Source organism: Rahnella sp. P4_A8 (assembly GCF_056402435.1).
Genome location: NZ_JBFUHK010000003.1, coordinates 57,672 through 115,342 on the forward strand (window position 1 = coordinate 57,672; position 57,671 = coordinate 115,342).

The 57,671-nt window shown below is 53.3% G+C and carries 52 protein-coding genes (2 of these 52 cut by a window edge); 21 read left to right on the forward strand and 31 right to left on the reverse strand.

Annotated features, from left to right (window positions below; all coding sequences use genetic code 11):
• The 7 genes from AC1DUO_RS02650 to AC1DUO_RS02680 form a co-directional block, all read right to left on the reverse strand.
• On the reverse strand, positions 1-1,169 hold the 5' portion of the coding sequence (locus AC1DUO_RS02650; RefSeq protein ID WP_119261338.1) for a cytochrome c. Its footprint begins 235 nt before the window's first position; the window shows 1,169 of its 1,404 coding nt (coding positions 1-1,169); the start codon lies at positions 1,167-1,169; its stop codon lies beyond the left edge, outside the window.
• Positions 1,170-1,179: 10 nt separating this feature from the next.
• On the reverse strand, positions 1,180-2,781 hold the full coding sequence (locus tag AC1DUO_RS02655) for a GMC family oxidoreductase (protein WP_013574353.1): 1,602 nt from the start codon (positions 2,779-2,781) through the stop codon (positions 1,180-1,182).
• A gap of 26 nt (positions 2,782-2,807) precedes the next feature.
• On the reverse strand, positions 2,808-3,329 hold the full coding sequence (locus tag AC1DUO_RS02660) for a sorbitol dehydrogenase family protein (RefSeq protein ID WP_013574352.1): 522 nt from the start codon (positions 3,327-3,329) through the stop codon (positions 2,808-2,810).
• 419 nt (positions 3,330-3,748) lie between these two features.
• Positions 3,749-4,087: a nitrogen regulatory protein P-II gene (glnB, locus tag AC1DUO_RS02665; RefSeq protein WP_013574351.1), complete on the reverse strand. Its 339-nt coding sequence runs from the start codon at positions 4,085-4,087 to the stop codon at positions 3,749-3,751.
• Positions 4,088-4,241: 154 nt separating this feature from the next.
• On the reverse strand, positions 4,242-5,579 hold the full coding sequence (glrR, locus tag AC1DUO_RS02670; protein WP_013574350.1) for a two-component system response regulator GlrR: 1,338 nt from the start codon (positions 5,577-5,579) through the stop codon (positions 4,242-4,244).
• The gene (qseG, locus tag AC1DUO_RS02675; RefSeq protein ID WP_013574349.1) at positions 5,576-6,331 is read right to left on the reverse strand and encodes a two-component system QseEF-associated lipoprotein QseG; all 756 of its coding nucleotides are present in this window, start codon (positions 6,329-6,331) and stop codon (positions 5,576-5,578) included. The genes glrR and qseG overlap by 4 nt, the downstream gene beginning before the upstream one ends.
• Complete coding sequence (locus tag AC1DUO_RS02680; RefSeq protein ID WP_112151350.1) at positions 6,331-7,770, reverse strand: sensor histidine kinase; 1,440 nt, start codon at positions 7,768-7,770, stop codon at positions 6,331-6,333. The genes qseG and AC1DUO_RS02680 overlap by 1 nt, the downstream gene beginning before the upstream one ends.
• A gap of 762 nt (positions 7,771-8,532) precedes the next feature.
• Between AC1DUO_RS02680 and AC1DUO_RS02685 the strand changes: the two genes are divergently transcribed.
• Both AC1DUO_RS02685 and AC1DUO_RS02690 read left to right on the forward strand, forming a co-directional pair.
• Positions 8,533-9,255, forward strand: a complete 723-nt coding sequence (locus AC1DUO_RS02685) for a hypothetical protein (protein WP_013574347.1) — start codon at positions 8,533-8,535, stop codon at positions 9,253-9,255.
• Between the two features lie 93 nt (positions 9,256-9,348).
• The gene (locus tag AC1DUO_RS02690) at positions 9,349-10,116 is read left to right on the forward strand and encodes a hypothetical protein (RefSeq protein ID WP_013574346.1); all 768 of its coding nucleotides are present in this window, start codon (positions 9,349-9,351) and stop codon (positions 10,114-10,116) included.
• 13 nt (positions 10,117-10,129) lie between these two features.
• Here the strand turns inward: AC1DUO_RS02690 and mrdA are convergent, their stop codons facing one another.
• Together mrdA and AC1DUO_RS02700 are read right to left on the reverse strand one after the other, a co-directional pair.
• Entirely contained in the window at positions 10,130-12,076 is a 1,947-nt protein-coding gene (mrdA, locus tag AC1DUO_RS02695) for a penicillin-binding protein 2 (RefSeq protein ID WP_013574345.1), read from the reverse strand.
• Between the two features lie 207 nt (positions 12,077-12,283).
• Entirely contained in the window at positions 12,284-12,682 is a 399-nt protein-coding gene (locus AC1DUO_RS02700; RefSeq protein ID WP_015689469.1) for a hypothetical protein, read from the reverse strand.
• 193 nt (positions 12,683-12,875) lie between these two features.
• Between AC1DUO_RS02700 and AC1DUO_RS02705 the strand changes: the two genes are divergently transcribed.
• From AC1DUO_RS02705 to AC1DUO_RS02715, 3 genes are all read left to right on the forward strand, one after another.
• The gene (locus AC1DUO_RS02705; RefSeq protein ID WP_013574343.1) at positions 12,876-13,652 is read left to right on the forward strand and encodes an alpha/beta fold hydrolase; all 777 of its coding nucleotides are present in this window, start codon (positions 12,876-12,878) and stop codon (positions 13,650-13,652) included.
• Between the two features lie 376 nt (positions 13,653-14,028).
• Positions 14,029-15,279, forward strand: a complete 1,251-nt coding sequence (locus AC1DUO_RS02710) for an L-lactate MFS transporter (RefSeq protein ID WP_013574342.1) — start codon at positions 14,029-14,031, stop codon at positions 15,277-15,279.
• Positions 15,280-15,427: 148 nt separating this feature from the next.
• Positions 15,428-15,631, forward strand: a complete 204-nt coding sequence (locus tag AC1DUO_RS02715; RefSeq protein WP_013574341.1) for a hypothetical protein — start codon at positions 15,428-15,430, stop codon at positions 15,629-15,631.
• 37 nt (positions 15,632-15,668) lie between these two features.
• Here the strand turns inward: AC1DUO_RS02715 and AC1DUO_RS02720 are convergent, their stop codons facing one another.
• Entirely contained in the window at positions 15,669-17,015 is a 1,347-nt protein-coding gene (locus tag AC1DUO_RS02720; RefSeq protein ID WP_153374826.1) for an enolase C-terminal domain-like protein, read from the reverse strand.
• Entirely contained in the window at positions 17,008-18,345 is a 1,338-nt protein-coding gene (locus tag AC1DUO_RS02725; RefSeq protein ID WP_013574339.1) for an MFS transporter, read from the reverse strand. Before AC1DUO_RS02725 ends, AC1DUO_RS02720 begins: the two co-directional genes overlap by 8 nt.
• 677 nt (positions 18,346-19,022) lie before the next feature.
• On the opposite strand from AC1DUO_RS02725, the gene AC1DUO_RS02730 reads away from it, so the two are divergent.
• Positions 19,023-19,160, forward strand: coding sequence for a hypothetical protein (locus AC1DUO_RS02730; RefSeq protein ID WP_013574337.1), 138 nt, complete (start codon positions 19,023-19,025; stop codon positions 19,158-19,160).
• Positions 19,161-19,918: 758 nt separating this feature from the next.
• Here AC1DUO_RS02730 and cspE read toward each other — a convergent pair.
• Together cspE and AC1DUO_RS02740 are read right to left on the reverse strand one after the other, a co-directional pair.
• Positions 19,919-20,131: a transcription antiterminator/RNA stability regulator CspE gene (gene cspE, locus AC1DUO_RS02735; RefSeq protein ID WP_013574336.1), complete on the reverse strand. Its 213-nt coding sequence runs from the start codon at positions 20,129-20,131 to the stop codon at positions 19,919-19,921.
• Positions 20,132-20,483: 352 nt separating this feature from the next.
• Positions 20,484-21,542: a DUF1615 domain-containing protein gene (locus tag AC1DUO_RS02740; RefSeq protein WP_051931124.1), complete on the reverse strand. Its 1,059-nt coding sequence runs from the start codon at positions 21,540-21,542 to the stop codon at positions 20,484-20,486.
• A gap of 176 nt (positions 21,543-21,718) precedes the next feature.
• Here AC1DUO_RS02740 and AC1DUO_RS02745 point away from each other — a divergent pair, with 176 nt between their 5' ends.
• Positions 21,719-22,447 carry a DUF3053 domain-containing protein gene (locus AC1DUO_RS02745; protein ID WP_119261334.1) on the forward strand — a complete coding sequence of 243 codons (729 nt, stop codon included), beginning with the start codon at positions 21,719-21,721 and terminating at the stop codon, positions 22,445-22,447.
• Between the two features lie 90 nt (positions 22,448-22,537).
• The gene (locus AC1DUO_RS02750) at positions 22,538-22,810 is read left to right on the forward strand and encodes a hypothetical protein (RefSeq protein WP_015689466.1); all 273 of its coding nucleotides are present in this window, start codon (positions 22,538-22,540) and stop codon (positions 22,808-22,810) included.
• A 68-nt stretch (positions 22,811-22,878) separates the two neighbouring features.
• On the opposite strand, the gene AC1DUO_RS02755 is transcribed toward AC1DUO_RS02750, so the two are convergent.
• The 4 genes from AC1DUO_RS02755 to AC1DUO_RS02770 form a co-directional block, all read right to left on the reverse strand.
• A complete protein-coding gene (locus tag AC1DUO_RS02755) occupies positions 22,879-24,441 on the reverse strand; it encodes a sensor domain-containing diguanylate cyclase (protein ID WP_013574333.1) in 1,563 nt (520 codons plus the stop codon).
• Between the two features lie 133 nt (positions 24,442-24,574).
• Positions 24,575-25,054, reverse strand: coding sequence for a 2TM domain-containing protein (locus AC1DUO_RS02760; RefSeq protein ID WP_112151302.1), 480 nt, complete (start codon positions 25,052-25,054; stop codon positions 24,575-24,577).
• Positions 25,055-25,168: 114 nt separating this feature from the next.
• Complete coding sequence (locus AC1DUO_RS02765; protein WP_013574331.1) at positions 25,169-25,660, reverse strand: GNAT family N-acetyltransferase; 492 nt, start codon at positions 25,658-25,660, stop codon at positions 25,169-25,171.
• Positions 25,661-25,687: 27 nt separating this feature from the next.
• Positions 25,688-26,596 (reverse strand): LysR family transcriptional regulator, encoded by a 909-nt coding sequence (locus AC1DUO_RS02770; RefSeq protein ID WP_013574330.1) that lies wholly within the window; start codon positions 26,594-26,596, stop codon positions 25,688-25,690.
• Positions 26,597-26,710: 114 nt separating this feature from the next.
• Here AC1DUO_RS02770 and AC1DUO_RS02775 point away from each other — a divergent pair, with 114 nt between their 5' ends.
• The 5 genes from AC1DUO_RS02775 (at position 26,711) to AC1DUO_RS02795 (ending at position 29,846) form a co-directional block, all read left to right on the forward strand.
• Entirely contained in the window at positions 26,711-27,862 is a 1,152-nt protein-coding gene (locus AC1DUO_RS02775) for a serine hydrolase domain-containing protein (protein ID WP_449632207.1), read from the forward strand.
• Positions 27,859-29,103 carry an MFS transporter gene (locus AC1DUO_RS02780; protein ID WP_223509707.1) on the forward strand — a complete coding sequence of 415 codons (1,245 nt, stop codon included), beginning with the start codon at positions 27,859-27,861 and terminating at the stop codon, positions 29,101-29,103. The genes AC1DUO_RS02775 and AC1DUO_RS02780 overlap by 4 nt, the downstream gene beginning before the upstream one ends.
• Positions 29,104-29,199: 96 nt before the next feature.
• Entirely contained in the window at positions 29,200-29,379 is a 180-nt protein-coding gene (locus AC1DUO_RS02785) for a hypothetical protein (RefSeq protein WP_223509705.1), read from the forward strand.
• A complete protein-coding gene (gene yniD, locus AC1DUO_RS02790; protein WP_013574326.1) occupies positions 29,373-29,480 on the forward strand; it encodes a small membrane protein YniD in 108 nt (35 codons plus the stop codon). The genes AC1DUO_RS02785 and yniD overlap by 7 nt, the downstream gene beginning before the upstream one ends.
• Positions 29,481-29,654: 174 nt before the next feature.
• Positions 29,655-29,846 carry a hypothetical protein gene (locus AC1DUO_RS02795; protein ID WP_013574325.1) on the forward strand — a complete coding sequence of 64 codons (192 nt, stop codon included), beginning with the start codon at positions 29,655-29,657 and terminating at the stop codon, positions 29,844-29,846.
• Between the two features lie 20 nt (positions 29,847-29,866).
• On the opposite strand, the gene recD is transcribed toward AC1DUO_RS02795, so the two are convergent.
• The 4 genes from recD to AC1DUO_RS02815 all read right to left on the reverse strand — a co-directional run bounded on the left by recD (position 29,867) and on the right by AC1DUO_RS02815 (position 40,326).
• Positions 29,867-31,921 (reverse strand): exodeoxyribonuclease V subunit alpha, encoded by a 2,055-nt coding sequence (gene recD, locus AC1DUO_RS02800; RefSeq protein ID WP_112197203.1) that lies wholly within the window; start codon positions 31,919-31,921, stop codon positions 29,867-29,869.
• Positions 31,918-35,601 carry an exodeoxyribonuclease V subunit beta gene (recB, locus tag AC1DUO_RS02805; protein ID WP_477986438.1) on the reverse strand — a complete coding sequence of 1,228 codons (3,684 nt, stop codon included), beginning with the start codon at positions 35,599-35,601 and terminating at the stop codon, positions 31,918-31,920. Before recB ends, recD begins: the two co-directional genes overlap by 4 nt.
• Entirely contained in the window at positions 35,598-39,056 is a 3,459-nt protein-coding gene (gene recC / locus AC1DUO_RS02810) for an exodeoxyribonuclease V subunit gamma (RefSeq protein WP_477986440.1), read from the reverse strand. The genes recB and recC overlap by 4 nt, the downstream gene beginning before the upstream one ends.
• Positions 39,057-39,228: 172 nt before the next feature.
• Positions 39,229-40,326 (reverse strand): NADH:flavin oxidoreductase/NADH oxidase, encoded by a 1,098-nt coding sequence (locus AC1DUO_RS02815; RefSeq protein WP_121019592.1) that lies wholly within the window; start codon positions 40,324-40,326, stop codon positions 39,229-39,231.
• Positions 40,327-40,546: 220 nt separating this feature from the next.
• On the opposite strand from AC1DUO_RS02815, the gene AC1DUO_RS02820 reads away from it, so the two are divergent.
• Positions 40,547-40,852, forward strand: coding sequence for an Rdx family protein (locus AC1DUO_RS02820; RefSeq protein WP_013574320.1), 306 nt, complete (start codon positions 40,547-40,549; stop codon positions 40,850-40,852).
• Between the two features lie 74 nt (positions 40,853-40,926).
• Here the strand turns inward: AC1DUO_RS02820 and AC1DUO_RS02825 are convergent, their stop codons facing one another.
• From AC1DUO_RS02825 to AC1DUO_RS02850, 6 genes are all read right to left on the reverse strand, one after another.
• Entirely contained in the window at positions 40,927-41,787 is an 861-nt protein-coding gene (locus AC1DUO_RS02825) for a ribokinase (protein ID WP_013574319.1), read from the reverse strand.
• A gap of 1 nt (position 41,788) precedes the next feature.
• Positions 41,789-42,646, reverse strand: a complete 858-nt coding sequence (locus tag AC1DUO_RS02830; protein WP_013574318.1) for a MurR/RpiR family transcriptional regulator — start codon at positions 42,644-42,646, stop codon at positions 41,789-41,791.
• Complete coding sequence (locus tag AC1DUO_RS02835) at positions 42,646-43,617, reverse strand: ABC transporter permease (protein WP_013574317.1); 972 nt, start codon at positions 43,615-43,617, stop codon at positions 42,646-42,648. Before AC1DUO_RS02835 ends, AC1DUO_RS02830 begins: the two co-directional genes overlap by 1 nt.
• Positions 43,618-43,668: 51 nt before the next feature.
• Positions 43,669-45,162, reverse strand: a complete 1,494-nt coding sequence (locus AC1DUO_RS02840) for a sugar ABC transporter ATP-binding protein (protein WP_121019593.1) — start codon at positions 45,160-45,162, stop codon at positions 43,669-43,671.
• A 32-nt stretch (positions 45,163-45,194) separates the two neighbouring features.
• Complete coding sequence (locus AC1DUO_RS02845; RefSeq protein ID WP_013574315.1) at positions 45,195-46,238, reverse strand: sugar ABC transporter substrate-binding protein; 1,044 nt, start codon at positions 46,236-46,238, stop codon at positions 45,195-45,197.
• A gap of 61 nt (positions 46,239-46,299) precedes the next feature.
• Positions 46,300-47,280 carry a TIM barrel protein gene (locus AC1DUO_RS02850; RefSeq protein WP_013574314.1) on the reverse strand — a complete coding sequence of 327 codons (981 nt, stop codon included), beginning with the start codon at positions 47,278-47,280 and terminating at the stop codon, positions 46,300-46,302.
• Between the two features lie 328 nt (positions 47,281-47,608).
• Between AC1DUO_RS02850 and AC1DUO_RS02855 the strand changes: the two genes are divergently transcribed.
• Positions 47,609-49,396 carry a methyl-accepting chemotaxis protein gene (locus AC1DUO_RS02855; RefSeq protein ID WP_015689458.1) on the forward strand — a complete coding sequence of 596 codons (1,788 nt, stop codon included), beginning with the start codon at positions 47,609-47,611 and terminating at the stop codon, positions 49,394-49,396.
• A gap of 181 nt (positions 49,397-49,577) precedes the next feature.
• The gene (locus AC1DUO_RS02860) at positions 49,578-50,360 is read left to right on the forward strand and encodes a CatB-related O-acetyltransferase (protein WP_041673024.1); all 783 of its coding nucleotides are present in this window, start codon (positions 49,578-49,580) and stop codon (positions 50,358-50,360) included.
• Between the two features lie 64 nt (positions 50,361-50,424).
• Here AC1DUO_RS02860 and AC1DUO_RS02865 read toward each other — a convergent pair whose 3' ends face one another.
• On the reverse strand, positions 50,425-51,582 hold the full coding sequence (locus AC1DUO_RS02865; protein WP_013574311.1) for a M20 aminoacylase family protein: 1,158 nt from the start codon (positions 51,580-51,582) through the stop codon (positions 50,425-50,427).
• 493 nt (positions 51,583-52,075) lie between these two features.
• Between AC1DUO_RS02865 and AC1DUO_RS02870 the strand changes: the two genes are divergently transcribed.
• The gene (locus AC1DUO_RS02870; RefSeq protein WP_119261323.1) at positions 52,076-53,650 is read left to right on the forward strand and encodes a methyl-accepting chemotaxis protein; all 1,575 of its coding nucleotides are present in this window, start codon (positions 52,076-52,078) and stop codon (positions 53,648-53,650) included.
• A 65-nt stretch (positions 53,651-53,715) separates the two neighbouring features.
• Here AC1DUO_RS02870 and AC1DUO_RS02875 read toward each other — a convergent pair whose 3' ends face one another.
• Complete coding sequence (locus AC1DUO_RS02875) at positions 53,716-53,949, reverse strand: putative hemolysin (RefSeq protein ID WP_013574310.1); 234 nt, start codon at positions 53,947-53,949, stop codon at positions 53,716-53,718.
• A 265-nt stretch (positions 53,950-54,214) separates the two neighbouring features.
• On the opposite strand from AC1DUO_RS02875, the gene AC1DUO_RS02880 reads away from it, so the two are divergent.
• A complete protein-coding gene (locus tag AC1DUO_RS02880; protein WP_013574309.1) occupies positions 54,215-54,442 on the forward strand; it encodes a hypothetical protein in 228 nt (75 codons plus the stop codon).
• 62 nt (positions 54,443-54,504) lie between these two features.
• On the opposite strand, the gene bhsA is transcribed toward AC1DUO_RS02880, so the two are convergent.
• Positions 54,505-54,762: a multiple stress resistance protein BhsA gene (bhsA, locus tag AC1DUO_RS02885; protein WP_013574308.1), complete on the reverse strand. Its 258-nt coding sequence runs from the start codon at positions 54,760-54,762 to the stop codon at positions 54,505-54,507.
• 553 nt (positions 54,763-55,315) lie between these two features.
• Here bhsA and AC1DUO_RS02890 point away from each other — a divergent pair.
• From AC1DUO_RS02890 to AC1DUO_RS02900, 3 genes are all read left to right on the forward strand, one after another.
• On the forward strand, positions 55,316-55,585 hold the full coding sequence (locus AC1DUO_RS02890; RefSeq protein ID WP_013574307.1) for a hypothetical protein: 270 nt from the start codon (positions 55,316-55,318) through the stop codon (positions 55,583-55,585).
• A 206-nt stretch (positions 55,586-55,791) separates the two neighbouring features.
• On the forward strand, positions 55,792-56,643 hold the full coding sequence (locus tag AC1DUO_RS02895) for an aldo/keto reductase (protein WP_112197210.1): 852 nt from the start codon (positions 55,792-55,794) through the stop codon (positions 56,641-56,643).
• 26 nt (positions 56,644-56,669) lie between these two features.
• Positions 56,670-57,029: an aldo/keto reductase gene (locus AC1DUO_RS02900; RefSeq protein ID WP_255563051.1), complete on the forward strand. Its 360-nt coding sequence runs from the start codon at positions 56,670-56,672 to the stop codon at positions 57,027-57,029.
• 34 nt (positions 57,030-57,063) lie between these two features.
• Here the strand turns inward: AC1DUO_RS02900 and AC1DUO_RS02905 are convergent, their stop codons facing one another.
• Positions 57,064-57,671: the 3' portion of a LysR family transcriptional regulator gene (locus AC1DUO_RS02905; RefSeq protein WP_223509691.1), read on the reverse strand. The gene runs 286 nt beyond the window's last position; 608 of the gene's 894 nt are visible here — the last part of the coding sequence; its start codon lies beyond the right edge, outside the window; it ends in the stop codon at positions 57,064-57,066.

Genomic DNA, 57,671 nt, shown 5'->3' on the forward strand with positions numbered 1-57,671 from the left:
ATCGCGACATCTTTGCTTTCCGGCCCGCGCTGCACGCCATGCAGAATCGCCATCACCAGGTTGTCGCTGTTCAGGTGCCCGAGCGCTGTATTATTGATCAGCGACGGCAGGCCACCGTCCTTGCTGCCACGGCCGTCGGGCTGATGGCAACTGGCACAATAGCCGTCATAAACCTGCCAGCCAGTCATTTTATCGGCATCAGCCGGACGCGGAACACCACGCAAAGTATCGGCATAATTTGCCGGTGATCCGAACTGGTCTGCGGCTCTCGCCTGCCCTTGCTGACTGACCGGCGTGGTCTGTTTCAGCCAGACGGCAATTGCCTGCAAATCGCTGTCACTCAGATGGCTGAGGCTATGGTCGATCGCTTCCGCCATCGGCCCTGCCGCCTGTGCTTTACCCGGCGCGTGACCGGTTTTCAGGTAACCGGCGATCTCACCGGTGCTCCAGTTGCCAATCCCGCTGACCGCATCCGACGTAATGTTCGGCGCGAACCAGGTGCCCAGACTGCTGCCGCCCAGCGCTTTATCGCCCTGCTCGGCCATCAGCGCATTACGCGGCGTATGGCAGGTGCTGCAGTGCGCCAGTGCCTCGCCGAGATACGCGCCACGGTTGACCTGATCGCTTTTCGACGGATCGGCTTTAAACGCGCCTTTTTCGAGGAACAGTAAATTCCAGCCTGCCATCGACAAACGCACGTTGAACGGGAACGGCAGCGCCGTCGGCGTTGACGGCACATCCACCGGCTCCACGCCCTGCATAAAGTAGGCGTACAGCGCTTTCATGTCGTCATCGCTGATTTTGGCATACGAGGTGTACGGCATCGCCGGATACAGATTCGCACCATCACCGCGCACGCCATCACGCACCGCGTGTTCAAATTGCTCCAGCGTGTAATTGCCGATACCGTCTTTTTTAGACGGTGTAATGTTGCTCGAGTAAATAGTGCCCAGTGGCGTTGCCAGTCCGAGGCCACCGGCGAACGGTTTGCCGCCTTCGGTGGAGTGACAGGCCACGCAGTCCCCGGCGACCGCGACATATTCGCCTTTCCTGATCAGCGCATCCTGTTCCGGCGATAACGCGGCATAAGCTGTGCCCGCCGTCAGGCTCAGGCCAAAGGCCAGCAACGCGCCCGTCAGACGTTTTTGAGTTAAACGATTCAGAGTCATGTCAGTCAGCCTATAGCGCAGTTTTGGCAAGATGATCAGCAGTGCGTAACGCCAGTGCGACAGCGGTCAGCGTCGAATTGACCGTGGCCGAGGTCGGCATGACACCGGTACTGGTGATGAACAGATTTTCATGGTCATGAGTACGTCCGAACGCATCCACCACGGAATCTTTCGGGTCATGCCCCATGCTCATCGTGCCGGTAATATGCTGGTTGTTGCCATAAACGCCCGGCTTGCTGAAGCGCAAATTGGTGCCGCCCATCAGTCTGGCGATCTCGGTATATTCCTTCACTGCGCGCGCCATACCGCGATGCACATAATCGTCCATGTGGTAAATCGCTGCCGGTTTCGGGATACCCAGTTTGTCTTTTTTGTCGCTGAGAATGATGCGGTTATCGTAATTCGGCAACTGCTCCATCACGTTTTTCAGGCTGGTCTGGTGCGAGGCACGGCGACGAATTTCGTTATCCAGGCTGATGCCGTAAACGCCTTCCGCCAGCAGATCTTGCGTTACCGACTGCACCTGAGATGAGTTGGCGATATCGATACGGAACGAGGCGTAATCTTTACGGAAATCGCCGTCGCGCAGGCTGTTGATAGACGCCGGACTCATTGGCCCGCGCCCCGCCCACAACGGTTCTTCGGTTTCGAAGGTCAGTGAGTTACTCGGGTGATCCATCAGATGACGCCCGACGGTGCCGGAACTGTTTGCCAGCCCGTCAGGATATTTATCGCTGGCGGAGATCAGCAGCAGTTTCGGACTTTCGATGCCGTTCGCCGCCAGCACAAAGTTTTTCGCCGTAACTTTATGTTCGCCTTTATCCGGGTCGTAATAATGCGCGGCAACAATACGGCCTTTCTCATCATGCTCCAGACGGTAAACCACCGCGCTGGTGATCAGTTTTGCACCCGCCGCTTCAGCCGCCTGCGCGGCGATGCCGCCGTGATATTGCGCGTCAATCGGGCAAATCGGCATGCAGTTGTTGTTACCACAGCAGGCAGGACGGCCGTCATAGTTACGGCTGTTACGGGCGGTGGTGTTAACGATCACCTCATAACCGCCCGGTGCCAGACGCTCGCGGAAACGCTGTTGCAGCCAGGATTCAGCGACCGGTTCCATCGGGAAGGGCTGGCTGCGCGGTGAACCGTTATTCGGCGCACCGGACACGCCCATTTTCACTTCGGCTTCGTAATAAAACGGTTCCAGCTCTTCGTACGACAACGGCCAGTCACGCCCGACGCCGTACAGTGTTTTAATCTTCATATCATTAGGCAGAACACGCCATGCCTGCGCCGCCCAGTGCCAGGTCGTGCCGCCCATAATGCGGATGTATTCCGCCGGGAAAGGATACGGCCCCTGCTGTTGCAGATAATCATTATCTTCCGGTTTATATACCGGATGCGGTGACCAGTCCGAGTACGGATATGGCGACATAAAGTCTTTTTTGCGCGGCGAATTACGGAAGTTTTCAGTCAGCGTACCGCGATCAATACGCGGGCCGGATTCGAGAATAATGACGGAGATGCCCTGTTTTGCCAGACGCTGTGCGACCAGCGAGCCGCAGATCCCCGAGCCGATGACGACGACGTCAGCGGAAAGTTGTTCACTCATTGTTTAACCCTTTTTGAACGTTATTTTCAGACAGGCTGTTTTGCCCAGGTGCCGTAAGCGCCGTAGGCATAACTCGGCGGATTGAGGTGATCGCGAACCGCAACATTCATCAGCGCATTTTCATACGCCAGACAAACCGCCTGTTTGCCATCGCCGACCACACCGAGATACCACGCCTGAAGAATGCTGCGCGGCAATTTCGCCAGCGCGGGCTGCTGTGCATCGAGCGCTTTTTGCAGTTCAGCGGCATCAATGTGATTCGCCGTAATAAACGCCTGCAACGCCTGAACCTGCGCGGTGAAGTCCGGATACAGCGCTAACATCGTCTGGTAATAACGTTCAGAAAGGGCCAGGTCCAGCCGGTCGTGACCGGTCAGATACAGCGAGAGTTGGGTGAAATCCTGTTTTGCCTGTGACAAACCGGCAACCGGCGCGGCATAGACCGGGCTGAGCAGCAGCTTATTCATCAACGGAACGGAAAGCGCCGCCAGTGCGCCCCCTAAAAATACGCGCCGGGAAATGCGTATGGGTTTTTCTGGTTGTGACATTGCAAAGCCTTCTGAATGGGTGTGAAAACCACGATCAACGGAGATCAATCCACACCAGTTCCGGCCGCCTGATACTTTCACCCTGAATTGTTTTAGTGGGTGATTACAACGTATCTGACAGGTTATCTGAACTGGTATAACAACAAACGTGATTTTACTCTCACTTTTTCAATGAAGTCACAATAAAAACCCCACAAATTTCACACAAAACTAACAAATAGCATTTTTTGTGGTTATTGGCGGAGAGGAACTTTGGGGGCTGATGAACAGAATTAACCGCTAAGAACTGGATAAACAAAGAGTTGAGAAGTAATGTGGTTAAAAAAAGATTGGTATAACAAGACAGGAAGGAGGAAACGGGGAATAACAGAGGAAAAACTCAGGGCCGGTAACATCGTATTACCCGCCCTGATGAAACATTAAATCGCTTCTTCGTCCTGCTCGCCGGTACGGATACGCACCACACGCGCCACATCAAACACGAAGATTTTACCGTCGCCGATTTTACCGGTCTGCGCGGTGGTCATAATAGTTTCCACGCAGGTATCCACGATGTCATCCGCCACGACAATTTCGATTTTCACTTTTGGCAGGAAATCGACCATGTATTCCGCACCACGGTACAGTTCTGTGTGACCTTTCTGACGGCCAAAGCCTTTCACTTCGGTCACGGTCATCCCGGTAATCCCGACTTCAGCCAGTGCTTCACGGACATCGTCGAGTTTGAATGGCTTGATAATCGCATCAATCTTTTTCATGGCGGACCCTTATAATCATTCGTTTGCTCTCCGCCTTCCTGAGCGGCAGCATGGTTCACAATCTGGTTTCGGATGCCGGAGGCATGCGAAGGCGCTAAAGGTATCATAGTTCAGCGGCAGGAATGTACCTCAAGCCTCTGAAAGTAAATTCCCGTTACTCTTTAAAATCCGTCGCTTCTAATTCATGACGGGACAGCAACTTGTAAAACTCGGTGCGGTTACGCCCGGCAATACGTGCTGCCTGCGTCACGTTGCCTTTGGTGATTTGCAGCAACTTGCGCAGATAATTCAGCTCGAACTGATTACGTGCATCGGCAAACGTTGGCAGCGCGGTATTTTCACCTTCCAGCGCCTGTTGCACCAGCGCTTCGCTGATCACCGGTGCAGACGTCAGCGCCACACATTGCTCGATGACGTTCACTAACTGGCGCACATTGCCCGGCCAGCTGGCAGCCATCAGCCGTTTCAGCGCATCCGTCGAAAAACTGCGCACAAAAGGTTTATGTCGCTGCGCCGCAACACGCAGCAGATGATTGGCCAGCAGCGGAATGTCTTCTGATCTTTCACTCAACGTCGGCAGCTTCAGGCTGACGACATTGAGGCGATAAAACAGGTCTTCGCGAAACTCACCCTTCTCCATCGCTTTTGGCAAATCACGGTGCGTCGCAGAAATAATGCGCACATCCACATCGACATCCTGATTGCTGCCCAGCGGGCGCACCTTGCGTTCCTGCAACACGCGCAGCAATTTCACCTGCAGCGACAAGGGCATATCGCCGATTTCATCAAGGAACAATGTGCCGCCGGTCGCTGCCTGGAAAAGACCTTCACGGCTGCTCACCGCGCCAGTAAACGCCCCTTTGGCATGACCGAATAATTCGGATTCCAGCAACTGTTCCGGCAATGCGCCACAGTTAATGGCAATAAAGGCTTTCTTGCCGCGCGGGCTGGCACCGTGAATGGCCTGCGCCAGCACTTCTTTACCGGTGCCGCTTTGGCCGTTAATCAGCACGCTGACATCAGACTGTGCGACCATATTGGCCTGTTCAAGCAGACGCAACATAATCGGGCTGCGGGTGACAATCGATTCGCGCCAGCTTTCATCGACTGACGGGCTGGACTGCGCCAGCGCTTCATCGATAGCTTTATACAGCGCATCGCGGTCAACCGGCTTGGTGAGAAATCCAAATACGCCCTGCTGGGTGGCGGCGACCGCATCGGGAATAGAACCGTGTGCCGTCAGAATGATCACCGGCATGCCGGGCTGGAATTTCTGGATTTCGGCGAAAAGCGCCATGCCGTCCATTTCATCCATGCGCAAATCGCTCAGCACCAGATCAATACGTTCGCGATGCAGCAAACGCAACGCTTCAGCGCCGCTTTCCGCCGTGGTGACGCGAAAACCTTCGCTGGTCAGGCGCATGCCCAACAGTTTTAACAGGCTGGGATCGTCATCAACCAGCAATAAGCTGGCAGCTTTACGTATCGTCATTTGGCGTTCTGATCCTTAGCGGGCGGCGCATAGGTTTCGGCAGGTTTGACCGGCTTACCGGATGTCGCTTTCGCAGGTACGCTGGCGTCGTTATCCGGCAAATCTCCCTGAATTTGTTTACGCGAGGAAAGCTGACGCTCAATGTCGGTCAGGTTTTCCAGTTTACGCCGCGTATCCGCAAGATTGTTTTCCAGCACCTGCTGTCCGGCGATCATCGTCTGAAGTTTTTCTTCATTCATCACCTGCTGACGGGCGTTGCGGGCTTTTTCATCCCCCAGCACCACCTGCAAATTCTGGCGTTCACGCCATAACTGCACCAGCGGGCGAATCGAACCCGGCATCTGGCCACGGTACTCGCTCACTTTCGCCAGCAATGCGCGACGCTGTTGCTGATCGGGATCCGCGCCGGCAAGCAGGATGCTTTGTTTAAACACCTGTTCCCAACTTGTGGCCGGGATCTGCTGCGCCTGGTAACGCGCCTGCGCATCACTCATCCGGTCAGCGCAGTCCATCGCCCGTAACCAGTACAGCGAATTGGTCAGCGCGTCGCTGTCATCCAGCGCCCAGAGGGTTTCACAGGGCGCAATGCGAAAGTCGATCACTTTGCTGTCAGGCACGACCTGATCGGAAACTTGCTGATAATAGGGGTTACTGGCGGAATGCGGCGCGCAGCCTGCAAGCACCAGCGGTATGCTCAATAAGATTACCCGGCAGCGTAACAGCACATGCAGCCAGCCTGAAAATTTCATCATTATTCATTCTTCTCAGCCGTCAGGGGCAATTCGATACGAAAACAGACGTCCGCATCCTCAACGGCAACCAGTTGCAGCTCTCCATGCATGCGGCGAATACAGTCCTGAGCAATACTCAACCCCAGACCGCTGCCTTTTACAGCCCCTTTCCTCTGCTGGCTACCCTGGTAAAAAGGTTCAAAAATCATCGTGCGCTCGGCCTGCGGGATCGGTATTCCGGTGTTCGCCACCTCGATTATCACCCGTCCGTTTTCCTGCCGGCTACGGACCCAAATAGTACCGGATTCAGCCCCGTAGTGCACCGCATTGGAATAGAGATTATCCAGCACCCGCCTCAGTAAGGTCGGTTCCGCCAGACACCGGGGTGCGCCGATCATCACTTCACTGCGGATTTTCTTTGCGCGGGCGGGCAGGCTGTTAGCCGTTACGACGTCATCCACCAGCGCTTTAAGATCGACAAACACACTCAGCGTCGGCGCATCAGCCAGCTTGCGGTTGTAATCGAGCAGTTGTTCAATCAGCGTTTGCAGGTGACGGCTGCTGCTATTGAGGATAGCCACCACCTCTTTTTGATCCGGCGTCAGCGGCCCGGCCACTTCATCTGCCAGCAGTTCGGTGCCTTCACGCATACTGGCGAGCGGGGTTTTAAGTTCATGAGAAATATGGCGCAGGAATTCGTGGCGCTGTGATTCCAGCCAGGCAAGACGTTCACTCAGCCAGACGATGCGCTGCACCAGCGAGCGGATCTCCCGCGGCCCTTTGAAACGGGTCACATCGCCCAGATTACGTCCTTCACCCAGCCGGTTGATCATTCGTTCAACACCTTTCACCGGCCCGATAATCATGCGGGTGAACAGCACCACCAGCGCGCCACTGAGCAGAAAAAGTACCAGCGCCTGCCAGCCAAAGAACTGACCACGTTCAGCAATCGCGCGCTGGAGTTGCTGTCCGCGCGAGAACACCACTTCCCGTGTCGCCTGAACCATCTCAGCATTGGTGCGCGAGAAATTTTCCAGCCGTGCAGAGGAATCTTTATCCGGCGAGTTATTCAGGCAGGCCGGTTGTGTCAGTTGAGTCAGTAAGGTGCGCAACGTCTGGTAATAGCGTAAATCCGGCAGCACAGACGCATGGGCATCCAGCAACTGGGCATATTGCTTGTGCTGATTCTGATAAAGGCGGGAAAGGGTCGGATCGTCAAGGACGCAATACTGGCGGTAGCTGCGCTCCATCTCCAGCGCGATGCCGGACATCGATTCACTGCGACGCGCATCACTCAGCGTGGTGCGGTTGATACGCGCCGCCTGCCGGCTGAGCTGATCCAGGCTGTCATAGGCCTGATAGGCCAGCACCAGCAACGGCAGCATCACCAGCAGGAAAGCCATTAAGACCAGCTGACGTAACGAGCCGGGGAATAAACGTCCTCTTTTCAACGCATTCATCTCATTGACCACAGATAACGTCATGCTAGCGGACAACGGTTTGAACAGCCAGTGTCAGAGAGGATATGTAAAAGGATTGGGAAACAAAAAGGCAGACTTCAGAGGGGTTGGTGTTGCAGAACATCCTGACGGATGTTCTGCAAACCGGAAGAGGTGGTGCCTCACTCAACGTGTCGTTCGATGTTTGATAACGTGCTTGCGCAACGATTATCGGTCGGGTGAACGATAGGCACCGTTTCTTTGGCGTCATTCGGACATTATGAGCATATCAACGCTTTCGCGTGAGCCAATCATAATCAGGTGAATGAGCAACTGCCCGATTCTAGCAGGATGCGTGCCAACTTTAAAGTTTAATTATCAAGCAGATGAATTTAAAGGTTTTTTATTTTAAATGTGTTTTCAGGCATCTGCAAGACGCGCAATAACCCGTTTAAAAAACACCCGGAGTGTCGCCAAAACCCAACAGTATTCGATGAGGTAATTCAAACGCTTAATTATCAATATGTTAAATGTCTCCAAATGACGACAGCACATAACGTGATTGTCGCCATTTTATGACACACGCTGTTTCGCAGGGGGATGACGGCGTTCCGTCGCAGAAAATATACGCAATGAAAAAATCTGCCGGTTTCACGGCCGCTTATACCTCCCGTTAAAGAGAAGCTGCAATATCATTATTCTTAAGAAGTGATTAAGTCATTAAAAAAACTCATATGTTATATTCCCCACCATATTCCCCTAAAATTTACCCGCGAGATTATTATGTTTTCACATAAAAAATCAGGAATTCATTTTATTAAAAAGCAGGATATTAAATATTCATCTGGAGATAAGGAAAAAATACTCAACAGTTGGCGTTCCCTGCCGAAAAACTATTTGCTGGTTCATGCCTTTGAGGGTGAAGAAAGTCCTTTTTGCCAGCACCGCGCAGAGTCTATTTTAAGCAGTTGGGATATTATCAGCACCTCGTTGGTTGACTTAAAAGATATTAAACCCTTAACCAAAATTAAACGCTATACCGGGATGTATTGCACCACAGCCTTAATTCTGGATGTCCCGGTGCAAAATATTCTTGGGACGCATCCGACTGACGTCTGGTTTCCTAATCATATCGGGCGTGAAAATGACTATGCAGCGGGAAGAATTATCGATGCTTCAGCCCTGAGTCGGGCGATATTCCGGGGAGAAGGCAAAGAAGATTACCATTGTGAAGGTGGATATCAACGACTGCTGACACCTCAGTCGCTTCTGTCAGAAGATAAAAAAACACGCTCTATCGAATCACATAATGAGGTACTCATTATTGGTCGCCCGGGAGTTAAGTTATATGCAGGTCTGCCGGCAACACAAAGGATCCGGGTGCGCAAAATAGTCGTTGCCGAACCGACAGAGAGTAACAGCATGTATGACTATTATGCAGGCTCACCAGAAACAGTCGCCGCTAAAGTGGCGGAAATCAACGAATTAGAATACGAAATAGTTTGAAGGAATTTCGATAAGTACAGGATCCCGCCTGATGTAACACCATAACGATGAAAGCAGACTTAATAAAATATTGACTATTTCAGGATTGATATCATGCCATTTTTCAAAAAGAAAACCCCGACATTATCGCCGCATGCAATGTATTTAGCTGAGCGGGAAAAGCGGGGCGATAGAATAAAAGCGCGGAATCTGCAAAAAGCAGCCATACTGCAAAGCTGGGCCGTACTGCCTGAGCGCCATGTTTTGGTCCATACCTTTGAACTGCAAGAAAGCCCGTTCTGCCGTCAGGACGCAGCCTCCCTGTTTAATAGTTGGGATGTCTTCAGCACATCATTGGTTGATTTAAACGATATTAAAAAATTCACGACAGAGTCTTTTCGTTACACAGGGATGTATCACAACATCGCGCTGGTTCTTGACGTCCCCCGACAAAATATCCTCGGGACATTCCCGCGTGACGTGTGGTTTATGAACCATGCCGGACGGGAAGGATGTAACCCCCAAGGGCGGGTGCTCCAGCCCTATGGACTTGTGGAGTGCATTCAGAGCGGAAGAGGGGTAGGTGACTTCAGATGCGAGGGTGGCTATCAGCAACTTTTGACCCCCGCGGCTCTCATGACGCAAGATAAAGTGATCCGTAATCAATTTACCCACAATGAAATACTGATTATCGGCCGCCAGGGTCTGAATCTCTATGACGGGCTCCCCGCAACTCAAAGCATCCGGGTGACGAGAGTGTTAGGCGCCGATAAGAGGCAGTCTCCTGACTACAGTAAAGTCCCTGCTGGTCACATGAAGACCACGGAAGAGATTGGAAAACACGTTGCCCGGCTCAACAACGTGCCCTTTGAAATGCTCTGATCACACGCCCGGATCAATGCTCACTGAAACCGAGTGAATTTGGCGCCGGCACCGGTTGTTCGCAGTCTGCCGGATTATCCGCTTTGGCCGGATCACACATCACCGCCTGCGGCGGCAGGAAAATATGGTCGAGGATCGCCCGCGCGGTCGGCCCGGCCACCACACCATCACCGCCGCCATTTTCCATGATCAGCGCCATCACCACCGTCGGGTGTTTATAAGGCGCAAACGCAGTATAGAAAATATGGTCGCGCAAACGTACCGGCGTCATTTTGGCGTTATACACCTGATTTTCGCGCAGACTGAATACCTGTGATGTTCCGGATTTTGCCGCAATCTGATAAGGCGCGGTGTGGAAAAGTTTATAACCGGTACCATTCGGGAGATTAGCCATCCCGAACATCCCGTTTTTCACGATGCCCCAGATGGGCGATTTCGGGTCAGCGATTTGCTGCGTCGGCGGCATTTTATACGGCGTGATCACTTTGCCGCTTTTGGCGGAATATAACAGGTGAGGCGTTTCCAGTTTACCGTTGTTCACCAGTGCGCTCAGCGCCCGCACCATCTGGATCGGCGTCGCCACCCAGTAGCCCTGACCGATACCGACAGACACCGTGTCGCCCTGATACCAGCCCTTTTTATGTACCTTCAGTTTCCATTCACGACTCGGCAGCACACCGTTATATTGCTCATCCAGATCAATACCGGTCGATTGCCCGTAACCAAATTTACTCAGCCAGGTATGAATACGATCGATGCCCATTTCATAGGCCACCTGGTAGAAGAAAGTATCAGCGGACTCTTCGATAGCTTTGGTGACATTCAGCAGGCCGTGACCGGTTTTCAGCCAGTCGCGGTAATGCCGTTCTGTACCCGGCAGCGTCCAGGTCGGCGCACCAAAGAACGTGGTTTGTGGCGTGATCACCCCTTCAAACAGCGCCGATGTTGCCATAAACGGTTTCACCGTCGAGGCCGGCGGATACAGCCCCTGGGTCACACGGTTGATCAGCGGCAGATCCGGGTTCTTCAGTAACGCGCTGTATTGCTTACTGGAAATGCCGTTCACAAACGGGTTCGGATCATAGCTCGGGCTGGAGACCATCGCTTTGATCCCGCCGTCACGCGGATCCATCACCACCACTGCCGCACGCTGCCCTTTCAGCACTTTTTCGATGTACTGCTGCAAATCCAGATCAAGCGTCAGATAGATATTTTGCCCGGCCTGCGGCGGAACCTCTTTCAGTAAACGCACCACATGACCGTGGTTATCGACCTCGACTTCCTGATATCCGGTGCGGCCATGCAAAATGTTTTCATAGTATTTTTCAACGCCCTGCTTACCGATATCGTGGTCAGCCGCGTAATTCTCAGCGATACCCTCCGCCTCGAGGCGTTTGGCATCTCTGTCGTTTATCTTCGAAACATAACCCACAACATGCGCCAGTTCCGCACCGTACGGATAACGGCGCTGCTGATAGGTGCTGATAGAGACGCCGGGGAAATCAAACTGATTGACGGAAAAACGCGCCACTTCAACATCCGTCAGCGCCAGCTTCAGAGGGATCTGCGCAAAGCGACGTCCGTGGATCATCGCATCGTGAAAACTGTCCAGATCGTCCTGTGTCAGATCGACAATGGGTTTCAGCGCATTCAGCGTGGCGTTGAGATCAGGCACTTTTCCCGGGATGACTTCAATCTGGTACAGGGTGATATTTTGCGCCAGCACGACACCGTTGCGATCCATGATCAACCCGCGACTGGGCGCGATCGGCAGCATTTTGATGTCATTCTGATTCGAGCGGGTCTGATAAAAATCATGCATGCCCACCTGCAGGTGATACAGGTTAAACACCAGCGCAGACGACAGGAGGATCACCACCATAAATGCGATCACGGCACGACGAACGAAAAGGACGGACTCGGCAGTATGGTCGCGGATTTCGTCGTTAAGTAAGGCCATAAGCGGGCAAATACCTTTTTTGTCTGCTTCTTGAAGCGGGCGAAAATGAAAAAAAGTGGGGACCGGAAAAGTGCGCAAGGATAGCCCGTCGTGCAACAGGCGACTATAAGAAGTGTGCTAATGAACTGGCAGGAGTGTTTCTATTTATTGCAGGGCGTTGCGGACAGACGTAACGCCCGGATTCAGAAAATGCTGTGGCCAGGATTTTTACTTCGCGGTATTCACTTTGCAATCTCCGTAAACATAACCTTCGGTTTGCGTGGCGACAACAAAACTGTCTTTTACGTGAATATACATCAGGTTATCTTGTGCACCGGCTTTCATGGGCTGATTGTCTTTGCCGATGATGTCCGTCAGTTCCGGGCTGGTGACCATTTTGCTGCCATCCGGAGAAAAGCTGAACGTATTACCCGCATCATAGACCTGTGCGTTTTTATTGACGACTTCAGAAACATCGTTGCCATCATCAGACTGCGTGTGGTGCGTTAATACACATTGATACTGAGTGACAGCAGATGCTGAAAACGACGCCAACACCAGGGTAACCGCCACAAAACTGCCTAACCTGACCATCAGATAAATCCATAAAGTGAGCAAGGGTTCCATGCTATCACTTGTCTGGCTGATAGAAAGAGTCCGGAAAAAAAATATTCACATGCTGAATGACTTAACGGGAATCCACCATCATTGATGATGCCGCCAGTCCCGGATGCGTGTTCACCCCTTTTTTATACTGCCGCTAAGAAAAATCCTGCCTATAATCCGCAGATTGCACTTAAGTGATTAACAAAGGATTGAGATGAAATCGTTCAAAGTACCCGGTATGGAAATGCAGTTACGTTTCCACGAGTTACCAGGGCTGGGTGTGCCGCTGGTCTTTTTACACGGTCTCGGCTGTGCAGCTTCCTGCGATTTTCCACGGGTGGCGACAGATGCTTCCCTGCGCCCGCGTCGCTCGCTGCTGCTGGATTTCGCCGGTTCAGGTTACAGCGATAAACCCGATGATTTCAGCTACAGCCTCCGGGCGCATACTGATTGTGTGATTGCCTGGCTGGAAAGCCTGGGTGTGCCACAGGTCAATTTAATCGGTCACAGCATGGGCGGCAGCATTGCCATTATGGTGGCAGCGCAGCGCCCTGACCTGATCCAGCGCCTGATTGTCGCCGAGCCAAATCTGGATGCCGGCGGCGGCACCTTCAGCCGCGCGGTGACTCAGTATTCAGAAGAAGCATATCTGCGCGAGGGCCATACACATCTGATTGATGTCGCCGTACGCGGGAATAATCACATCTGGGCAGGATGTATGAGCATCGCCTCGCCGCTGGCCATCCACCGTCAGGCGGTCGGGCTGGTAAAGGGGGAAACGGTATCATGGCGCGAACAGCTTTATCAGCTTGAAATGCCTGCGACGGTGTTGTTTGGTGAGTTTTCACTGCCTGAACCGGATGTCGCCGTTTTGCCGCAACATGGTGTTCAGACCGCCATTGTGCCGCAAGCCGGTCACTCGATGATGTGGGAAAACCCGACCGGCGTCGCGGCCGCGATTAATGCCGCGCTGAATACCGGGGCCTTGTAGACCGGAACGCAGAAACAAAAACGAGCTCAAACGGCTCGTTTTTTTCACCTTATTAATAATTAATCGTTTAAAACTCCCCCGGTCAGAATCTTTCTGATGCAGCCAATGACACAACGAAACCTTTGTAACCCTGCCTGAAAAAACTAAATAACAGATTAGTGATCCAGATCAACTAAAACCCGCGCCCCGCAAGGCCTGCAGCGGTGTTTTAAGTCCAATTTTGAGCTGATTTTAGCCAGAAAATGGCGACTCATGCCGTCATGGATGCATTTCATTCCGCAACTCATGCATCTCACTCCACAAATCATCCGCATCCATTCCGCGGACTTATCATAGCCACAGTTAATTGAATCTACTTCGCTCGGGAGAACCCACTATGAGTGACAAATCTGGCATGCAGAACGACAACCGTACCCGCTGGCTGACACTGGCCGGTACCATTCTTACTCAGCTTGCACTGGGTTCCGTTTATACCTGGAGTCTCTTTAACGGTCAGTTGTCCGAAAAACTCGGCGAACCGATCAGCCGCGTTGCGCTGACGTTCGGTATCCTGAGTCTGTGTCTGGCTCTCGCCTCTTCCGTTGCGGGTAAACTTCAGGAACGGTTTGGTGTGCGTGCCGTCACCATCGCCGCCGGTTTACTGATGGCCGCCGGTTTCGCGCTGACCGCCCATTCCGATAACGTGATCATGCTGTACATCAGCGCCGGCGTGCTGGTCGGTCTGGCGGACGGTGCCGGTTACCTGCTGACCCTCACCAACTGCGTGAAATGGTTCCCTGAGCGTAAAGGCATGATTTCAGCCTGTTCAATCGGTGCTTACGGGCTGGGCAGTCTGTTATTCAAATTCGTCTGCGGTCATCTGCTGGCGACGGAAGGTTTGCAAAACACTTTCATGATCTGGGGTGGTGTGGCGATGGTGATGGTGATTGCCGGCGCACTGATGATGAAAGATGCGCCGAAACAGGAAACATCAGCCGTCACCCGTGAGGAAAACACCCTGAACGATAACAGCAACGACAGCCGTGATTTCACCCTGGCCGAAGCCATTCGTGCACCGCAATACTGGATGCTGGCGCTGATGTTCCTGACCGCCTGCATGAGTGGTTTGTATGTGATTGGTGTGGCGAAAGATATCGGTCAAAGCCTGGTTAAACTGGATGCGCTGACCGCCGCCAACGCCGTAACCGTGATTGCGATTGCTAACCTGAGCGGCCGCCTGGTGTTGGGTGTGTTGTCTGACAAAATGCAGCGTATCCGCGTTATCTCTATCGCGCAGATTGTGTCGCTGGCCGGTATGAGCATGATGCTGTTCACCCAGATGAACGAAATGATGTTCTTCCTCTCCGTGGCCTGCGTCGCTTTCAGCTTCGGTGGAACCATCACCGTTTACCCTTCACTGGTCAGCGACTTCTTCGGCCTGAACAACATGACCAAAAACTACGGCCTGCTGTATCTGGGCTTCGGTATCGGCAGCATCTTTGCCTCACTGGTGGCTTCCCTGTTCGGTGGCTTCGCAGTGACCTTCAGCATCATCACTGTATTATTGATTGTGTCATTGGTTCTTTCTGCCACAATTCGCTTACCGAATAAGTCAGAAGAAGCGCATAATACGCTCCAGCACGTGTAACACAGCAGCTGAGCACAGCAGCTGAGCACAGCATAAATGATGAACGGGAGCACAATTAGCTCCCGTTTCTTATGAAGAAAGCATATAAAATCGGCCGCTGAATCACGTACCCTTATGACAAAATGTGAACAGACCGGACACCTGCAAAATGAAACGCATTACCCTCGCTCTTTTTGGCCTGATGATCTCAATGACCACGTTCAACAGTTTCGCTCAGGCTTACCCTTCCAGCGCTCAGGAAGTGGCTTCTGAACTGAACCGTAAAGCCAGCGAAAGCAGCACCAGACCTTCCACAACTATCGATGCCAGCGCGCATAACAAACTGAACGCCCGCACCGATTATTTGAAATAAAACTCGCTTAAGTCACCACACGCCAGTCAGCCCGACGTCAGCGAACCAAAGTGGCGCGCTTGCCGTCAAACGCCCAGCCGCGGATCAGATACTGCATGGCGATCGCATCATCGCGATCTTTGTGCCGCAGGTTGTTGTAACGCTGATGGGCGATGCCGACGGCATCCATATCCAGTTCAACGCCCAGCCCCGGCAGTTCATTCAGCGCCAGTTTACCGTCTTTAATCTGCAACGGGTTTTTGGTCAGATGCTGTCCCTCCTGCCAGATCCAGTGTGTATCAAATGGCGTGATCTCGCCGGGCGCGGCCGCCCCGAGATGCGCCAGCATCGCCAGCGACACATCAAAGTGATTGTTCGAATGACAGCCAAGCGTCAGCCCCCACGCATTACATAATGTGCCGATGGTATTCGCCCCGCGCATCGACCAGTAATGGGGATCAGCCAGCGGGATATCGATCGCATTCAGTTGCAGCGCATGGCTCATCTGCCGCCAGTCGTTGGCAATCATATTGGTCGCGACCGGTAATCCGGTGGCGCGCTTAAATTCCGCCAGCGTTTCACGTCCGGAAAACCCCTGCTCCGCGCCACACGGATCTTCAACGTAAGACAAAATCCCGTGCATGTTTTTGCACAGCGAAATCGCCTGATCCAGCGACCAGGACGCATTCGGGTCCACAGTAATACGCGCCTGCGGGAAGCGTTTTTTCAGTGCCCTGACCGTTTCTATTTCGACTTCACCCGCCTGCACGCCGCCTTTAAGTTTGAAATCTTTAAAACCGTATTTATCCTGTGCCGCTTCCGCCAGTTGCACCACTTTTTCGTGGCTCATGGCCTCCTGATGACGCAGGTGATACCACAGATGCTGCCCCGCCAGCGCCTTTCCTGGCTGATAATCCAGATCGGTTTTCTGCCGGTCGGCAATATAAAACAGATAACCGAGCACCGGCACTTCATCGCGCTGTTTACCGGGGCCGAGCAGTTGCGCCACCGGCTGATTGAGAAACTGCCCCATCAGATCCAGCAGTGCGGTTTCCAGAACCGCGACGGCATTGTGATGACGTTCGAGATCCCACGGCCGGAAGCCCGGCAGCACCGGTTTCGGCTGACGGTTTTCCTCCAGATCCCGTTTGTGCAAATCGCTCACCAGCTGATTCATGATGCCAATTTTCTGCCCGACGATATGCGGGATGGCATCATTGAGGATCTTCAGCACCACGCCGGTGGCGGGCGCTTCGCCCACGCCGGTATGTCCGGCACTGTCTTTGAGCACCAGCAAAATACGGGTGAAATAACAGTTATGTGCACCGGCAATGTTCAGCAGCATGCTGTCGTAACCGGCGACCGGAATGACCTGCATTTCGACAATTTTAGGCGTATCAGACATGACGTTTTGGCTCCATTCCCTGCGGGGCGTGATATTCAGGTTGCGTTGGCGTGCGGTGAGTTTTGGTGAAGAACAGCGTGATAGCGGCGAAAACCGAAATTCCGCTGAGGATATACAAACCCGCAGTGGTGCTGCCGGTGGTTTGTTGCAGATAACCAAACACCGCCGGTGCGAAGAAACCGCCGAGATTGCCCAGTGAATTGATCAGCGCAATCCCCGGCGCCACGATGGATGACGGTAGCTGACTTTGCGGGATCGGCCAGAACAATACCGCGCTGGATTTCGTCCCGATACACACCACGCATAGCGCAAATAAACCAAACCACGGACTGCCGACCGTACACAGGCAGGTGCCGATCGCAGCCACAATCAACGCCAGCGCCAGAATGGTTTCGCGACTGCCGCGGAAACGGTCGCTGACGCGGCCAAGAATATTGATGGCGATAATGGCGCAAATCCACGGAACGGAATTCAGCATGCCGATCTGGAAGGGGGAAAGCCCCTGAATGCGGCCGATGATCTCCGGCTGCCAGAACACCAGCGTGTAACCGGTCATGCACATCACAAAGAACAGGAAACACAGGTACGCCATTTTGCCGTCAGTGATCAGCTTCCAGCGCGACTGCCCCTGCGTATGTAAATCACGCGAACTGGATTCCGTGCTCAGCGCATTACTCAGCGCAAGTTTCTCTTCAGCAGTCAGCCATTTTGCCTCTTCAGGTTTCGACACCAGGAAGAATGCCGCCACGATCCCTACCAGCACCGACAGCGCACCTTCGATAAACAGCACCCACTGCCAGCCCGGCAATCCCATAAAGTCATGCAATTCCAGCAGGCCACCGGTAACCGGGCCGGAGAGCAAGTACGCGGCTGCTGAACCGGTGAGGATCAAAGCCGTGGCACGGCCGCGGTAAACATTCGGCACCCATTTGCGGAAATAGAACAGGATCCCCGGGAAGAAACCGGCTTCAGCGACACCGAGCAGAAACCGCAGCACGTAGAATTGCATCGGTGTGGTGACGAAGCCCATGGCAAAGACCACCGCACCCCAGGTGATCATGATGCGCGTCAGCCAGACACGCGCGCCATACTTGTCCATCAGCATGTTGCTGGGAATTTCAAACAGCGCGTAACCGACGAAGAACAGCCCGGCACCGAAACCGAACGCTGCCGTGCTGATGCCTACGTCGGTTTCCAGGCTATGCTTAATGAATCCGACATTGGTGCGGTCGATTTGGTTAATGATCAACATCAGGATGAGCATCGGAATGGTGCGGGCAAAGAATTTGCGGTTTGCACTGCGTACCGCTTTGTTTTCATGACCGTTCATGGTGTTCCCTTAGTGTTGAAATTATGAACAACTGCAACACTAAGTAAGATGTGTACACCGGGATTTACCATTGTGCAGTCGCCCAAGTTTTGATCACCCGCAAGGACTCACTGGCCTTATTACTGCATATTATCAATGCATTAAACGATGTGCATAAGCACAATCATCTCCCCTGCTTCGTCATTGCTTTTGGGCAGATTAGCGAGATGCTTCACAGTTCAGAAAGGGATTTCTCAGACACATTGCTTAAAATAAAAGCACATATTTATCCATATAGATTATATGTTTGTTATAATTGCATCATGAAACAAATGATTGGGACAATTCGTCCCGCACAAGGAGTGTGAAATGAAGGCCACTGCTTTTTGGTTAATGATGGCAGGAGGCTCTGTCGGGATCGGTTATGTGATGGCCCTGATGATGGAACTTCTGTGAGTAAACAGCGTTAACGACGACGGATAAATAAGGACATTTCATGGCATTTTACAGCCCTAAACGCATCATTCTTTATACTGCCTCTGCGATTGCGCTGCTGGTGATCGTTGGTTTGGTCACGTATTTCACTGTCGGCCATTTAGGCGCATAACGCCTTTCCCTCTGCTTTCTCTTCCTGTGGCGATACTTGCCGTATCGTCGCATAATGCTGCCATTCATTAAGCTATGCGGAAGGATTCATCATGACATACAAAGGATTAATGATTGTTGCCGTGGTTATCGTGCTGGCAAGCATCGGTTCTGAGTCTCTGATACAGAAGGGCATTGCGCTGGCGGACAGCAAAATTGATCAGGTGATTACGCATTATGCGGACAAATAAGGCTTACATCTGCTGGATTAACCTTACCGGGCGATGACAAAACCATACACAAGGTTTGATATCTTAAATCCATCAAATGTTGTGTGATGTCCCTGTGTAATACCCCTGTAGAACCCTGTTATTTTGCCCGCCGCGTGCGGGCTTTTTTTTACCTGTTTTTCGGCAAAGGCAGCAATTGAGGTTGGATTGGGATCGGGATTGAACACAAAGCTTATTCACGAATAATTCGAGTTGCAGGAAGGCGGCAAGTGAAGGAATCCCGATGAGCTTACTTATGTAAGTGATTCGGGTGAGCGAAGGAAGCCAACGCAGAGTCAGCCCAAAGGATAAAGGGAATTCCCGCAAGCATTTGGGTTGGATCAAGGCGGCAACAGAACGCGTCCCCGGGAGCATACATCAGTATGTGACTGGGGTGAGTGATGGAGGCCAACGCAGAGCCAGCCCAAAGGATAAAGGGAATTTGCCGGTGCTTTCCCGGCCGTCATATTATGGCGCAAGCGTCCATCGAACACTCCGACATTGCGCGGCCTGAGCACGGCCATTTCATAACAGAAAAAACAACGGGTGAAATAATCCAACTGGCTTTTCTGTTATGGCTCCCGGAAATAAATTCAGAAGCTTATATATAATAAACCCCGGCGTTGGCCAGGGTTTATTTTTGTCATTGATAATGTCGATATTGAAACAATTATTCTGGCTGCTCCGGGTTTAACCCATCTTCGCTATTGCAGAGTGTTTGCCTTCAATATCAGGCGACATTACAGAACGACAACGTTACCCGCTGATGGGCCTTTCTGACCATTTTCGATGGTGAACTCAACGTTCTGACCTTCGTCCAGGGTTTTGAAATCATTGCTCTGGATTGCAGAGAAGTGAACGAACACGTCTTTGCTGCCGTCTGCAGGGGAGATGAAACCGAAACCTTTACCAGCGTCAAACCATTTTACTAAACCAGTCATTTTATTAGACATAGAAAATACCTTCTTCGTTTTTATTTTATGATGCCATAGGGCAATATAGGTCTGTTTTTATTTGAAATACTTATGGATGCATCAGAGAAGGAAATTCGTCGGAGAAAGGATTTGCTACATCACTTGAACCAGGAACTGCTTTACTAAAATGTCTTACATAAATAGGTCTTAACCACAAACCGTTGACGCTATTTACACACAGGCGGATTTATTAAGCAAGCTTTTATTTCAACGGGATTATATTACCGGCGGATTTATTCCAACCGGAAATATCGCTCAGGCCGCCCGTGACAACGGCTGTAGCCCGATTAAATAATGAGAAAGCCTGCCCGGTTCCGGCAGGCTTTAAGAATCATCCTCCCGCTCTTTTCATGCAATCCGCACGACGACCGTCTACCCGCTTAGCAAACCACGCGGTAGTCAGCTTGCGGGTAATCTTCGGACTTTCCAGCGTGATGCCCGGTAGCATTTCCCGTGGTTGTCTTTTTCCGGTGGTTTTATCCGCCAGCGCGAAGACCTGCTTGTAGAGCCGGGTCTCTTCAAACTCCAGTTGTTCGCCCTTCTCCAGTGCCTTACGGATGGCCGAATTGCTGATGTCCAGACGTTTGCTCAGTGTGCGTACCGCCAGCTCTGTGCCGCCCGGTTTATCAGTGCCGTAGTTAATCAGGTCACCGTCCAGTGCCAGCGGAATGCCGGACACTTTACTTACCGCACTCTGGAATGCGGCGTTGCGGCTGGCATACCAGCCAGCATTAAAGTCGGCAAAGCGGTATAACGGCTGAGTGTAATTCGCCGGATACCCCAGCAGATGTTTGACGCCAAAATACACGCCGCCGCGGCGGCTAAACACTTCATTGCGGATTGAATCCTCAACTTTATACGGATAGCCTTTGGCGTTTTGCTCGGCAAACGCAATGCTGACCTGCATCGGCCCGCCGGTATGCACCGGATTCAGATTGCCGAACAGCTTCTGCCCCATCGGCACCATATCAATGAAATCATCAAAAATCGCACTCAGCTGTTTCTCGGTTTTTACGTTATCCAGCCGCTCGCTGTAGGATTTGCCGTTCGGGGATTTCAGCAACAACGCGGTGTGCACCAGGAAATTGGGCACATGAACCGCATCGGCGCGCCGGTCAATCTCTTTCCACGCAATTTTGCTTAATCCCGGCACCGGTGCGTCGGCGTTGAAATTGGATTCCTGCTGCGCCACCGCCAGCACAGAACAGATATTTTCGGTGGTTGCCGGAATGTTCTGCGTGGTGAAAGCGGCGGTAATATCGGTCGCCCAACCTTTTCTGTCGGGGGCAGATGTCGGCATCAGCCGCACGATATCCGCTTTCACGTCATGCGGATTTTGCACCGGCGTTGCGCTTTTTTTCGTCGAGGTACACCCCGCGAGGATCATCATGGCCAGCACCGGCGCAAACTTTTTTATCGAAAATAACTTATGCTTCAAAGTGATACATTCCCTGAATAAATGACTCTGAGAGTGACGTTAGCGAAGATAGCTATGCTGATCTAGCAAAAAATTATCTTTATGCGTTAAGGTTAAGGCTCTGATGATGGAGATAAAGGAACAAGGAAATGATGCACTCAGCGCCCCGCTTACAGACCTCACACCGCGTATTTTTGCTCCCTTTTATGATGTTGCTGATGATTGTTGTCCTCAGCGGCTGCGGTGATAAAGAACCCGCACAACGCAAAGCCTTTATAGACTTTCTTCAGTCGCGGATCCTCGATAAACCCGTGCTGGCCGTCCCGCAACTGACCGAAGCGCAGAAAAAAGATTTTGGCGATTACACTAAAGATTACGCGATTATCACCGGTTTTCATCATCAGATGAATATCGAACTGGATTCTTCGCTGGTGCCGGTTTTTGCCGGTATGAACGGCGTAAACAGCGTCAGTAACCTGCTTGAGCAGCGCGATGATCTGAAGAAAATGGCTGACAGCAGTGAACGATGGAAAGAGAAAATCGTGCTGCTGAAAACCCAGGCCGATACGCAGCATGCAGCGCTGAAACAGCCGGAAGACCTGAAGAAGGTTTACGATCAGGTGTATGAGAAAACCATCGTTAAACCGTCAGCCATCACTGAGCAGGTGTTTGATTTATTGCCGCAGGTGCTGAACCTGATTGTAGCGAAGGCCGACTTCATCAAAAGTCAGGGCAAAAACGTCACCATCACCGGCAACCGTCTGCAATTCGCCAACCAGAAACAACTGGATAAATACAACGCCATCCAGCAACAACTGGTTCCGCTGAATGCGCAACTGATGCAACTCAGCCGTCAGATGCAGCAAATGGTGCGTTAATCCACCAGACAAAGACCCGCCCGCCGTAAGACGGTTTTTTCATTGCGGTGCTTTTGTTATGGTGTGCGGCAATTAAATAAGGAGACACCTATGAATGACGAGACCCTGAACAAACGTGTTGACCAGCTTGAGCGCGTAAACCGTGAGCTGCTGGTGCAGATTTCCGCCATGCGTCTGCTGTTCGGCAGCGTGGGGAATGTGCTGAATGCCAGCCAGGAAAATGCGTTCACCCTCGCGGTCAATCAGGCGCTGGAAGCCAACCGTGCAGATGTCGCCAATCAGGCTGATCTGGATGATGCCTCACGCAAATTCCGCGAAGATGTCTTCAAATGCACTGAATCCCTGCTGCCGGGTTCACGCTAAGTCAAAGCTCAGGCGCGATGCCTGAGCCTTTTCTCATCCTTCTGGCTGACCGTTTAGCCTCATCCAATCTACAAATTCACCACGCAGTTACGCCCTTTATTTTTGGCCTGATACAGCGCTTTATCCGCAGTTTTCAATGCCCCGTCAATATTGGCTTTTCCGGGATAGAACAGGGTAACGCCGAGTGAAATCGTGACCTGACCGGCCCCCTCAAACTGCTGCATTTCAACCTGCTTGCGCAAACGCTCGGCCAGCCCGGTGGCCTGCGTCAGTGACGCGCCGGGCAGCAGCAGTAAAAATTCCTCGCCACCCATGCGACACAGCAGATCGCCTTCCCGCGAATTACTCAGAATGTGGCGCGCCAGTTGGGTGATCACCCTATCGCCCACGTCATGTCCGAAAGTGTCGTTTACTTTTTTGAAGTGATCGATATCGAGGGTGATGACTGCAACGCGCGACGATTCCTTTAGCTGTTTATCCACCGCCTCATAAAAACCGCGCCGGTTCAGCAGCCCGGTCATCGGGTCGGTATGGGCTTCGGTACTCAGTTGTTCGATACGCTGATGCAACAACCGGATCCCCTGCAACATCACCGTTTTCAGCTTCGATGCTTCGTAATACCAGGCATTGATCTGCTGAATTTCCTCGGAGACATCATGTGAGTCCATGGTGTCAGCCTTTGAGGCAAGCTGTCGCAGCGGCCGCGAAATATAGCGCGTCAGCAGCCAGATGCAGATGAACACCAGAATGACGATCGGCAACGTGTAGATCAAAACCTGCATCATTACGTGATACAGCAGCATCACATCGGCTTTCGCCGGATGCAGCACCAGCACCGTCCAGCCCGCCACCTCCACCGTAGAGAAACCCGCCAGAGATTCTTCGCCTTGCAGGTTTTCCATACGCAAAAAACCCTGCTCCCGTCCGCCCAAAAGTGCCTTGTTCACATGCCCCTGTGGCGCGCTTTCACTCCAGCCTGACGCGTCGCGATACAACACGTCGCCTTCACGGTCGATGACATAGATATAGGCGTCTTTACGGTAATTGCGGGCATTAATCAGCGTATCCACAATGCTGCCTTTGCTCAGGTCAATTTCGGTGGCCAGATACCCGAGATAGCCGCCACGCGCATTACGGATGGGTGAGGAAAGCACAATGATGTGATTATTCTGTGGAGTGAGAAAGGGGGAACTGAGCACCGGATTTTGCGTTTTCAACGCAGCGGTATTGGCATCAGACACCAGTTTTAAACCGACCATCGCCGCAGAGTTTCGTGAAGCCGCACGCACGACGCCGGTGGTATCCACCACCAGCACCGAGCTGAAGCGCTTACTTTGCAACTGCAAACGATCGGCTTCTTCAGTCAGTGCATCAACATTGTTAAACCGCTCGCCGAGTAAATCGGCGCTATAGGCCACCTGCTTGTTTGCGGCATTGAAAAACAAATCAGCCGTCAGCGACAGTCGTGTGGCGAACGACTGACTCGCCCTGAGGGAGGATTCGGTAAGGAGCTTCTTCTCTACCTGAAAAATTGCCAGATAACTGCTGAGCAAGGTGACAAGCGTACTCACCAGTGCAAGAAGCAATATCAGTCTCTTAAGATTAAATGCAAACCGCCGCTGCTGATCCATTCTCTGTCCGTTGAGCTAATGACCCTGAATATTACAGAGGATAGCAGTATGTCCGGCAAGGGTTTTGATATGTCTCAGTCAGGGCAGTTTTGCTTACGATTAACACGGGCGCTTTAGTAGCATTTTTTCCGGATCAGAGCTTGCGTATTAACTTCTGTAAACGCGCCTTCTGCCAGCGCTCCACTGATCCGCGAAAAACAAAAATGCGTAACCCCCGCAACAACACAATGCCGCCCCAGATACACAGGGGCCAGACGAACCAGACTGAATCCGGCGAGGTGTAATGGTTTATCGCGAACAGACCGGCGTTGATCACCGCCCACAACAGAACGGAACGATAAAAACTGCTTTCTTCCGCTACCTGATATCTGGCTTTTTCTATCTGGTCGTCAAGCGCCTGCCCTGAAGCACTGCCCGTTTTCGCATCGTTTTCTGTCAGTTCAGAAACCTTGATATCAAAGGCTGCTGCGATAGCGCCGAGGGTTTCGAGGCTGGCCTGCTCACCATTTTCGATACGCTGCACCGTGCGCACGCTCAGTGAGGAAAGTTCTGCCAGTTGTTCCTGAGACCATGCCCGGGAAATGCGAAGTTGCCTGATTTTGCTCTGATTCATAATTTTTACCTGTAGAGTGAATGTTGAACACCCAATCAGCATGCAACGCAGGATCGGAAATCAACACGACAGCAACCTGACACGGACACGACAGCAAACTGACAGTATTAAAAATCAGAAGGTTAGCCGGTAAAATTTACTGTCTACCGCCATCAGCGGGAAGGCTGGCGGCAGATCTGGCACCGTGACTTCCTTAAAACCGTTCTTTTCATAAAAGCGATGCGCCGCCAGAAACTTGTCTGTCGTGCCGAGAAAAATATCTTTCACATTTTTCTCCCGGGCATGATGCAGCAACGTGTTGAGTAACAATGTGGCCACGCCGTACTCCCTGCCACGAAAAGGCGCGCTGACAAACATTTTGCGCAGTGCTGTCTGCGCATTACCGATATCTTTCAGTCCCAGCGTGCCCACGACTTTCCCTTCATAGCGGGCAACCCAGAAATCCCCGGCGCCGCGCTGATAAAATTGCGGAATGTCATGCAGATCAGGCTGCTGTTCTTCGGTGATGACAATGCCAAATTCCTGATTCTGGATCGGTAAAATCACATCCACCACACCGCGCTGATCGGCGGCAGAAAAGCGTTCAATTAAGACAGAATGACTCATCACACACTCCCTTAGTTAACAACAGATTTAATGAGGACATAGCAGCGCCAGCTCGGGATTTTCAGGGAAAACCCGTTCACTGAGAAAATCAATAAACACCCGCAACTTCGGCGTCATATAACCGCCGGAGGGCCATAAAATGTAAAAATCACCGCTGCGCTTCACGTAATCATCCAGCACGGTCACCAGTTGCCCGCCCGCCAGCTCCTTGCGGATACTGAAATCAGGCAGACAGGCGATGCCCAGCCCCTGCAGGGCAAAACATTGGCGCGTTTCAATATTATTGCAAACCATCGATACCGGCAGCGATAAATCCTGATATTCCGGCAGCGGCCATGGTTCGAGCTTTCCGCTATTAGGAAAGCGAAAATGCAGACAACGGTGTTCAACCAGTTCCTGCGGCTTCGCAGGTGTACCATACTGTTCAAAATAATCCGGCGCGCCGACCAGTAAATGATGAAAAGTACCCAGCTTGCGCATCGACAATCGCGAATCAGCCAGTTGGCCGGTGCGCACCACGGCATCAAACCCCTCTTCCACCACATCAACGATGCGATCGGTGAAATCCAGATCCAGCCCGATATCAGGATAACGACGCATAAACTCGCCCAGCACCGGCAAGAGTAGCGTGCTGACCTGAGGCAAGCTCAGCCGCAACCTGCCGCGCGGACTTTCCGCCAGTTGCGACAGCTCGCTTTCTGCCGCCTCGAGTTCCGCCACGATGCGCCGGCAGCGTTCGAGGAACAGCGTCCCTTCGACGGTCAGCGTCACGCTGCGGGTGCTGCGGTGAAACAGCCGCACATTCAGCCTGGTCTCCATGCGCGCAATGCTTTTACCCACCGCCGACGCCGATACGCCTAAAATTCGCCCGGCTGCCACAAAACTGCGGGTTTCTGCCACCTGTACAAAGGTATTCAGGCTACTGAGATTTTCCATTACTGCCCCCGATTACGGACATCATCGTCCGCATATTATGGAAACCTACCCTACTTTTTCCTCACTGAGGAGATCTCTATCGTGATTTAACACTTTCTGAAGCTGAGATATCCCATGAATTCCACTGCGTTGAAATCCCGACTTGATTGCGTTATCGCTCAGGCTATTCAGTCACAAAGACTGATCGGTGCCGTTGTCATGGTCGCCCTTCACGGCGAGGTGGTTTACCACCAGGCTGCCGGTTTTGCCGACCGGGAAAGCCACCAACCGATGACTGAAAATACGCTTTTCCGTCTGGCATCGGTCAGCAAGCCGATTGTGTCCACCGTGGCAATGGCACTGATCACCCAGGGGAAGCTGGCGCTGGATGACGATATTCAGACAGGGTTGCCGCAGTTTCGCCCTACCCTGCCAGACGGACAACCGGCACGCATCACGGTACGGCAGTTATTAAGTCATACCGCCGGGCTGAGTTACCGCTTTTTTGAGCCGGACGAAAACGGCCCCTATGCCCGCGCAGGGGTTTCTGACGGAATGGACAGCAGCAGCATTTCGCTGGCGGAAAATCTGCGACGTTTATCGGATGTGCCTTTGCTGTATACACCGGGCACGTCGTGGGGGTATTCGCTGGCCGTGGATGTGCTGGGCGCAGTACTGGAACAGGTCTGCAAACAACCGCTCGCTGAAGTGGTAAAAACGCAACTGACCGACCCGCTGAGCATGCATGACACCGGTTTCTTCGCACATGACCCGGCGCGGCTGGCTACGCCGTATGTCAGTGATGTGCCACAGCCCCATCGTCTGCGTGAAGGCGAAAAAGTCGCCGCTTTCGACAATACCTTGGGAATTGAATACTCGCCTTCGCGCGCACTCGATGCCCAGGCTTATCCTTCCGGCGGCGCGGGTATGGTCAGCAGCGCGGCTGACGTACTGAAGATGCTGGAAATGTTGCGTCTTGGCGGCGCTCCGTTGATCTCGTCCGCGCTGGTCGATGAAATGGGACGGGATCAAACTCGCGGAGCCGAACTGCCGGAATCCCCGGGTCTGGGCTTTGGCTTAGGTTTTTCGGTATTGCGTGACCCGCAGGCTGCCGCTTCACCGGAATCAACCGGCACGTGGCGCTGGGGCGGGGCTTACGGTCATTCCTGGTTCGTTGACCGTACCGCCGGACTGAGCGTCGTTGCCTTGACCAATACCCTGTATGAAGGCATGTCTGGCACGTTCGTCACTGAACTGCGCGATGCGGTGTATGGAGCGCAGTCATGAATTCCCCTGCCTTGAAATCTCCCCTGCCACTTTCAGCTTTACTGGCGATGGCACTGACCGGCTTTATCGCCATCATGACCGAAACCTTGCCCGCCGGATTGCTACCTCAAATTGCAGCGGATCTTAATGTGTCACCGGCGATGGCCGGGCAACTGGTGACGCTGTATGCCGCCGGTTCGCTGATGGCCGTCATCCCGCTGGCAGCACTGACACGGGGCTGGAACCGCCGCACTGCGTTGCTGACGGCAATCTTTGGCTTTCTGATTTTTAATACCCTCACCACCTTCTCGACGAATTATGTCCTGACGCTCTTCGCCCGCTGGGTGGCCGGCGCGGCGGCAGGGCTGGCGTGGGGGTTACTGGCCGGTTATGCACGTCGGATGGTCCCGGTGCATCAGCAAGGGCGTGCGTTGTCGGTGGCGATGGTCGGCACACCTCTGGCGCTATCTGTCGGCGTTCCGCTGGGCACCTGGATGGGTTCCGCGCTCGGATGGCGCATGGCATTTGGCGTGATGTCCGCCATCACGTTGCTGCTGATTGTCTGGGTGGTGAGAAAAGTACCGGACTATCCGGGGCAGGCCGCAGGGGAACGCCAGCCTTTAAGACAGGTAATGATGATGCCCGGCGTGCGCAGTATTCTGATGGTGATCCTGCTGTGGATGCTGGCGCACAACCTGCTTTATACCTACATCGTGCCGTTCCTGCGCCTGTCCGGGCTTGATGCACGGGCCGATCAGATATTGCTGGTTTTCGGCCTCGGCGCGCTGGCAGGCATTGGTATCACCGGCATGCTGGTGGATAAATATTTGCGGCGCACCCTGCTGGTCAGCCTGATAGCCTTTGCCCTGCTATCACTCGTGCTGGCGCTGAGCCGCTTTTCGCCGCTGACCGTGACATTGTGTGTCGCGCTGTGGGGGTTGACGTTTGGTGGTGCAGCAACCTTGCTGCAAACGGCGATTGCTGACGCTACCGGTGAACATGCCGATATGGCGCAATCGATGGTGGTCGTGGCGTGGAATCTGGCGATTGCCAGTGGCGGGGTAACCGGTGGGATCCTGCTGGAAACCGCGGGCATTGCAGTCTTTCCGTGGGCCATGCAGTTGCTTATCGTCGCCGGGCTGATTATTGCCGTTTGCGCCCGCAAGAACGGTTTCCGCCCGGGAGCCCGTCATGAAGAAATAGCACTAATGCCGGAGGAGCAGAAACGGGATCAAAGTTTCGAATCAGGCGAAAAGGTATAATCTCTAAACCTTTCCGGAACCAGAATGCTGAAGCCGCTCCCGATGCGGCTTATTCTCGCAAAGTAAAAATCAGGTAATTCAGAATCAATGGGAATCATGGAAGTACGCAATAAAGCCGTTATACTTTTGTCAGTTATTGCCATCGCAGCCTTACTGTTGATGGCGTTTGAATGGCTCACCGATCAGACCGTTCCTGAACTGAAAGAACATGTTGTCCACTATGTTGATCAGCACATGGCGCACTCAATGTCCGGATTGCAGGAGGAGAAATGGTAACCAAACGGATGATGACCAAGCACTGGAAAATGGTCGTAGTACTGCTGTGTATCTGTGGCGCACTGATGCTGTTACGCTGGGCGGCGATGATCTGGGGGTAAAGTATTGCAAATTATCCCGCTTAAAACTGCTTAAATAAGCATCATTCCGGTCAGAGGGTTGAAACCTTCCGCTACGCGAGCCAGAATATCCTGAGTGATTTTTAAGAGCCCGTTCTCCCGTTTATGAAAATACTAAAACCTCGTCGTCCGCATGGGCGATGGACTTATTACATCATGCATGAAGACATTCTGTGGCCCTGCCCGGTTCGCTGGGAGTGGGAGAATGGCTACGGTGGCTGGCTGCCTTTTTATTACTCACCGACGCTGGAATTTGTGGCTGGCGATCCGGACAAAGCCACCAAAGTGGCGGGCAACAAGGCCCGCACGCTACATAAACTCGTCAGAATTCATGAGCACGAATGCTGATTTTCGTCTTCAGGTATGCGTTACGCGCTTTCGATTAATCCGCTGGCACGTAACACCCGACGCTTCACCGCATCCGGTAAAACGGCATTCATTCCCCCGACACATCCCAGACTGAACCAGTGACGCGCACGGGTAATGCCGGTGTAAATCAGCTCGCGCGTGAGGATCGGACTGAGATTCTCCGGCAGCAGCAGCGCGGTATGGGTAAATTCGGATCCCTGTGATTTGTGCACCGTCATGGCAAATACGGTTTCCACCGCCTGCAAACGCCCCGGCATCACCCAGCGGATATCCTGCGTACCGTCTCCGGCCAGAAACGCCACTCGCAGGGTCGGCACCACAGTACCATCGGCAAGACGATGCGGGATCTCCAGCGTGATGCCGATATCGCCGTTCATCAGACGCTGGCTGTAATCATTGCGGGTCACCAGCACCGGACGCCCCGGATACCAGCCGATCGACGCCTTAAGCAACCCTTCCTTTCGCAAGATGTCGGCGATGCGCTGATTCAGTTCTTCCACACCCCAGCGCCCGCCACGTAAGGCGCACAGCAGCTGGAACTGGCTGTAGGCCAGAAGCACTCTGGCCGCCCAGCGGTTGAAGGCTTCCGGCGGTTCATTGTCTGCCGGTCGCGCCTGGATCATCACGTTGAGATAATGTTGATAGCCGACCGGAGGTTCTACGCCTTCGCGTCTGGCCGCCGCCGGGAACTGCTTCGTGCCGCCCTTCACCACCCAGTCGCGCAGTTCAGCATCATCGTCAGTGCTCAATGTCAGTTGCGCCAGGTCAGCGTATCCATGTTTCCAGACCTGTTTCAGCGCTTTCACATCCCCGTCATTTACTGCTTCCGCTAACTGACCAATGCCGCTTTGTGCATCAAAACGGTAACTGTGGCGCAGCATCACTACAGCCTGATCCATCGCCGTACCCTGGGGATCAACCAGCGAATCCGGGACCTGTTCGCCGGTCACGCTTTGCAACCAGTCGCGGGTATGCGGCAGATAATGGCCGCCGTTGGCGCGCTGACATAACTCGCTCAGTAATGCCCCCGCCTCCACCGACGCCAGTTGATCTTTATCGCCGAGCAGGATCAGACGCGCCTGTTCCGGCAATGCAGCCAGCAATGCGGCCATCATTTCCAGATCGACCATTGACGCTTCATCAACCACCAGCACATCCAGCATCAGCGGGTTGCCCGGATGATGGCGAAAATGCCGCGTATCCGGGCGGCTGCCGAGCAGACGGTGCAGTGTCACCACATCGGTGTTGATACTTTCTCGCACCGCATTACCGTTGCCGAGCGCACTGAGATCCAGCTTCGATACCGCACCGGCAATTGATTCATTGAGTCTTGCTGCCGCCTTGCCGGTCGGCGCGGCCAGTCTGATGCGCAGTGGCTGACCATTTTCCTCCAGCGCCAGCGTCTGTAACAACGCCAGCAGACGCACCACCGTGGTGGTTTTACCGGTGCCCGGCCCGCCGGTAATAATGCTGAACGCACTGCCCGCCGCCAGCGCGCAGGCCAGTTTCTGCCAGTTGGCGATATCAGATTTCGCATCCGCCGGGAATAACGCCGTCAGCGGCGCACGCAAAGATTCCACCGGCAAAGTATGCAGCGCACTGCGCGCCAGACGTTGTTCAATTGCCGCCCGCACATTCTGTTCGTACTGCCAGTAACGGCGCAGATACAGGCGCTGGCCGGTCAGCACCAGCGGCGAATTACCTTCGTGGTGTCCGACCAGCGTCGGGTGCACCAGCGCCGCCAGCCATTCCTGCAAACTCAGGTCGTCGAGCACGGCCGCCGGACGGATCACCGCGCCGTCAGCGTGATCGCCTTCCGGTGGCAGCGAGAGTGAGAATGCGCTGTCATCAAGCGTGGCCTGCAAATCCAGACACACATGACCGCGCCCTAACTGATAGCTGGTCAGTGCGGTCGCCAGCAACAATAACGGATGCGCGTCCGGCGCTTCTTTTGCCAGAAACGTCACCAGTGCGCGATCGAGTTCGCGCAGCCAGCCACATTCCACCCAGCTCGCCAGCAGTTGTGCGATATCTTCACGGCTGTTGATTTTCATGCGTGTTCCTCCGTGCCGCTGAACAGAGCGTCGAGTTGTTCCATTAATGCTTTGTCCGGCCGCTGAACGCAGACGCCGTTACCCGGCGCGTGGCTGCCGCGCAGGAATAAATACACCGCGCCGCCGATATGCCGGTCGTAGTCATAATCCGGTATGCGGGATTTCAGCAGACGATGCAGCGCAAACAGATACAGCGAGAACTGCAAATCGTAGCGGTGCTCGCGCATTGACTGCGTCATATTTTCCTGGTCATAACCGCTGGCATCGTCTCCGAGCCAGTTGGATTTATAATCCAGCACGTAATAACGCCCGTCATGTTCAAACACCAGATCGATGAAGCCTTTCAGCATGCCGTTGAGATCTTCCGCCAGCAGCGGCGCACGCTCCGCGCCCTCAAGCGTGTATTGCTGAACCAGCTTGTCGAGGCGAACAGTTGAGACCTTTGTCAGCGAGAACCAGAACTCCATTTCAACCTGATAAGGCGGCAGTTCCGCCAGCGTGAAGGTTTCACCGTCCGGCAGGGCTAACGGCTGCGTCAGTAACGCGGTCAGCCAGCCGGAAAGCGGTACGATCCACTTTTCCCAGCCGCGCGTATTACAACGCCGCGCAACCTGATCGGCGATTTTCGCCGGATCCTTCGCCAGTGCCGCAAACCCTTCGTCGCCCGCCCATTCCAGCAAACCGTGCAGGAAATTACCCGGCGCAGGACCGCGCGGAAACGCATACAAATTCTCACCGGTCATCGGTTGCAAAAGCCCGGGCACCGGCTCTTTGTCTTCCACAAATACTTTCTGATCTTCTAAGTAGCTGTCCTGAGCTGCGCTTTCGATCTCACCCCGAGGTTCCCGGTTCAGGGTCTCCGGCACCATGTAGGTGCCTGCCGGTGCGATTTGCAGGCCGGAGAAACTCGACACCCACCAGCGCGGCCCTTTATGCGTTCGCAGCGGAGGACGCGGCCCGAGTTCCGGTAACAACTGCTCACTGCGATAGATTGCGCCATCCGTAACAGGCAGCGGCCAGGCGCGAATAGTGTCTGTCTCCAGTGCCTGCAAACTGGCGGGCAGCGCATCCGCATCGATCGCGTCGCCGCCGTGGAACAGATAGCCGGAGGCGCTCTTTTCGAACTCTTTCAGCGGTGCCATGCCCAGCCACAGCGCGTAACGCGAGCGGGTCATCGCGACGTAGAACTTACGCAGGTCTTCCCCCAGACGCTCGCGATCGGCCTGTACCAGTTGTTCATCCGTCGCGCTCAGCGCCACTTCCAGTTCACCTTCCGCCGTGTGCCATTTCAGCGGTGAGTCCTGTTTTTTCACCGCGCGGAAAGCACAGGCGAAAGGCAGGAATACCAGCGGATATTCCAGCCCTTTGGACTTATGCACCGTGACCACTTTCACCAGTTCAGCATCGCTTTCGAGACGCAGTTTGCGCGCATCACCCCCCTGATGTTCATCCTGACACTGTTCCGCCAGATAGCGGATCAGCGCATGCTCGCCGTCGAGCTGAACGCTGGCCTGTTGCAGCAGTTCAGAAAGATGCAGCAGGTCGGTCAGCGCACGTTCGTCACCACGGCCGAGCAGACGGCGCGGCACGTCGAATTCCCACATCAGGCGGCGCAGCATCGGCAGAATGCCCTGTTTGCGCCAGCAGGTACGCAGCGCCTGAAACTGCTGAACGTAGCGCTCCCACTCGCTTTCATCCTGATTGAGCCGGTCCAGCGCTTCCCAGCTCAGGTTCAGCGAAGGTGTCGCGAGGGCCGCGCGCAGTAACCGGTCGTTTTCCGGCGCAGCACAAGCCGCCAGCCAGTATTGCAATTCGCCCGCCTGCGCACTTTCAAAAATCGATTCTTTATCGGAAAGATACACACTGCGCACGCCGCGTTTCGACAGCGCAACGCGCACTGCGGTCGCTTCCCGCCCGGTGTTCACCAGCACCGCGATATCGCCGGGCATTACTGGCTTCAGCGTTTCGCCGGGCAGGCCAAAACCGGCAGAACCTTGCTGGCCGAGGCGCAGCAGGCGAACAATTTCCGTGGCGCAGCCGTCGGCCATCATCTGGACATACTGGTTTCTCGGCAATACTTCCGTCTGATTCTCCGGATACCACAGCGTCAGCGCAGCGGCTTCGGCATCATCAATTACCAGCGTATCGGCGCGTCCTTTGGCTTCTACCGGCAGGAACGGCACCTGATTTTCAGCGCCGCGCCGGAACAGGAACGCGCCCTCGCCGGACTTGCGATTTTCGGCCAGTTCAAACACCTTTTTCACTGACGCCACCATCGCGCGGGTAGAACGGAAGTTGGTCGCCAGCGTGTAGTGGCGGCCGCCGGTATCACGACGGGCGCGCAGATAAGTATAAATATCGGCACCACGGAAGGCGTAAATCGCCTGTTTCGGGTCGCCGATCAGGATCAGACCCTGCTCCGGCGCATTTTCCGCCACACGGTAAACGGCGTCGAAAATACGGTATTGCAGCGGATCGGTATCCTGAAATTCGTCGATCATCGCCACCGGGAATTGCGTACGGATGATCTCCGCCAGCCGCGCGCCGTTGTCACTGCTGAGCGCAGCGTCCAGACGGGTCAGCAAATCGTTGAAACCCATTTGCGCGCGCTTTTGCTGCTCGAGGTCAAAACGATTTTTTATCCAGCGGCAGGCATGTTGCAGTAAACCGCTGCGGGCATCCGGCAAACTTTCCAGCCGGGTTTTCAGGGTTTCCATTGCCGAAATGGCCGGATGGACGGGCGCAACGCCCTGCTTCCAGCCTTCGTCTAGGCCTGCCGGTGTCAGGCGGGTCCAGCCGGTTTTGAGATCCGGGATTATTTCGTCGCTGGTCGCCCAGGCGTGGAGTTTATCCAGCCACGGATTGAAATATCGCGCCTGAATTTTCCCATTCACCGCTTTCGCTGCTACCGCGCCTTCGAGCATTGTGCGCAGTTCCTGCGTCCATTGCGGCCAGTCTTGTTTCAGCGCAGCCAGTTCCGCCGCTTTCAGGTTATTCACCGTTTCACATACTTCGGCAGGCGTCTGATCTGAGCCTAACTCTCCGGCATATTCCAGCAGCGGCATCACGCTGCGGTGTAAGTCTTCCGGTGAGCGCCACCAGCCGCGCAACATACGGATTTCCTGCTCACCGAGCGGGAAATAGAAACTGCGCCAGTAATCGCGCACCACGTTCATCAGCAGTTCGGTCTGGTCGGTTTCCAGCGTCTGGGTAAACAGGCTGTCGCTGTCGAATGCGTGCTCGCCAAGCATGCGGTTACACCAGCCGTGAATAGTGGAAACGGCAGATTCATCCATCCATTCCGCCGCCAGTTGCAGCTTGCGGGCACAGCCCGGCCATTGCTCAGGCGTATATTCCGCACGCAAATTTTGCAAAAATTCGTCGCTGTCATTTTCCGCGTCAGGATTTCCTAAAAAATACCCCGCCGCTTGCGATAAACGCGCACGGATGCGATCGCGCAGTTCTTTGGTTGCGGCATCGGTAAAGGTCACCACCAGAATTTCCGGCGGCGTCAGCGGGCGGCTGAAGGCGTTATCGCCGCCGTGTCCGAGCACCAGCCGCACATACAGCGCGGCGATGGTGAAAGTTTTGCCGGTACCCGCGCTGGCTTCAATCAGGCGGCTTCCCGTCAGCGGAAAGTTCAGCACATTCAATGCTGATGGCAGACGTTGTTCCGTCATTCCTTGTCTCCTTTCTTACTGCGGGAAAGATAATTGATCAGCGGTGCCAGTAGCACATCGGCCAGCCGGGCAAATTCACCGTCAGACCAGAGTGCGGCAAAGTCCGGCCACGCGCGGGCCAGGTACGCATTGCTGTCACGCTCACCAAATTTCATGTTGGCCGGATCGTGATTTTCGTAGCTGTCGCGGGCGGCAAGCCAGGCATCGCTGTCCGTTGCGCTGTGCGCCGTGCCCTCTTTTTTCAGCCAGACAAAGGCGGTTTTTACCGCCAGCGGCAACGGCCGCAACTGCCCGATTTTCCATGTTTCAATCAGCGTGTCCCACAGTTCGCGCGCATAAGCGATCTCCAGCGGCGGTAATTCGGCGGTGCCGTTTTTGCTGACGATAAAGGTGTGCATTGGCTGTCCGTCAAGATGCCCCGCAAGATGCGCAACCCAGTAAGGCAGCAGCCGGTCAAAGCGGTAAGCGCGATCTTTTATGATGCCGGTACTTTCCAGCACCACGCGGGCACGGCCGCCCGCAGCATTTGCCCGCAGTTCGCTCAGCCAGTCGGAGATCATCACACCACCGGTTTTATCTTCCAGCGCCTCATTCGCCAGCGGCTGAGGCCATGCATCGAGAACCTGCTGATAGCTGGCAAACAAGCTATCCATCGGTTCGGCCAGATCGTCACTCAGCACCGCAGCAAATTCGCCCGGTGCCAGCTCGCCGCGTCGTTCAATACGTTCGAGTTGCTGACGTAAAACATCCTGACGCGAAACGCCCGCTTCCAGTGCCCATTTTTGTGCGCGGATCAGCTCATCCTGCAACCGCCAGTTTTCCAGCGCATTGATGTCGAACGGCTCCTGATCTTCGCTGCCCGGATCTTCCAGCTCAAAGTAGATATTCAGCCGCTGGCGGAAGAAACTGCGCACCGGATCCGACAGGAAATCCGACAACTGACGCAGCGTCAGTGCGCTTTCCTGTTCCACCGGTTGCAGCGGTTGCGCTGCCACGGCAGCGGCTTCCGCTTCCAGCCCGGCGCGCCATTCGTGCGCATAACTGAACAGCGGGCTGCCCTGACTGAAATAGTCGCGGTTGAACGGTTGCAGACGATGTTCGGTGGTCAGGGCGTGCAGTAAATCTTCGCCACTTTGTGCTTTCCAGCCTGCCGCCAGATGGTCGCGCAACTGCGCCACCAGCACCGAAGGCGGGCGCTCGGTGTTGTCATGAATGCTGCGCCCCACCCAGCTAATGTGTAAGCGTTCACGCGCAGAAAGCAGGGCTTCGAGGAACAGATAACGGTCATCTTCACGGCGTGAACGGTCGCCCGGGCGGTAATCGCGCCCCATGAGGTCGAAATCCATCGGTACACGGTTACGCGGATAATCACCGTCGTTCATCCCCAGCAGATGCACGTGGCGGAAAGGAATGGCACGCATCGGCATCAGCGTGGCGAACGTCACCGCGCCGCCGAAAAACGGCTGGGTCAGACCCGACTGGTCGAACTGCGCCAGCCAGTGATCGCGAACCACCGACAGCGGCAGTTCGGCCTGTAAATCTACGCTTTCACAGGCTTCGAGCCAGATTTCCAGCTCACCGTGCAGACGCACTAAAATAAAGCCATCTTCACCGTCATCCTCGCTAAAGTATTGAGAAAGGATATGACGCAGACGCCTGCCCCACTCCTGCGGAGGCGCAGGTTCACGTAGCTGACGCCAGGTGTCATCCAGGCAGTTCAGCAGATGTGACAGCGGGCCAATCAGTGCCGCATCCAGCCCGCCGATTTCATCCAGCGGCTCGATGTTTTTCCAGGCTTCGCCGCTGCCCACCGCATAGCCCAGCAACATGCGTTGCAGACCAAAGAACCAGCTGTTTTGCTCCGGTGATAACGGCAGTTCGAGGCTCTGGCGCTGCTCGGCATGCAGCCCCCAGCGCACGTTGGCGGCTCTGATCCAGCGGTGCAGCAGCGGCAGTTGTTCTTCTTCAATCCCGAAACGCTGACGCACCGACGGCACATCGAGTAAATCCAGCAAATCACTGACCGCAAAACGCGACTGTGGCAGTTCCAGCAAACTTTCCAGCGCACCGAGTAACGGATTATTCTGGCGCGGTCCCTGATCGGCAACGGTGAACGGGATATAACGCGGATCACTGCGCTCCATCAGGCCAAACACCGCCTGAATGTGCGGCGCATAACCGTTGATATCCGGCACCATCACGATAATGTCGCGCGCTTTCAGCGTCGGATCTGCGGCCAGCGCCGCCAGCAGGCGGTCATGCAGCACTTCCACTTCGCGCTGGGCGCTGTGGGTAATAAAGAAACGCAGGGAATCGTCATGCTGAACGTCAGCGGCAGGCCATTCATCGATGGTTTCAGCCAGCGGGCGCAGCTGCAAAATGTCTTCCTGCAACTGATGCAACAGGGTATCGGTGCCGTTTGAGGTAAAGAGGTCGATGCGCGGGATCACCGGCGCCAGTTGCGCCGCATAGGATTCGTGGTTGTCGTATTCATTCAGCAGACCGATATAGTCACGCCCCTGCTTGCCCCATGCCGCCAGCAACGGATGCGCATGCTGATGGAGCTCATCTTCGGCAATGACCTGCGGCATGCCCGGCTTACGCAACTGACGTATCCGCTCTGCGCGCAGCAAATCTTTATCAGCAATGATATCGCTCCAGTCGTGCTCGCACGGGTTATGCACACACATAAAGATGTGTGTCCAGCGTCCCAGCACGGCCAGCACTTCAAGGGATTGTTGCGGTAACGAGGAGATGCCAAAAACCACCAGCCGCGCCGGTAAACCGGCCGGGCGCTGGTCTTCAGGAATAGTTTGCGCATAGTGCAGGAAACGCTGATGCAGCGCCGCACGGCTGGTGTTGCGCTCGTTTTCAGGTACATCCGCCAGCAGCGCGCGCCACAGTTGCGGCTGCCACAGCAGGTTTTCCGGCAAGGACTCGCTGCCTTTACGGCTGGTGCGCAGAACGTCCAGACCGTTGCCCCAGTCTTCCAGCCAGTCAGCACGGTAAACCTGATACTGATCGAATAAATCCGCCAGACGCTGCGCCAGCTGATGCAATTTACGCATATCGCCGTCATCTTTTAAGAAACGGGCCAGCGGCGCAAAAACGGGTTCGGCAAGCAGTTCGGGTAACAGGCGGATCAGGCGCCAGGTCAGCAGCGGACGGTCAAAAGGCGACGATTCCGGCACCTGTTCTTTGCCGAGCACCGCGCGGTACACCTGCCAGAAAAAACGTGCCGGAAGTTTGATATCCAGCGCCGCCGCAATTCCGCAGCCACCGTCGGTCACATCACGCGCCAGCGCCAGTTTCAGCCACTGGTTGATGCCGTTGCTCTGCACCAGAATCACTTCATTTTCCAGCGGCGACAGCGGATGCGCTGCCATCCACGAGACCAGCACGTCCCTCAGCGTTTCTGAGTGATTTCCGTGTAATACCATCAAACCTGAATTCACGCCCGCATCCCTTATTATCGCCTGTCAGGGTTGAGATTTTGCGTTGATTTGGAAAGGATTGAAAGGACAGAAAAGAAAAGAGGCAGGGCTTGCGGCCTGCCTCGTAGCAAAATGTAACGCGCTGAAAATTACCCGCGCGTTTTACGAGCTTCTTTCCAGAGATATTTTAGGATCACTGAATGCTGTAGCGCTCAAGCCAGTGCGCGTAAGGCGCAGGCAGAACCCATGAAGGATTGTCCTCGCCCAGTTCTTTCGCCAGCGCATACGGATAATGCGGGTTGGCGAGCATGGCGCGGCCAATCATCACCAGATCCATATCTTGCTCGCTGATACAACGTTCGGCCACGTCTGCCGACGCAACGCCCCATGAACTCGCCACCGGCAAGCCGGCTTCAGCACGCACGCGGCGCGACACTGGTGCCAGGAAACCGGCTCCCCATGGGATCTGTGCTTCCCAGGTCGAGAAACCGACGCTGACGTTGAGCATATCCAGCCCTTTCTCACGCAGAATACGGGTCAGTTCGATAGATTCCGCCAGCGTTTCTTCATCGCGGCCATCGTATTCGATCACGCCAAAACGCGCGGTAATCGGCAGGTTTTTCGGCCAGACGGCGTTAACGGCGTCGAAAGTTTCAATCAGGAAACGGCTGCGACCGGCAAAATCACCGCCGTATTCGTCGGTGCGGGTGTTGGAATGCACGGAGAAGAAGCTTTGCGCCAGATAGCCGTGGGCAAAGTGCAGCTCCAGCCATTCAAAACCGGCATCGCGCGCGCGTTTCGCGGCAGCGACAAAATCGGCCATCACGCGCTGGATATCGGCTTTGGTCATTTCTTTCGGCACTTTCGGCAGGTGTTTGCCGAATGCGACTGCGGATGGCGCAATGGTTGCCCAGCCACGCGGATCGCCTTCAGCAATATGATCGTCCCCTTCCCAGGGCAGATTGGCGCTGGCTTTACGGCCTGCGTGACCGATCTGGATCCCCGGTACTGCGCCTGCGGCTTTGATGGCTTTGGCAATCTTCGCCAGTTCAGCAGCCTGTTCATCGTTCCAGATCCCGAGACATCCCGGGGTGATACGCCCTTCCGGCGAAACCGCCGTCGCTTCGACAATCACCAGGCTCGCGCCGCCGCGTGCCAGCGTGGCGTAATGCACCTGATGCCAGTCATTCGGCACGCCATCAGTGGCGGAATACTGGCACATAGGCGGAACGGCAATGCGGTTTTTTAAGGTGACGTCTTTCAACGTAAACGGCGTAAATAGTGCAGACATAAAATTTCCTCGGTGGATTGGCACATTAAGCACACAGAGTGCTGCCAAAGAGCTATAAGCAGAAGTGTAGAAATATTATAGTGCGTATCAATTTTCGTTATAACTCAATCGGTGCCCCGCCGCCCGTCAGTGGCTGAGACAACAACTGGCGCAGGTCTGTAGCGGGCAGTAATATCCGATTTCTGAAACGTCGATAAAATCCTCTTAAAAGGGTCGTACCATGGAAAAATTACCTGCCATCACCATCACCTATTGTTCTCAATGCAACTGGATGCTGCGCGCCTCCTGGATGGCGCAGGAATTGCTGAATTCGTTCAGTACCGATCTGGCGTCGGTAACGCTTGTCCCCGGCACCGGTGGCATTTACGAAATCAAAGTCGATGACGAGATTATCTGGGAACGCAAACGCGATGGCGGTTTCCCGGACGCCGCACTGCTTAAACAGCGTGTGCGCGATATTTGTTTCCCGGAACGTTCACTGGGGCATGTGGATAAGAAGAAGATTGATGAGAACGGTGAGGCCTGAGGGTGCGCTAAACGCAAAAAAGGCAGGACATTCATCCTGCCTTTTGGCGTTTTAGCAAAGACTGGCATTAAAAGTCAGGCTTTGCGGGAGACGTGTTCGGCGGCTGCACGGTTGGCTTTTGCGACGGAATCTGCCAGCGTTTTCCCTTGCAAGAGTGATGTGCACAACGTGCCCATAAAGCAGTCACCGGCACCGTGGGTACTGACCAGCTCTATTTTTTCGGCGGGCATCGACTGGCTGCGTCCGCCGGCTGCACACCAGGCCACACCGTGTTCACCCGCCGTCACGATAACAGCCGGAGAATGCTGGCTCAGTAATTCGGCTGCCACGCAGGCATCGGACAAATCATTGACCGGAATACCGCTCAGATCACGGGCTTCGACGCCATTCACCACCAGCAAATCGACAGCAGACTGCATCTCAGCACAAAGTGTCCGCGCCGGTGCGGCATTCAGACAAACGCGGATCCCGCGCTGTTTCGCCTGTTTCGCTGCCGCCAGATTCACCGCCTCCGGCACCTCATTTTGTAACAACAGCATGTCAACCTGCTGCCACAAGGCATCATCATCAAACTGCGCGGCATCAATGTGGTTGTTTGCATTGGAAACGACCACTGCGCCGTAATCCCCTTCTGCATCCATCAGCGCCACGCTCATGCCGGAAGGTACGCTTTCATTAACGGCGATAAAGCTGCTGTCGACCGCGTTTTCATTTAGCACACCACGCAGGAATTCCCCCTGCGTATCGGCGCCCACGGCACCGGCAAAACGAACACCGGCGCCCGCTCTGGCAGCGGCAACGGCCTGATTCCCGCCCTTGCCGCCGAATTTATATGAACATCCGCTGCCGATCACCGTTTCGCCTTTTTCCGGACGATGATGCGCGTGGATCACGATGTCATAATGAAGGCTGCCCGTGACTAAAATTTTACCCATTTTAGTATTCCCGAAGGTCCTGAACCGCCTGCTGGGTTTTCATCAGGTTCTTTTCTGCTGTCTTCAGATCCTTCTGGGCAATCGCCACAAATAAGGCGTCCAGAATATTCAGCTGAGCGATCCGCGACGCAGCATTTTCCCCGAGCAAGTGCGATCCCTGAGAGGTTGAATTGAGAACCACATGCGCATTGCGCGCAATGGGCGACTCGGCGTAATTGGTGATGGCGATCACTTTGGCGCCATTGCGCGCCGCCAGTTTGATCGGATCATTCACCGCGCGGGTGGCACCGGAATGGCTGATCGCCACCACCGCATCATCGTCCGATAAGACCGCTGCCGACATCAGCATGATATGCGCATCATCGTAGACCGTCGTTTTAATGCCAATTTTCAGCAATTTATGCGACAAATCTCTGGCGACGGCAGCAGAGCCGCCGACAGCATATAAATCGATGTGCCTGGCTTTAAATAAAATGTCAGCAGCCCGGTTAAATTCCGAAACATCGACAATAGATAATGTTTCTTCTATTGCCTGAATAGAGGTACGGAATACTTTTTCAAGTAATTGTTCCGACGAGTCTCCCGGCTCAATTTCCGCATGTAAATTTGCCACTTCAGAATAGTTGTAATAAATCAAACTGCTTCTGAAATCTCTGAATCCTGAAAAGTTTAATTTTTTGGTCAGTTTAACAATCATCGCCTCAGAAACATTATTTTCCAGCGCAATTTCTTTTAATGAAGTTTGCTCAGAAAAATCATTTTTAGACGTAATCGCTTCGACGACTTTTCTTTCCAGCGGCGTCAGATGTGGCAATTTCATACGAATTTGAGCACCAATGGCTCGCGGATCCTGATTCATTACTTGCCTCGTGTCGCTCTGTCAATCAACATCGCTATGATAATAATAAGGCCAGTAGCAAGCAATTGATAAAACGCCTGAATATTGAGAAGTGTCAGACCATTACGCAATGAACCTAAAATAACCGCGCCAATCAGTGTGCCGATCACACTGCCTTTCCCGCCCATCAGCGAAGCCCCGCCAATTGCCGCCGCAGCAATAGCATCCAGCTCCCATAAATTCCCCATGGTCGGTTCAGCGGCACCTAGGCGACCAATCAAAATCAGTGAGGCTAAAGAGGCCAGCACACCGGAGATCACAAAGACCGTGACCTTGGTTCTTTTGACCGGAACCCCCGCGACTCGTGCGGCTTCTTCGTTACCGCCCACGGCCAGAATATATTCCCCCAGCGGCGTTTTGTTCATCACCGTCCAGAGTATCGCCGCGATAGCAATAACAATCACGATTGGTGCCGGAACCCCGAAAATCGTGCTGTTAATGACGGTGCGAAACTCCATCGGGATACCAAAAATCGGGTTGCCGTTGGTAAAAATCAGCGCCAGCGCGCGGAACAGCGAGAGTCCGCCGAGGGTGACGATAAACGGCTGTAAACCGGCATACGCCACCAGCATGCCGCTGAACACGCCGCACAGTGCGCCGACACCCAGCGTCGCCATTATTGCCAGTGGAACCGGGACGCCGGACACCATCAGCGTGGCACCCAGCACCGCCGAAAGTGCCGCCGTCGGCCCGACGGAGAGATCGATACCGCCGGAAATAATGACCAGCGTCATACCCAGCGCAATAATTCCGTTGATGGAGGACTGCTGTAATATATTGAGTAAATTAGGGACGGTAAAAAATACCGGCGACAAAAAAGAGAAGGTGATCACAATAATCACTAAGCCAATCAGCGTACCGGCATCGCGTACGTTGAATTTAAATAATGCCGAAGGCATAACCTTGGGCTGAACATTACCTTGAGTCGTCATAATAATGGCCTTTAATCTTTGTAGGTGTCGGAGAAATAGTTTTCAGACCGCTTAATTCACATCGTTAATCGCATAACGGGCAATGTTTTCTTCAGTAATCTCATCACCGTTAAGTTCTTTTGTGATTTTCCCTTCACGCATCACCAGGACTCTGTCTGAGATACGAATTATTTCCGGCATCTCGGAAGAAACCACCACAATGGCTTTTCCCTGCTGCGCCAGTTTTTCTATCAGATTATAAATCTCAGACTTTGCTCCGATATCAATTCCCCGGGTTGGCTCGTCAAAAAGAAAGACTTTATTGTCCGCTGCGACCCAGCGACCAATAATGACTTTTTGCTGGTTTCCGCCGCTGAGTGTTCCAATGGGTTTTTCTATGTTAAGCGGACGCAACCGCAGATCGGTCATCACGTCCAGCGCCGTTTTATCCAGCTGATTTCTTTTCAGTAAACCGTATCGGGTAAATCGCCCCATTGACGGCAACGCCATATTCATTTTGACTGCGCGCTCTTTAATGATGCCCTCTTTTTTACGATCTTCCGGCACCAGTCCGATCCCGGCGCGGATAGCAGAACTGACATTGTGATTTTTCACCGCGACGCCTTCCACCTCAATGCTGCCGCCGGTTTTGGCATCAATGCCGGCGATGAGTTTCAGCAACTCTGTACGCCCGGAACCGACCAGTCCGGCAATTCCCAGCACTTCACCTGCTCCGACGGAAAAAGTCGCCGACCGCACGGCATTATCACGACTCAATCCTTCGACGCGCAGCACTTCCCTGCCGGTCGCATAAGAGTGATGGTGCATTTTTTCGATTTTGCGTCCGACCATTTTGGTGACAATAGTTTCTTCGGTTTCATCGCAGATATTGACCACGCCGACCTGTTTACCATCACGTAAGATCGTCGCCCGATCGCAAACTTTGAAAATCTCGTTCATTTTGTGTGAGACATAAATCAGCGACACATTCATCGATTTGAGATCTGAAATCAGCTCTGCCAGGCGCTCAAACTCCGTCGGCGTCAGGCTGGAGGTCGGTTCATCCATTGCAATGATCTTCGCTTCATCCAGCAAAGCGCGGGCGATTTCAACGATCTGTTGCTGAGATACTTTCAGGTTCTTGATCGGCTCATCGGGATCAATACTGGGATCAAGACGACGCAGGATCGCCACTGCCCTTTTGTACTGAGCCTTTCTGTCGACAAACAACCCTTTGAGTTTCGTTAACGGGCGGCCAAGAAACATATTCTGTGCCACGGAGAGTTCAGGAACGTGCTGCAATTCCTGGTGGATCATCGCGATACCGGCATGACGGGCAGACAGCGGATTCTTCATCTGAATAACCTGCCCTTCCACCAGAATTTCACCGGAATCTGCCGCCCGCACACCGGACAAAATATTCAGCAGTGTCGATTTTCCCGCGCCATTTTCTCCAATCAGCGCATGGACTTCGCCCGGCCTCACAGAGAAATCAACGCCCTTAACTGCTGCCACGCCGCTGTAGCTTTTGCTGATGCCGCGCATCGTCAAACTGTACTGTTCCATACACTCTCCTGACCCGTTTTCACACGTCTGACTTATTGTTGCTGAGCCAGCAGCTGGCGAAGTTTCGCGTTATCTTTGGTGGAGAACGCATCAGCATTGTCCTGGGTAATCAGCGCCTGCGGAGTGGAGACCACGCGGGAGATTTTCTGTCCGTTAATCAGGCGTACGACCACTTCCATCGCCACTTCCCCTGTGAGCACCGGGAAGCTGTCCACCGTGCCGGTCAGCTCGCCACGCTTGATAGAGGCATAAGCATCGGAGATACCGTCAGTGCCAAATACCGCCACCTGTTTGGATTTTCCGGCAGCCGCCACGGCTTCAACCACACCGAGTGCCATGCCATCGTTGTTGGCGTAGAACCCAATCAGATCAGGATGTTGCTGTAAAATTGTCGCCGCTGCGTTATAGGCATTTTCACGGCTCCAGTTGGCCGGAACGCTGGCGACTACGGTGAATTTCCCGCTGGTCTGAATCGTTTCTTTGAAGCCTCTGGTACGCTGCGCCGCGGCATACACCCCCGGCTGGCCTTCGATGACGGCCACTTTGCCGCCTTCAGGATGTTTTTTGATAAACCAGTTGGCGACGCGTACGCCGTTGTCTTTCTGTACGTTACCGACGTAATGCGCCGCATTCGGCATCACCGCATCATTCACGTTAACGACAGCAATGCCTTTGCTTTTAGCCGATTCGTACGCCGGTTGCAGGTTGGCGTCAGTTTGCGGCGACACCAGCAAACCGTTGAAGCCCTGTGAAATGAGGGTTTCGGCGATAGAAAGCTGACCGAGCTGGTCGTCTTCGTTAGCCGCAGCCTGATATTCGACGGTGATGCCGTGCTTATCACCGAATTCCTTATATCCCTGGCCGAGTGAGCGCCAGTATTCATTGGTCAGCGTTTTAGACACACCGCCGATTTTGAGGGATTTGTCGATTGCCGGCAGCGGGCCATATTTGGCCGTGAGTTGCGTCCAGTCAGTGCGATCCGGTTCGGTATCGGATTGCAACGGTGGCAGATCGGCGGCATAAACGCTGGTGCAAAGCAGTGTAGAGGTGAGTACAGACAGTAAGAGTTTTTTCATCATCTGGCCTTCGATTGTTATTTTTATGGTGTCACAGCGACACGCGCTGTGGCGGGTCGCTTTACTGCGCCAACATCACGTCGTTGACGATTTGCTGTGTGGCTACGGCGTCCTGCCTGCTGATGGCTTCATTCAGCGCCGGGTTATTCTCGAGTTTTTCGCAAAGTTTGAGTAAACGGATCACGGTCGCGATATTGGTTTCTGCTTCACGCACCGGATCCAATCCGCTGGCGTCCGGGAAGGTATCGAAGTAATACGCGCCTTTATAGCCGTCGCGTTTCATCTGCAACAGGAATTCCAGCGTGGCACGCGGGTTGACGGAGCCGACCATCAGGCCGTCGTCGCGTTTGCCCCAGCCGTCATTGAGATCGAGCCCCAGCAAACGCGAACGACGGGCTACCATCGCCGCCGCAAACGCCGGTACTTCGTTGGCAAACAACACATGCGCGAAATCCAGTGTGATACCTAAGTTCTTGCAACCGGCTTCTTCAACCGCCAGCAGACAGGTAGTGGCATTTGGGAAAATGCTGTAAGCGCGTGGTTCGTTGGGTTTGTATTCAATGCTGACGTCGATATCCGGGGCGTATTCCGCCACTTCACGCACAGCGCTGACTGCGTCTTCCCAGATTTTTTTGTAGTCAGCCTGGAAACAGTAATCAAAGCCATCCTGTCCCATCCACAACGTCATAATGCTGGCACCAAACTCACGACCGGCGTCGATCCCGCGTTTGGTCAATTCAATCGCCTGACGACGAATTTTTGGATCCGGGTGAGTAAATGCGCCGATTTTAAATTCCGGAGCATCCCAGCGCATTTGCATCCCGTTCACCGCCAGCCCGACTTCTTCGATTTTCTGGCGCATCAAAGTGATATCGCCGGTCATGTGCTGCGGATAATTCAGGTCCAGATGCGTCAATCCTTTAACCGTAGCTGCACGTTCGATCATTTGCAGCACTGAAGGTTTGCCTTTCTGTTCAGGCCAGTAAAGATGTGCCCCCGACGCAAACGAGTTCAGACGTGTGGCAAATTTAAGTTCTGACATGGGATGTCCTTTGTAAACTGATTCGTGATGTACTTTCCTTCTTCACTTTATTTTGTGAAGTAGTGCATTACTATCACCCACGGATAAAAGCCGCAAGATCCCCTGGTGGAATTGTGATCAGATTTGGGAGGCGTTTCACGAAATTTAGAGAAAGCGCGGCGGACGTTACAATGAGCAGCGGGTTGGTTTAGGAAGGCCTTTAATTTCGCGCTGAAATAAACAGGGACGTCCTTTCGCCCCGACAAGCCTCTGTTTTTTGTGACGGGTCTCAAGTTTTTCCCTTCCCTGCCGATAACTAAAACTTAAGATTCCTTCCAGGGAAACGCTCATGCTTAAAACCATCCGTTCGCGCATTATCACGGCCTGTATCGTCATCGTGGCCTGTTCGCTGATTATCAATACCTTCCTGAGTTATACCGTTGCCAACAAGTACAACAGTCAGGCGACAGACAGCACACTTAACGCGCTGACGGCCAGCCACACGCGAGGGATCAGCGATTGGGTAAGCTCGAAAACAGGGATGATCGTTTCACTGCAACAGATCGCGATGTCAGAAGATCCGATCCCGGTTCTCAAGCAGATCGCCAGTGCAGGTGGATTTACCAACGTGTATGTCGGTTATGCAAACCGCACCGCGAAGTTCTCCGATCCGACCGGTGTGCCTGCGGATTACGATCCGACCGGCCGCCCGTGGTACAAGCAGGCTGAAGCCGCCGGACATCCGGTGGCCACACCGCCTTATATTGATGCCGGTAGCGGGAAACTGGTGGTCACTTTCGCCGTACCGGTGATGGAAGCAGGCACGCTGAAAGCGGTTGTGGCGGGCGATGTCTCGATGGACAGCGTCGTGAGCAACGTTAATACCATTCATCCGACGCCAGGCAGTTTCGGCATGCTGGTGGATAAATCCGGTGTGATCATCGCGCATCCGGATACCAGCCTGGCACTGAAGCCGATTACCGCACTGGCGGAAGGGGTGAATTTGCAGGATGTGTTTGCCGCCAATGCACCGGTGGATATCCGTCTGAACGGTGCGGTCAAGCGCGTCCGTGCGATGCCGGTAGCAGGCACGGAATGGTTCACGCTGGTGGCGCAGGATAAGAAAGAGTCCACTGCGGGTATGCGATCCCTGCTGACCTCGTCGGTGATTACGCTGATTGTGATCGTGCTGATTTCAGCCGTCGTCATCGGGCTGATTATCAGCAAATCGTTCCACCGCCTGTCGGTGGTGCGCGATACGCTCAATGCGATCAGTTCCGGTGAGGATGATCTGACGCAGCGCCTGCCGGCTGACGGACATGATGAAGTGACGCAAATCGCGCACGCCTTCAACACCTTCGTTGATAAGCTCAGCAAAGTGATGTCTGAAATCCGCACCACCAGTGAATCCGTTAAAATCGCGGCCGATGAAATCGCCGCAGGGAATAACGATTTGTCCGGTCGTACAGACTCTGCCGCAGCCAGCCTGCAACAAACCGCCGCATCCCTTGAGCAGATCACGGCGACGGTTTCCCAGTCGGCCAGTTCGGCGAAACAAGCATCCGAAACCGCTAAATCCGCTTCTGCGGCGGCCATACGCGGTGACGAAGTGGTGACTAAAGTCATTAAAACGATGGAAAGCATCGAAACCGCGTCATCGAAAATCGGAGACATTACCAGTGTGATCGACGGTATTGCCTTCCAGACCAATATCCTGGCGCTGAACGCCGCAGTCGAAGCCGCGCGCGCAGGTGAACAGGGGCGCGGTTTTGCGGTCGTCGCCAGCGAAGTGCGCAGCCTCGCACAACGCAGTGCGCAGGCGGCGAAAGAGATCAAAGTGCTTATCGAATCAACGGTGAGCAGCGTGGCGTCCGGCTCAGCGCAGGTGCGCCTCGCCAGCGACAGCATGAGCGAAATCGTCAGCAACGTGTCGAACGTCAGCAGTGTCATGCTGGAAATCACCCATGCATCTGAAGAGCAGATGCTGAGTATTAACGAAATCAACCGTGCCATTACCCAGCTCGACGGCATGGTGCAGCAGAACGCAGCGATGGTTCAGGAATCCACGGGGGCGGCGTCGGCGTTGCAGGAACAAGCCACCGGTCTGGCGGTTGCCGTCGGGCATTTCCGGGTCTGATCGCGCCGCCTGAGTAAGATGTTCATCACAGCGCCCGGACTTTATCCTCCGGGCGTTTTTTGCTTTACTTCATCGCCTCCTCACGTATTTTCCGCCGACCTCAGATTTTGTAATGTCTGTTTTATGCTAGGATTTAGACAAGAATATATAAAAACAGCATGTCACCTTTGAGGAGCAATGAATGAAGTATCCCGTTAACTTTCGATGGGCTCAAAAACATGAGGATTATTGTTTACGCCATAAGATCCATCTTAAATTCCCGGAAATAGTGAAAGGAATATATAAAAAGAGAAATATATTCCTTTTTAAAAAAGGGGAGAGAATAAAATTTACCGAGGATGTTTGGGTTGAAGAGTACGCCTCAATGCCACGAAAAAGTTTCTGTTCAATGGGCGCGTATTCTTACGCGTGCAGTAAATTACCCAATAACCTCAAAACTGGCAGATTTTGCAGCCTGGCAGCAGGAGTGCGGGTTATGGGGCCGCAACATCCCATACACCGGTTTACGACCAGTCCGCTGACGTATCATGATTTCTTCCCCAAAGTGGCGCAGGAACAATTCGGAGAAACGCTGAATATTGCCGGGTTCGACTATATGCCGGAGGCGACGGTATTAGGTCATGATGTTTGGGTGGGCGAACACGCCGTATTAAAAGGCGGCATCACTATCGGCAATGGCGCAATTATTGCCGCCAATGCCGTCGTCACGTCTGATGTTCCTCCGTACGCGATTGTCGCGGGTATTCCGGCCAGAGTGATTAAATACCGGTTTGAGAAAAGTATTATTAATCGTTTACAATCTATTCAATGGTGGAATTATAAAATTACTGATTTACCCGACTTCGCAGCGGCTGATGATATTGTAAAATTCGCCGATGAGATGGAAGATAAAATACGCCGGAAGGTCATCAGCGAACATCACTATAAAGTGGTGAATATTGCGCAAGAGCTGGCAGAAATATAAAAAACCAGACCGGACAATGCGTAACGCCTCTGTTGTCCGGTCCGGAATGCCATGAAAAATGCGATCAGGCTTTCAGCTCGCGCTCCACCAGCGTGGTCAGCACACCGATGCCGAGCGGAATAATGTCGTCATTAAAGTCGTAGCGCGGGCTATGCAGTGAGTCAGAAGGTGTGGCGCCATCGGCACCCAGCCAGAAATAGGCTCCCGGACACGCTTGCAGCAGATAAGCAAAATCTTCTGCAGCCATCGACGGCGCATTATTGAAATGCACTTTCTGAATACCCGGCGTGTTTTTCGCCGCGTCGCGCACAATCTCTGCCTGCGCTGCATGGTTCTGCGTGACCGGATAACCCAATTCCCAGCGCACTTCCCCTTTCACACCGTACGGTAACGGCACCGCATGGACGTATTCTTCAATCAGCCGCCAGCAGGTCTGACGGGTTTTGTTGCTCAGGCAACGCAGCGTGCCCGACATATGCAGCGTTTCAGGAATGACGTTAATGGCTTCGCCCGCATGAAGTTGCGTCAGGCTGATCACCGTTTGTTCCAGCGGCGACAGGCGGCGCGAAATCAGGCTTTGCAATGACAAAATCAGCTGCGCGCCAGCCACCACGGGATCCGCACCCCGTTCCGGCATCGCCGCGTGACAACCTTTGCCGGTCAGGGTGATATAGAAATTATCCTGCGACGCCATCATCGGCCCCTCGCTGACCGCTACTTCGCCAACCGGCAGTCCCGGCCAGTTATGCAGCGCGTAAACCGCCTGCATCGGAAAACGGTCAAACAGCCCTTCTTTCACCATCATTTCGCCACCGCCTAAGTTTTCTTCAGCAGGCTGAAAGATGAAATGGACAGTGCCGCGAAAATGACGGTTCTCACTCAGATGTTTTGCCGCGCCCAGCAAAATGGATGTATGGCCATCGTGCCCGCAGGCATGCATCAGGCCCGGGTTTTGTGACTGGTGCTCGAATTCATTCAGTTCTTGAATGGGTAATGCGTCGATATCTGCACGCAGTCCGATTGAAGGGCCTTCGCCGTTTCGCAGTGTGGCAATAACGCCGGTTTCGGCAATGCCCGTATACACTTCAAGACCAAAAGACAGTAGCAGTTCACTGATTATTTTTGCGGTGCCATGCTCATTCAGACCCAGTTCAGGTCGCCTGTGAAAGTCGCGACGCCACTGCTTCGCCTGCTCGATAATCTGTCCGGAAATGACCGCCATAAACCCTCTGTGCTGTTCTGAATTCAACACGGTGAAATGCTCTCACCGGCACGTTACTGCTCCAAAGTATCACATCCCGCAGTGAACCGATAAACGGGAAATCGGCTTCCTTTGCCCTTTATCGTGAGTGAGATTTCGGCGGTGAGCACACTTTCGGAATTTACCCAATATTGGCTGAACCCTTCACTATTGCCTGAATGAAAAACCCGCGCCGGATCGGTGTTTTTCCCGCCATTACATCCTTTGGAAAACACTAAGTCCGATTTTCCCCGCTTACGCATCAAAATTTAACTTAGGCCGGACTATTCTATATCGCAATTAAAAAACCTTCTTTCTACATAAATATTACATTGATAGTAATTCAACAATAAAATTAACCTTTGTTATTTATCTTCGCACGGGAATAATAACCAGGAAATAAATTTCTCTGGAAAGAATATTAAATCATCTGCATAGTTATTATTGCTACTCAGAGTGTTTCCAGAGGATTTACATGCGCGTAAACATGCCTATATCACAGCGGGAATATAAGTTAGATCCCGGCACCACGTTAATGTCCACAACTGATGTCAACAGCCATATTATTTATGCCAACTCAGCGTTTATAAACGTCAGCGGATTCTCTGAGGATGAGCTGACCTTCAGGCCACACAATCTGGTACGCCATCCTGATATGCCGGTCGAAGCCTTTGCCGACATGTGGTTTACCTTGCAGCAAGGCGACAGCTGGACAGGGCTGGTGAAGAACCGGCGTAAAAATGGCGATCACTATTGGGTACGCGCGAACGTCACGCCGGTCTATCACCTGGATAAACTCACCGGCTATATCTCCGTACGAAATACCCCCGCTGAACAGGAAGTGAAAGCCGCTGAAGAATTATACAAACAGGTAAAAGAGAAAAGCGCAGGTCGTCGTAAATTTTATAAAGGCCTGGTGATACACACGGGGTTATTTTCATTTTTATCCCTGTTGCAAAAACTTCCCGTTAGCTGGCGATTACGTTTGCCGCTATTTATTTCTGCCTTTTTCCCGCTCTTATTTTCTCTGGCAGGAATAAACCTGACCGAAAGCGCGATCGTTACCGTTATTCTTTTGCTGGCTGCCGATCTTTTCCTGCAATCGCAAATCCGCAATCCGATAAAAACCATTCTGGCGCAGGCGCAACAGGTGGTTTCCGGTAAAAAAGCCGCTTACGTTCATTTTAACCGTGTTGATGAAATTGGTTTGCTGATGCGTTCTGTTAACCAGTTTGGCCTGAATCTGCATTCTCTGGTCGAAGATGTGGGCACGCAGGTTGGCGGGATCGCCCATATCAGTGAGCTCATGGCAAAAAACAGCACTGCCCTGAGCGCCCGTACGGAAGAAACGGCAACTCACCTTCAGCAGACCGCCGCCGCGATTGAAGAAATTACCGGCGCCGTGGAGCAAAGTTCAGACACGGTAGTGCAGGCCAGCAAACTGGCTGACAGCGCGACGGCCGTGGCGCAGAAAGGCGGAGAAATCATGCAGGAAACCATCGGTATGATGCAGTCGATTTCCCACGCCAGCAGCAAAGTTGTGGACATCATTTCGGTTATCGACAGCATTGCCTTCCAGACCAATATTCTGGCGCTGAATGCGGCCGTGGAAGCGGCAAGAGCCGGTACTGAAGGCCGCGGATTTGCCGTGGTTGCCGCCGAGGTTCGCGTGCTGGCACAGCGTTCCGCCACCGCCGCTAAAGAGATCAAAACCCTGATCGAAACGAATATGCACAGCGTCGAAACCGGCGGGCATATGGTTGAAAATGCCGGGAAGCAGATCAGTGAAATTATTGCTGAAGTCGTGCAGATGTCCGGACTGATTAAAGAGATCAGCCATGCCACTCATGAACAAACGTCGGCGCTGACGCTGATCAACACCTCGCTGGCGCAGATTGAAACCATGACACAAAACAACGCCGGGATGGTTGCCCAGTCGTCGGAATCCTCAGAGAGGCTCAATTATCAGGCTACCCGCCTGAGAAACGCGATTGATGTGTACGGCGGGCAGATGACGAAAAGGGAAACCCGCACAACGGCTCATGGATAAAGTGTGATTAAAAAAGGCTTTCCTCTGACGGGGAAAGCCTGATTTTCAGCCTGCGTGAAGCGGATTTAGTTATGATCCCGACGGTATAACTCCCATTCGTCGATACCGCGTCCATCAGGGAATACGCAGTCTGCACGAACGCCGTGTGGTGTTTGCACACTCACCGATCTCCCGCCTCTTTCATGGCAATATACCGCAGCCGGATTTGCCATCCCGCTCTGGTGTCTTTCTGGTTTATGGTGATAACCCGCGCAACCTGCCAGCGCTGAGACCATGATAATGAGGAAGAACTTTTTCATTCTGCACCTTCGTGATGAGAGTAAAAACGRCGGGGAATTCTATTCCCCGTCGCTTTCCGTGACCTACTCCCATATTCTTAAAAAGCTTCTTCTTTTTACTTCGTTTATCAGGCGTTAAACTTTCAGGAAAGGGCCACGGCATCAGCTCCGCCGGGACGTTTTGCCAGAACAGCTTAAAAAAAGCTTTTCTACTCACACAACCGGCAAAAATTTATGGCTACTATTATTCAGGTCGTGAATGGCTTCATCAATCAGGAAGGGGAATATGGAAAAGTACCAAAACCGGGGGGGCAATTCGGGTATCGTCGCTTTCACGACTACGGAAGATTCAATTACCGTGAAGTTCAAAGATGGCTGGCATTACATCTATAATTCCATCCGGCCAGGGGTGACAGACGTTGACCATATGATCGCCATGGCGAAAGCTGGCAGCGGATTGCATGGTTATATCAACCGAAAGATCCGCAATAATCACTTCCATAAATACCGCTAATCGCAGACACGAAAAAGGCGGCAACCGCCGCCTCTTCTGCTTACTGCTTGTTACTGCTCAGCTTATTTGTACATTTCTGCTGTACCGTAAAGCTGGTTATTACCGGATGCACCGATAATACGGTATGAACTTGCACCCGCCTGGGTGGCTTTTGCATTCAATTCTGATTGCAGGCCTGACAGTGAACCGGTGGTTGATGCACCGACTACACCAATGGATTGCTGACCTGCCGGCGCTGACTGCACTTCAGTCGCTGCCAGGGTTGAGAAAGAAGCTGTTGCCAGTGTCAGAGCGGCGATAGTCATTGCGATATTTTTCATGAGGTTAATTCCTGTTCTTCGAATTTTGATTGGGAAACCTTTTGCAGGTGCCCCGGTTTAAGGTCAACGTCACTTATTAATTAACGTTCGATAAGTAAATACTAAGCGTCGCCGGGAGGTTGTGCAAGCAATTTATTTAACGATCATTAACTAATTGTGCGATCGCTTCGGGCGACGTCTGCCGCTGTTCATCGGTATGGGGTTATTTGCCATAGGCGAGGATCGTTATTTCCGCCAGATGACCCCGAATACAGGGCCGTTCGATCCCTAAAGAGACAGGTAAAAGGATTAATTATTGGGAAATTAATCCGTTAAGTTAATCGCCTCCGTTAATTAGTCCACCCATGTGTCAGCAATATCCGCTCCCGGCAAAAAAGCTGCCGAGGCTACGAGCAGGGGCGGTTATGAGTGAATAACGCTCACGAGGCCAAAGGATCGCCAGTAAAAAAAGGAAGTTCTTACCGGATTAAAAAATAAACTTGAAATTGTTTTCAGGATCCTCTCAGACTGGATATATTCTTTTAAATATCACCTTTTCTATGTGGAGCACGAAATGCTGAATTACTTTTTTTTTCAAAAGGGTAAGCAAATTGTTGTACTGGAAAGCTCGGACGTGGGCAAAGCTTCTCAGCTGATTGAACATGGCTACGAAAAACAGTTTGAAGAGATCAGTGCCACAAATGAAAAAAATGCGCTTGCACGCTTTGCTGACATTCGCCGAAATAACCAGATAGATCACGATGACTTCATGGCAGGCGCCGGGTCTATGCCCCTTATAGATGGATTAACGGCCATTGCTACCTATCTTGTTAGCAAAAAGTAGCTCAGCTACGGACGGCTGAGAGTGAACCGTCGAAAAAACACACCCGCAATATGGCGGGTGATTATGTCCGCTGCTGGCACAAAGCCGAGCATCAGATCCCCTCAAATTAATGAATAAATCTAATAAACCCTAGCTAATTACCCCCTATAATTGAATAAATCACTTTGCGTTATCCTTTTTCTACACAACAGCTGAAGGATTACGTCATGCAAACTGTAAATCTGAACAACGGTATTGAAATGCCCCTGCTGGGCTTTGGTGTGTTTCAGATGACTGATGCCGCTGAATGCGAAAGAGCCGTTATTGATGCCATTGATACGGGATACCGCCTGATCGATACCGCTGCTTCTTACCAGAATGAAACCCAGGTCGGGAACGCTCTGAAACAGACCGGTATCGCACGTCGCGAACTCTTTGTAACGACCAAACTGTGGCTGCAGGATACCCATTACGAAGGTGCTAAAGCACAGTTCGAACGCTCCCTGAATCGGCTGCAACTTGATTACGTTGACCTGTACCTGATTCACCAGCCTTACGGTGATGTCCATGGGGCATGGCGAGCCATGGAAGAATTGCATGAGGCAGGCAAAATTCGCGCCATTGGCGTCAGCAACTTCCATCCAGACCGACTGGCCGACCTTATCGCCTTCAACAAGGTTGCCCCTGCGGTAAACCAGATTGAAGTTAACCCCTTCAACCAGCAGCTGCATGCCGTTCCATGGAATCAAAGCCGTGGCATTCAGCCAGAAGCCTGGGCACCGTTTGCTGAGGGTAAAAATGGCCTGTTCCAGCATCCCGTGTTAACTGCAATTGGTCAGAAGTACGGCAAAAGCGTGGGCCAGGTTGTCCTGCGGTGGATCTTCCAGCGAGGCATCGTTTCTCTGGCCAAATCGGTGCGAAAAGAACGTATGGAAGAGAACATCAGCATCCTCGATTTTGAACTTAGTCCTGAGGATATGTTGCAGATTGCCGCCCTTGATACCGCAACCAGCGCCTTCTTCTCTCACCGCGACCCGGCGAGGGTGGAATGGCTGACTGGTCGCAAACTTGACGTTTAAACCGCGATAAAAGAGGTATTCATTCAATGCAAAAACGTTATCTGGGTAAATCCGGACTCGAAGTCTCCGCTCTTGGACTCGGTTGCATGGGGCTCAGTCACGGCTACGGCCCGGCGACAGATACCCGTCAGGCTATCGAACTCATTCGTGCTGCGGTTGAACGTGGCGTCACGTTCTTCGATACCGCCGAAGTGTATGGCCCATTTCTGAATGAAGAGGTTGTCGGCGAAGCCTTAAAACCTTTTCGCGATCGCGTCGTTATCGCCACCAAATTTGGTTTTACTTTTGGCGACGACAACAAGCAGCAGATAACCCAGGCGCTTGAAACGATTAAAATCGTCGGCGAACGTTACTCTCCTGAGCATCAGGCTCGCACAGGCCGTTAATACCCGGGCGGGTCCGCAGCGAATTGCGGACCCGTTATTCCGAGTAGCGAAGTGCATCGATCATCAGCGCAAAAGCGGGCGGATGCTGCTTACGGCTGGGGTAGTAAAGATAATATCCGGGGAAAGACGGACACCAGTCCTGCAGAATCTGGATCAGCTCTCCTGACTTTATATAATCCAGCACCCTATCCTCAGGTATACAGGCGATGCCAAAGCCAGATAAAGCCGCATCAATCCTTTCCGCCTGCAGATTAAACGTTACCTGCCCCTCAACCCTGACCCGTAACGGTTTCCCTTCCCTCTCAAACTCCCAGTGGTAAAGTCCACCGGCAGTGGGCAGACGCATATTGATGCACCGATGATTTTGTAGCTCGTGAGGCGTTTCAGGCGCGGGGTTAGCAGCAAAATATGACGGTGCGCCAACGACTGCCATTCGCATATCCGGCCCAATTTTCACCGCGATCATGTCCTTATCCACGCTTTCGCCCAGACGGATCCCGGCGTCAAAACGCCCCTCAACAATATTGACAAAGCCGTTATCTACCACCAGCTCGAGATTAATTTCCGGGTATTCCCTGAGGAAGGGTTTTAGCTTCGGCCACACCAGATTTCGCGCGGCATGCTCCCCGGCAGATAAACGGA

Coding starts and splice junctions, on each gene's coding strand:
- cspE (WP_013574336.1), bottom strand. CDS start 20,131: ATGTCTAATAAAATGACTGGTTTAGTAAAATGGTTTGACGCTGGTAAA.
- AC1DUO_RS02730 (WP_013574337.1), top strand. CDS start 19,023: ATGACATACAAAGGATTAATGATTGTTGCCGTGGTTATCGTGCTGGCA.
- AC1DUO_RS02680 (WP_112151350.1), bottom strand. CDS start 7,770: ATGAATGCGTTGAAAAGAGGACGTTTATTCCCCGGCTCGTTACGTCAG.
- AC1DUO_RS02785 (WP_223509705.1), top strand. CDS start 29,200: ATGGAAGTACGCAATAAAGCCGTTATACTTTTGTCAGTTATTGCCATC.
- AC1DUO_RS02895 (WP_112197210.1), top strand. CDS start 55,792: ATGCAAACTGTAAATCTGAACAACGGTATTGAAATGCCCCTGCTGGGC.
- AC1DUO_RS02855 (WP_015689458.1), top strand. CDS start 47,609: ATGCTTAAAACCATCCGTTCGCGCATTATCACGGCCTGTATCGTCATC.
- AC1DUO_RS02830 (WP_013574318.1), bottom strand. CDS start 42,646: ATGAATCAGGATCCGCGAGCCATTGGTGCTCAAATTCGTATGAAATTG.
- AC1DUO_RS02840 (WP_121019593.1), bottom strand. CDS start 45,162: ATGGAACAGTACAGTTTGACGATGCGCGGCATCAGCAAAAGCTACAGC.
- AC1DUO_RS02765 (WP_013574331.1), bottom strand. CDS start 25,660: ATGAGTCATTCTGTCTTAATTGAACGCTTTTCTGCCGCCGATCAGCGC.
- recB (WP_477986438.1), bottom strand. CDS start 35,601: ATGACGGAACAACGTCTGCCATCAGCATTGAATGTGCTGAACTTTCCG.
- mrdA (WP_013574345.1), bottom strand. CDS start 12,076: ATGGCCTTACTTAACGACGAAATCCGCGACCATACTGCCGAGTCCGTC.
- glnB (WP_013574351.1), bottom strand. CDS start 4,087: ATGAAAAAGATTGATGCGATTATCAAGCCATTCAAACTCGACGATGTC.
- AC1DUO_RS02720 (WP_153374826.1), bottom strand. CDS start 17,015: ATGTCTGATACGCCTAAAATTGTCGAAATGCAGGTCATTCCGGTCGCC.
- AC1DUO_RS02875 (WP_013574310.1), bottom strand. CDS start 53,949: ATGAAAAAGTTCTTCCTCATTATCATGGTCTCAGCGCTGGCAGGTTGC.
- AC1DUO_RS02770 (WP_013574330.1), bottom strand. CDS start 26,596: ATGGAAAATCTCAGTAGCCTGAATACCTTTGTACAGGTGGCAGAAACC.
- glrR (WP_013574350.1), bottom strand. CDS start 5,579: ATGACGATACGTAAAGCTGCCAGCTTATTGCTGGTTGATGACGATCCC.
- qseG (WP_013574349.1), bottom strand. CDS start 6,331: ATGATGAAATTTTCAGGCTGGCTGCATGTGCTGTTACGCTGCCGGGTA.
- AC1DUO_RS02685 (WP_013574347.1), top strand. CDS start 8,533: ATGTTTTCACATAAAAAATCAGGAATTCATTTTATTAAAAAGCAGGAT.
- AC1DUO_RS02890 (WP_013574307.1), top strand. CDS start 55,316: ATGCTGAATTACTTTTTTTTTCAAAAGGGTAAGCAAATTGTTGTACTG.
- AC1DUO_RS02690 (WP_013574346.1), top strand. CDS start 9,349: ATGCCATTTTTCAAAAAGAAAACCCCGACATTATCGCCGCATGCAATG.
- AC1DUO_RS02755 (WP_013574333.1), bottom strand. CDS start 24,441: ATGGATCAGCAGCGGCGGTTTGCATTTAATCTTAAGAGACTGATATTG.
- recD (WP_112197203.1), bottom strand. CDS start 31,921: ATGAAAATCAACAGCCGTGAAGATATCGCACAACTGCTGGCGAGCTGG.
- AC1DUO_RS02845 (WP_013574315.1), bottom strand. CDS start 46,238: ATGAAAAAACTCTTACTGTCTGTACTCACCTCTACACTGCTTTGCACC.
- AC1DUO_RS02745 (WP_119261334.1), top strand. CDS start 21,719: ATGATGCACTCAGCGCCCCGCTTACAGACCTCACACCGCGTATTTTTG.
- AC1DUO_RS02710 (WP_013574342.1), top strand. CDS start 14,029: ATGAGTGACAAATCTGGCATGCAGAACGACAACCGTACCCGCTGGCTG.
- AC1DUO_RS02705 (WP_013574343.1), top strand. CDS start 12,876: ATGAAATCGTTCAAAGTACCCGGTATGGAAATGCAGTTACGTTTCCAC.
- yniD (WP_013574326.1), top strand. CDS start 29,373: ATGGTAACCAAACGGATGATGACCAAGCACTGGAAAATGGTCGTAGTA.
- AC1DUO_RS02740 (WP_051931124.1), bottom strand. CDS start 21,542: ATGATGATCCTCGCGGGGTGTACCTCGACGAAAAAAAGCGCAACGCCG.
- AC1DUO_RS02795 (WP_013574325.1), top strand. CDS start 29,655: ATGCATGAAGACATTCTGTGGCCCTGCCCGGTTCGCTGGGAGTGGGAG.
- AC1DUO_RS02780 (WP_223509707.1), top strand. CDS start 27,859: ATGAATTCCCCTGCCTTGAAATCTCCCCTGCCACTTTCAGCTTTACTG.
- AC1DUO_RS02655 (WP_013574353.1), bottom strand. CDS start 2,781: ATGAGTGAACAACTTTCCGCTGACGTCGTCGTCATCGGCTCGGGGATC.
- AC1DUO_RS02835 (WP_013574317.1), bottom strand. CDS start 43,617: ATGACGACTCAAGGTAATGTTCAGCCCAAGGTTATGCCTTCGGCATTA.
- AC1DUO_RS02715 (WP_013574341.1), top strand. CDS start 15,428: ATGAAACGCATTACCCTCGCTCTTTTTGGCCTGATGATCTCAATGACC.
- AC1DUO_RS02775 (WP_449632207.1), top strand. CDS start 26,711: ATGAATTCCACTGCGTTGAAATCCCGACTTGATTGCGTTATCGCTCAG.
- AC1DUO_RS02660 (WP_013574352.1), bottom strand. CDS start 3,329: ATGTCACAACCAGAAAAACCCATACGCATTTCCCGGCGCGTATTTTTA.
- AC1DUO_RS02815 (WP_121019592.1), bottom strand. CDS start 40,326: ATGTCTGCACTATTTACGCCGTTTACGTTGAAAGACGTCACCTTAAAA.
- bhsA (WP_013574308.1), bottom strand. CDS start 54,762: ATGAAAAATATCGCAATGACTATCGCCGCTCTGACACTGGCAACAGCT.
- AC1DUO_RS02860 (WP_041673024.1), top strand. CDS start 49,578: ATGAAGTATCCCGTTAACTTTCGATGGGCTCAAAAACATGAGGATTAT.
- AC1DUO_RS02760 (WP_112151302.1), bottom strand. CDS start 25,054: ATGAATCAGAGCAAAATCAGGCAACTTCGCATTTCCCGGGCATGGTCT.
- AC1DUO_RS02850 (WP_013574314.1), bottom strand. CDS start 47,280: ATGTCAGAACTTAAATTTGCCACACGTCTGAACTCGTTTGCGTCGGGG.
- AC1DUO_RS02725 (WP_013574339.1), bottom strand. CDS start 18,345: ATGAACGGTCATGAAAACAAAGCGGTACGCAGTGCAAACCGCAAATTC.
- AC1DUO_RS02880 (WP_013574309.1), top strand. CDS start 54,215: ATGGAAAAGTACCAAAACCGGGGGGGCAATTCGGGTATCGTCGCTTTC.
- AC1DUO_RS02870 (WP_119261323.1), top strand. CDS start 52,076: ATGCGCGTAAACATGCCTATATCACAGCGGGAATATAAGTTAGATCCC.
- AC1DUO_RS02700 (WP_015689469.1), bottom strand. CDS start 12,682: ATGGAACCCTTGCTCACTTTATGGATTTATCTGATGGTCAGGTTAGGC.
- AC1DUO_RS02750 (WP_015689466.1), top strand. CDS start 22,538: ATGAATGACGAGACCCTGAACAAACGTGTTGACCAGCTTGAGCGCGTA.
- AC1DUO_RS02820 (WP_013574320.1), top strand. CDS start 40,547: ATGGAAAAATTACCTGCCATCACCATCACCTATTGTTCTCAATGCAAC.
- AC1DUO_RS02900 (WP_255563051.1), top strand. CDS start 56,670: ATGCAAAAACGTTATCTGGGTAAATCCGGACTCGAAGTCTCCGCTCTT.
- AC1DUO_RS02865 (WP_013574311.1), bottom strand. CDS start 51,582: ATGGCGGTCATTTCCGGACAGATTATCGAGCAGGCGAAGCAGTGGCGT.
- AC1DUO_RS02825 (WP_013574319.1), bottom strand. CDS start 41,787: ATGGGTAAAATTTTAGTCACGGGCAGCCTTCATTATGACATCGTGATC.